69 protein-coding genes and 2 riboswitches (1 of these 71 running past the window's edge) are annotated in these 56,729 nt (G+C 35.2%); of the genes, 51 read left to right on the forward strand and 18 right to left on the reverse strand.

Features of this window, described 5'->3' with window-relative positions:
* A partial coding sequence (locus tag B5V89_RS07565; protein ID WP_142406517.1) for an IS3 family transposase occupies positions 1-165 on the forward strand: 165 nt, incomplete at its 5' end.
* 94 nt (positions 166-259) lie between these two features.
* Here B5V89_RS07565 and B5V89_RS07570 read toward each other — a convergent pair.
* The 7 genes from B5V89_RS07570 to B5V89_RS07595 all read right to left on the reverse strand — a co-directional run bounded on the left by B5V89_RS07570 (position 260) and on the right by B5V89_RS07595 (position 6,132).
* Entirely contained in the window at positions 260-457 is a 198-nt protein-coding gene (locus B5V89_RS07570; RefSeq protein ID WP_066234591.1) for a CDGSH iron-sulfur domain-containing protein, read from the reverse strand.
* Positions 458-549: 92 nt separating this feature from the next.
* Positions 550-1,965, reverse strand: a complete 1,416-nt coding sequence (locus tag B5V89_RS07575; RefSeq protein WP_066234593.1) for a glycoside hydrolase family 18 protein — start codon at positions 1,963-1,965, stop codon at positions 550-552.
* Positions 1,966-2,054: 89 nt separating this feature from the next.
* Entirely contained in the window at positions 2,055-2,993 is a 939-nt protein-coding gene (locus B5V89_RS07580; RefSeq protein ID WP_084347820.1) for an alpha/beta hydrolase, read from the reverse strand.
* A gap of 87 nt (positions 2,994-3,080) precedes the next feature.
* Positions 3,081-3,212: a hypothetical protein gene (locus tag B5V89_RS20590; protein ID WP_258223510.1), complete on the reverse strand. Its 132-nt coding sequence runs from the start codon at positions 3,210-3,212 to the stop codon at positions 3,081-3,083.
* 65 nt (positions 3,213-3,277) lie between these two features.
* The gene (locus B5V89_RS07585) at positions 3,278-4,171 is read right to left on the reverse strand and encodes a hydroxymethylglutaryl-CoA lyase (protein WP_108071306.1); all 894 of its coding nucleotides are present in this window, start codon (positions 4,169-4,171) and stop codon (positions 3,278-3,280) included.
* A gap of 126 nt (positions 4,172-4,297) precedes the next feature.
* Positions 4,298-5,476 carry a toxic anion resistance protein gene (locus B5V89_RS07590; RefSeq protein WP_108071307.1) on the reverse strand — a complete coding sequence of 393 codons (1,179 nt, stop codon included), beginning with the start codon at positions 5,474-5,476 and terminating at the stop codon, positions 4,298-4,300.
* A complete protein-coding gene (locus tag B5V89_RS07595; protein WP_108071308.1) occupies positions 5,473-6,132 on the reverse strand; it encodes a 5-bromo-4-chloroindolyl phosphate hydrolysis family protein in 660 nt (219 codons plus the stop codon). The genes B5V89_RS07590 and B5V89_RS07595 overlap by 4 nt, the downstream gene beginning before the upstream one ends.
* 274 nt (positions 6,133-6,406) lie before the next feature.
* Between B5V89_RS07595 and B5V89_RS07600 the strand changes: the two genes are divergently transcribed.
* From B5V89_RS07600 to B5V89_RS07615, 4 genes are all read left to right on the forward strand, one after another.
* On the forward strand, positions 6,407-7,594 hold the full coding sequence (locus tag B5V89_RS07600; protein ID WP_107920119.1) for an acetyl-CoA C-acetyltransferase: 1,188 nt from the start codon (positions 6,407-6,409) through the stop codon (positions 7,592-7,594).
* Between the two features lie 147 nt (positions 7,595-7,741).
* The gene (locus B5V89_RS07605) at positions 7,742-8,431 is read left to right on the forward strand and encodes a CoA transferase subunit A (protein ID WP_107920118.1); all 690 of its coding nucleotides are present in this window, start codon (positions 7,742-7,744) and stop codon (positions 8,429-8,431) included.
* Positions 8,432-8,461: 30 nt separating this feature from the next.
* A complete protein-coding gene (locus B5V89_RS07610) occupies positions 8,462-9,130 on the forward strand; it encodes a CoA transferase subunit B (protein ID WP_108071310.1) in 669 nt (222 codons plus the stop codon).
* Positions 9,131-9,207: 77 nt separating this feature from the next.
* Positions 9,208-9,459: a YqkE family protein gene (locus tag B5V89_RS07615; RefSeq protein WP_066234698.1), complete on the forward strand. Its 252-nt coding sequence runs from the start codon at positions 9,208-9,210 to the stop codon at positions 9,457-9,459.
* A 27-nt stretch (positions 9,460-9,486) separates the two neighbouring features.
* Here the strand turns inward: B5V89_RS07615 and B5V89_RS07620 are convergent, their stop codons facing one another.
* The 3 genes from B5V89_RS07620 to B5V89_RS07630 are packed head-to-tail and all read right to left on the reverse strand — an operon-like array spanning position 9,487 to position 10,627.
* A complete protein-coding gene (locus B5V89_RS07620; RefSeq protein WP_066234616.1) occupies positions 9,487-10,101 on the reverse strand; it encodes a class D sortase in 615 nt (204 codons plus the stop codon).
* Positions 10,098-10,271, reverse strand: coding sequence for an anti-repressor SinI family protein (locus B5V89_RS07625; RefSeq protein WP_084347822.1), 174 nt, complete (start codon positions 10,269-10,271; stop codon positions 10,098-10,100). Before B5V89_RS07625 ends, B5V89_RS07620 begins: the two co-directional genes overlap by 4 nt.
* Positions 10,256-10,627: a helix-turn-helix domain-containing protein gene (locus tag B5V89_RS07630; protein ID WP_066234619.1), complete on the reverse strand. Its 372-nt coding sequence runs from the start codon at positions 10,625-10,627 to the stop codon at positions 10,256-10,258. The genes B5V89_RS07625 and B5V89_RS07630 overlap by 16 nt, the downstream gene beginning before the upstream one ends.
* A 290-nt stretch (positions 10,628-10,917) precedes the next feature.
* Between B5V89_RS07630 and B5V89_RS07635 the strand changes: the two genes are divergently transcribed.
* The 8 genes from B5V89_RS07635 (at position 10,918) to B5V89_RS07670 (ending at position 17,649) form a co-directional block, all read left to right on the forward strand.
* Positions 10,918-11,478 (forward strand): TasA family protein, encoded by a 561-nt coding sequence (locus B5V89_RS07635; RefSeq protein WP_066234622.1) that lies wholly within the window; start codon positions 10,918-10,920, stop codon positions 11,476-11,478.
* Between the two features lie 317 nt (positions 11,479-11,795).
* The gene (locus tag B5V89_RS07640; RefSeq protein WP_066234628.1) at positions 11,796-12,389 is read left to right on the forward strand and encodes a CalY family protein; all 594 of its coding nucleotides are present in this window, start codon (positions 11,796-11,798) and stop codon (positions 12,387-12,389) included.
* A gap of 166 nt (positions 12,390-12,555) precedes the next feature.
* Positions 12,556-13,422, forward strand: a complete 867-nt coding sequence (tapA, locus tag B5V89_RS07645) for an amyloid fiber anchoring/assembly protein TapA (protein WP_268766475.1) — start codon at positions 12,556-12,558, stop codon at positions 13,420-13,422.
* Positions 13,419-13,997, forward strand: coding sequence for a signal peptidase I SipW (gene sipW / locus B5V89_RS07650; protein WP_066234633.1), 579 nt, complete (start codon positions 13,419-13,421; stop codon positions 13,995-13,997). The genes tapA and sipW overlap by 4 nt, the downstream gene beginning before the upstream one ends.
* A 241-nt stretch (positions 13,998-14,238) precedes the next feature.
* Positions 14,239-15,813, forward strand: a complete 1,575-nt coding sequence (locus B5V89_RS07655; RefSeq protein WP_108071312.1) for a transposase — start codon at positions 14,239-14,241, stop codon at positions 15,811-15,813.
* A gap of 236 nt (positions 15,814-16,049) precedes the next feature.
* The gene (locus B5V89_RS07660; RefSeq protein ID WP_107958666.1) at positions 16,050-16,658 is read left to right on the forward strand and encodes an LPXTG cell wall anchor domain-containing protein; all 609 of its coding nucleotides are present in this window, start codon (positions 16,050-16,052) and stop codon (positions 16,656-16,658) included.
* A gap of 66 nt (positions 16,659-16,724) precedes the next feature.
* The gene (locus tag B5V89_RS07665; protein WP_066234641.1) at positions 16,725-17,342 is read left to right on the forward strand and encodes a TVP38/TMEM64 family protein; all 618 of its coding nucleotides are present in this window, start codon (positions 16,725-16,727) and stop codon (positions 17,340-17,342) included.
* A gap of 13 nt (positions 17,343-17,355) precedes the next feature.
* Positions 17,356-17,649, forward strand: a complete 294-nt coding sequence (locus tag B5V89_RS07670; protein WP_066234643.1) for a DUF5658 family protein — start codon at positions 17,356-17,358, stop codon at positions 17,647-17,649.
* A gap of 20 nt (positions 17,650-17,669) precedes the next feature.
* Here the strand turns inward: B5V89_RS07670 and B5V89_RS07675 are convergent, their stop codons facing one another.
* The 4 genes from B5V89_RS07675 to mciZ all read right to left on the reverse strand — a co-directional run bounded on the left by B5V89_RS07675 (position 17,670) and on the right by mciZ (position 19,833).
* The gene (locus B5V89_RS07675) at positions 17,670-18,002 is read right to left on the reverse strand and encodes a helix-turn-helix domain-containing protein (RefSeq protein WP_066234645.1); all 333 of its coding nucleotides are present in this window, start codon (positions 18,000-18,002) and stop codon (positions 17,670-17,672) included.
* Positions 18,003-18,104: 102 nt separating this feature from the next.
* A complete protein-coding gene (locus tag B5V89_RS07680; protein WP_107921359.1) occupies positions 18,105-18,233 on the reverse strand; it encodes an anti-repressor SinI family protein in 129 nt (42 codons plus the stop codon).
* Positions 18,234-18,275: 42 nt separating this feature from the next.
* Positions 18,276-18,384: riboswitch (cyclic di-GMP riboswitch) on the reverse strand.
* Positions 18,385-18,720: 336 nt separating this feature from the next.
* Positions 18,721-19,635, reverse strand: coding sequence for an aldo/keto reductase (locus tag B5V89_RS07685; RefSeq protein WP_066234650.1), 915 nt, complete (start codon positions 19,633-19,635; stop codon positions 18,721-18,723).
* 69 nt (positions 19,636-19,704) lie between these two features.
* Positions 19,705-19,833, reverse strand: coding sequence for a Z-ring formation inhibitor MciZ (gene mciZ / locus B5V89_RS07690; protein WP_084347829.1), 129 nt, complete (start codon positions 19,831-19,833; stop codon positions 19,705-19,707).
* A 101-nt stretch (positions 19,834-19,934) separates the two neighbouring features.
* On the opposite strand from mciZ, the gene B5V89_RS07695 reads away from it, so the two are divergent.
* The 20 genes from B5V89_RS07695 to B5V89_RS07790 all read left to right on the forward strand — a co-directional run bounded on the left by B5V89_RS07695 (position 19,935) and on the right by B5V89_RS07790 (position 37,436).
* Positions 19,935-20,486: an NUDIX hydrolase gene (locus B5V89_RS07695; RefSeq protein WP_066234652.1), complete on the forward strand. Its 552-nt coding sequence runs from the start codon at positions 19,935-19,937 to the stop codon at positions 20,484-20,486.
* A complete protein-coding gene (locus B5V89_RS07700; RefSeq protein ID WP_066234655.1) occupies positions 20,483-21,646 on the forward strand; it encodes an endonuclease Q family protein in 1,164 nt (387 codons plus the stop codon). The genes B5V89_RS07695 and B5V89_RS07700 overlap by 4 nt, the downstream gene beginning before the upstream one ends.
* Positions 21,647-21,693: 47 nt before the next feature.
* Positions 21,694-22,884: a class I SAM-dependent methyltransferase gene (locus B5V89_RS20430; RefSeq protein ID WP_244913471.1), complete on the forward strand. Its 1,191-nt coding sequence runs from the start codon at positions 21,694-21,696 to the stop codon at positions 22,882-22,884.
* Between the two features lie 136 nt (positions 22,885-23,020).
* Positions 23,021-23,671 (forward strand): stage II sporulation protein M, encoded by a 651-nt coding sequence (gene spoIIM / locus B5V89_RS07710; RefSeq protein ID WP_066234657.1) that lies wholly within the window; start codon positions 23,021-23,023, stop codon positions 23,669-23,671.
* Positions 23,672-23,782: 111 nt separating this feature from the next.
* A complete protein-coding gene (fur, locus tag B5V89_RS07715) occupies positions 23,783-24,226 on the forward strand; it encodes a ferric iron uptake transcriptional regulator (protein ID WP_066234661.1) in 444 nt (147 codons plus the stop codon).
* Between the two features lie 124 nt (positions 24,227-24,350).
* Entirely contained in the window at positions 24,351-24,572 is a 222-nt protein-coding gene (locus B5V89_RS07720; protein WP_066234663.1) for a YqzK family protein, read from the forward strand.
* 4 nt (positions 24,573-24,576) lie between these two features.
* Positions 24,577-25,470, forward strand: a complete 894-nt coding sequence (gene xerD / locus B5V89_RS07725; protein WP_066234666.1) for a site-specific tyrosine recombinase XerD — start codon at positions 24,577-24,579, stop codon at positions 25,468-25,470.
* A gap of 209 nt (positions 25,471-25,679) precedes the next feature.
* Positions 25,680-26,867, forward strand: a complete 1,188-nt coding sequence (gene deoB / locus B5V89_RS07730; protein WP_108071314.1) for a phosphopentomutase — start codon at positions 25,680-25,682, stop codon at positions 26,865-26,867.
* A 13-nt stretch (positions 26,868-26,880) separates the two neighbouring features.
* A complete protein-coding gene (locus B5V89_RS07735) occupies positions 26,881-27,714 on the forward strand; it encodes a purine-nucleoside phosphorylase (RefSeq protein WP_108071316.1) in 834 nt (277 codons plus the stop codon).
* Entirely contained in the window at positions 27,711-29,018 is a 1,308-nt protein-coding gene (locus B5V89_RS07740; RefSeq protein WP_108071318.1) for a pyrimidine-nucleoside phosphorylase, read from the forward strand. Before B5V89_RS07735 ends, B5V89_RS07740 begins: the two co-directional genes overlap by 4 nt.
* Before the next feature lie 142 nt (positions 29,019-29,160).
* On the forward strand, positions 29,161-30,321 hold the full coding sequence (locus B5V89_RS07745) for a D-alanyl-D-alanine carboxypeptidase family protein (protein ID WP_108071320.1): 1,161 nt from the start codon (positions 29,161-29,163) through the stop codon (positions 30,319-30,321).
* Between the two features lie 168 nt (positions 30,322-30,489).
* The gene (gene spoIIAA / locus B5V89_RS07750; protein ID WP_066228818.1) at positions 30,490-30,840 is read left to right on the forward strand and encodes an anti-sigma F factor antagonist; all 351 of its coding nucleotides are present in this window, start codon (positions 30,490-30,492) and stop codon (positions 30,838-30,840) included.
* 3 nt (positions 30,841-30,843) lie between these two features.
* Positions 30,844-31,284, forward strand: coding sequence for an anti-sigma F factor (gene spoIIAB / locus B5V89_RS07755; RefSeq protein ID WP_066228815.1), 441 nt, complete (start codon positions 30,844-30,846; stop codon positions 31,282-31,284).
* 12 nt (positions 31,285-31,296) lie between these two features.
* Complete coding sequence (gene sigF / locus B5V89_RS07760) at positions 31,297-32,055, forward strand: RNA polymerase sporulation sigma factor SigF (RefSeq protein ID WP_066228813.1); 759 nt, start codon at positions 31,297-31,299, stop codon at positions 32,053-32,055.
* Positions 32,056-32,141: 86 nt separating this feature from the next.
* On the forward strand, positions 32,142-32,762 hold the full coding sequence (locus B5V89_RS07765; RefSeq protein ID WP_066228810.1) for a stage V sporulation protein AA: 621 nt from the start codon (positions 32,142-32,144) through the stop codon (positions 32,760-32,762).
* Entirely contained in the window at positions 32,749-33,174 is a 426-nt protein-coding gene (locus B5V89_RS07770; protein WP_373454642.1) for a stage V sporulation protein AB, read from the forward strand. The genes B5V89_RS07765 and B5V89_RS07770 overlap by 14 nt, the downstream gene beginning before the upstream one ends.
* Before the next feature lie 45 nt (positions 33,175-33,219).
* Entirely contained in the window at positions 33,220-33,792 is a 573-nt protein-coding gene (gene spoVAEA / locus B5V89_RS07775; RefSeq protein ID WP_066228803.1) for a stage V sporulation protein SpoVABEA, read from the forward strand.
* Entirely contained in the window at positions 33,782-35,263 is a 1,482-nt protein-coding gene (locus B5V89_RS07780; RefSeq protein WP_108071322.1) for a spore germination protein, read from the forward strand. Before spoVAEA ends, B5V89_RS07780 begins: the two co-directional genes overlap by 11 nt.
* Positions 35,264-35,403: 140 nt before the next feature.
* Positions 35,404-36,723, forward strand: coding sequence for a diaminopimelate decarboxylase (gene lysA / locus B5V89_RS07785; protein WP_108071325.1), 1,320 nt, complete (start codon positions 35,404-35,406; stop codon positions 36,721-36,723).
* A gap of 359 nt (positions 36,724-37,082) precedes the next feature.
* Positions 37,083-37,436: a GNAT family N-acetyltransferase gene (locus B5V89_RS07790; RefSeq protein WP_108071327.1), complete on the forward strand. Its 354-nt coding sequence runs from the start codon at positions 37,083-37,085 to the stop codon at positions 37,434-37,436.
* A gap of 71 nt (positions 37,437-37,507) precedes the next feature.
* Here B5V89_RS07790 and B5V89_RS07795 read toward each other — a convergent pair whose 3' ends face one another.
* On the reverse strand, positions 37,508-38,056 hold the full coding sequence (locus tag B5V89_RS07795) for a DUF309 domain-containing protein (protein ID WP_108071329.1): 549 nt from the start codon (positions 38,054-38,056) through the stop codon (positions 37,508-37,510).
* A gap of 238 nt (positions 38,057-38,294) precedes the next feature.
* Between B5V89_RS07795 and B5V89_RS07800 the strand changes: the two genes are divergently transcribed.
* From B5V89_RS07800 to B5V89_RS07860, 13 genes are all read left to right on the forward strand, one after another.
* On the forward strand, positions 38,295-39,050 hold the full coding sequence (locus B5V89_RS07800; RefSeq protein ID WP_108071331.1) for a segregation/condensation protein A: 756 nt from the start codon (positions 38,295-38,297) through the stop codon (positions 39,048-39,050).
* The gene (gene scpB, locus B5V89_RS07805; protein ID WP_108071333.1) at positions 39,037-39,639 is read left to right on the forward strand and encodes an SMC-Scp complex subunit ScpB; all 603 of its coding nucleotides are present in this window, start codon (positions 39,037-39,039) and stop codon (positions 39,637-39,639) included. Before B5V89_RS07800 ends, scpB begins: the two co-directional genes overlap by 14 nt.
* 116 nt (positions 39,640-39,755) lie before the next feature.
* Positions 39,756-40,868, forward strand: a complete 1,113-nt coding sequence (locus B5V89_RS07810; RefSeq protein WP_108071335.1) for a D-alanyl-D-alanine carboxypeptidase family protein — start codon at positions 39,756-39,758, stop codon at positions 40,866-40,868.
* Positions 40,861-41,454 (forward strand): nucleoside recognition domain-containing protein, encoded by a 594-nt coding sequence (locus B5V89_RS07815; RefSeq protein ID WP_107921204.1) that lies wholly within the window; start codon positions 40,861-40,863, stop codon positions 41,452-41,454. The genes B5V89_RS07810 and B5V89_RS07815 overlap by 8 nt, the downstream gene beginning before the upstream one ends.
* A 1-nt stretch (position 41,455) precedes the next feature.
* The gene (locus B5V89_RS07820; RefSeq protein WP_108071337.1) at positions 41,456-41,986 is read left to right on the forward strand and encodes a spore maturation protein; all 531 of its coding nucleotides are present in this window, start codon (positions 41,456-41,458) and stop codon (positions 41,984-41,986) included.
* 122 nt (positions 41,987-42,108) lie between these two features.
* Positions 42,109-42,843: a 23S rRNA pseudouridine(2605) synthase RluB gene (gene rluB, locus B5V89_RS07825; protein WP_108071339.1), complete on the forward strand. Its 735-nt coding sequence runs from the start codon at positions 42,109-42,111 to the stop codon at positions 42,841-42,843.
* Positions 42,844-42,941: 98 nt separating this feature from the next.
* Positions 42,942-43,475, forward strand: a complete 534-nt coding sequence (gene resA / locus B5V89_RS07830; RefSeq protein WP_108071341.1) for a thiol-disulfide oxidoreductase ResA — start codon at positions 42,942-42,944, stop codon at positions 43,473-43,475.
* Positions 43,476-43,487: 12 nt separating this feature from the next.
* Positions 43,488-45,113, forward strand: a complete 1,626-nt coding sequence (gene resB, locus B5V89_RS07835) for a cytochrome c biogenesis protein ResB (protein ID WP_108071343.1) — start codon at positions 43,488-43,490, stop codon at positions 45,111-45,113.
* 18 nt (positions 45,114-45,131) lie between these two features.
* Complete coding sequence (ccsB, locus tag B5V89_RS07840) at positions 45,132-46,340, forward strand: c-type cytochrome biogenesis protein CcsB (protein WP_066228759.1); 1,209 nt, start codon at positions 45,132-45,134, stop codon at positions 46,338-46,340.
* Positions 46,341-46,440: 100 nt separating this feature from the next.
* Positions 46,441-47,157: a response regulator gene (locus B5V89_RS07845; protein ID WP_108071345.1), complete on the forward strand. Its 717-nt coding sequence runs from the start codon at positions 46,441-46,443 to the stop codon at positions 47,155-47,157.
* Positions 47,154-48,926: an ATP-binding protein gene (locus tag B5V89_RS07850; RefSeq protein WP_108071347.1), complete on the forward strand. Its 1,773-nt coding sequence runs from the start codon at positions 47,154-47,156 to the stop codon at positions 48,924-48,926. Before B5V89_RS07845 ends, B5V89_RS07850 begins: the two co-directional genes overlap by 4 nt.
* A gap of 275 nt (positions 48,927-49,201) precedes the next feature.
* Positions 49,202-50,044, forward strand: coding sequence for a M23 family metallopeptidase (locus tag B5V89_RS07855; RefSeq protein WP_107957840.1), 843 nt, complete (start codon positions 49,202-49,204; stop codon positions 50,042-50,044).
* 90 nt (positions 50,045-50,134) lie between these two features.
* A riboswitch (FMN riboswitch) is annotated at positions 50,135-50,280 on the forward strand.
* A gap of 219 nt (positions 50,281-50,499) precedes the next feature.
* Positions 50,500-51,072 carry an ECF transporter S component gene (locus B5V89_RS07860; RefSeq protein ID WP_107957842.1) on the forward strand — a complete coding sequence of 191 codons (573 nt, stop codon included), beginning with the start codon at positions 50,500-50,502 and terminating at the stop codon, positions 51,070-51,072.
* A 36-nt stretch (positions 51,073-51,108) separates the two neighbouring features.
* Here the strand turns inward: B5V89_RS07860 and B5V89_RS07865 are convergent, their stop codons facing one another.
* Entirely contained in the window at positions 51,109-51,360 is a 252-nt protein-coding gene (locus B5V89_RS07865; protein ID WP_107921437.1) for a ferredoxin, read from the reverse strand.
* A gap of 217 nt (positions 51,361-51,577) precedes the next feature.
* On the opposite strand from B5V89_RS07865, the gene B5V89_RS07870 reads away from it, so the two are divergent.
* The 5 genes from B5V89_RS07870 (at position 51,578) to B5V89_RS07890 (ending at position 55,882) form a co-directional block, all read left to right on the forward strand.
* On the forward strand, positions 51,578-52,630 hold the full coding sequence (locus B5V89_RS07870; RefSeq protein WP_108071348.1) for a YpbB family protein: 1,053 nt from the start codon (positions 51,578-51,580) through the stop codon (positions 52,628-52,630).
* 2 nt (positions 52,631-52,632) lie between these two features.
* Positions 52,633-54,084, forward strand: coding sequence for a RecQ family ATP-dependent DNA helicase (locus B5V89_RS07875; protein WP_425319826.1), 1,452 nt, complete (start codon positions 52,633-52,635; stop codon positions 54,082-54,084).
* On the forward strand, positions 54,081-54,668 hold the full coding sequence (locus B5V89_RS07880; RefSeq protein WP_108071352.1) for a CPBP family intramembrane glutamic endopeptidase: 588 nt from the start codon (positions 54,081-54,083) through the stop codon (positions 54,666-54,668). Before B5V89_RS07875 ends, B5V89_RS07880 begins: the two co-directional genes overlap by 4 nt.
* 19 nt (positions 54,669-54,687) lie before the next feature.
* A complete protein-coding gene (locus B5V89_RS07885) occupies positions 54,688-55,314 on the forward strand; it encodes a LysM peptidoglycan-binding domain-containing protein (RefSeq protein WP_108071354.1) in 627 nt (208 codons plus the stop codon).
* 115 nt (positions 55,315-55,429) lie between these two features.
* Positions 55,430-55,882: a DUF2663 family protein gene (locus B5V89_RS07890; RefSeq protein ID WP_066228735.1), complete on the forward strand. Its 453-nt coding sequence runs from the start codon at positions 55,430-55,432 to the stop codon at positions 55,880-55,882.
* Positions 55,883-55,890: 8 nt separating this feature from the next.
* Here the strand turns inward: B5V89_RS07890 and B5V89_RS07895 are convergent, their stop codons facing one another.
* Positions 55,891-56,460 (reverse strand): manganese catalase family protein, encoded by a 570-nt coding sequence (locus B5V89_RS07895; protein WP_066228731.1) that lies wholly within the window; start codon positions 56,458-56,460, stop codon positions 55,891-55,893.
* 31 nt (positions 56,461-56,491) lie between these two features.
* Positions 56,492-56,729: the 3' portion of a spore coat protein CotJB gene (locus B5V89_RS07900; protein ID WP_108071356.1), read on the reverse strand. It continues 53 nt past the right edge of the window; the window shows 238 of its 291 coding nt (coding positions 54-291); its start codon lies beyond the right edge, outside the window — the gene reads right to left on this strand; its stop codon occupies positions 56,492-56,494.

Below are 56,729 nucleotides of genomic sequence, written 5' to 3' on the forward strand. Positions count from 1 at the left end.
TTAAAACAAGAGATGTATCATGGAGAGGCATTGTGTTCTTTTGAAGAATTAAAGAGCAAGATTGAAAGATATATAGATTATTATAATAACAAACGTATCAAACAAAAATTGGCCGGTATGTCTCCGGTTCAATACCGCATTCATACCAGCCAATTAGCTGCTTGATATAAACTCTAACTTTTCGGGGTCACAACACTTAAGGGGGTTTTTACATAACAAAAAGTTATGTACGGGATTATCTGTTGGTGAATCACCAAAACTACTCTGCACGAACAACGGACTCAAAATTCCCTTTATGGGAGCCATCGCAAAATGGCTTTTTATTTGATAAGCCACAGCGGCATAATGAAAAAGATGGTTTCGTTTCAAATACATTTCCTTCCGCATCAACTAGTTCCACATCGCCTGTTACACGGTAAGATCCATTATCATTGACTTTAATTTGTACTTTAGACATCATCATCATCCTTTCTAAAATTAGACAATCTACTATTTATGGTATAAGGAAAAATACAAAAAAGCAACAAAGTATATGGAAAGAAATTGCTACTATATTAATTTGCGGGCTTTAAAGTTATTTTCTTGGACGAACCAATTTTGAGGAAAGGGGGTTCCCAGTACCCAATAGCTGATTCCTCTGAGACGATAGTTATTAACGACATCAAATTTTGCTTGGGCACTTCTTGCATCTTCGAACCAAACTTCATGCTGTTGACCATTTTCATCAGTATAGCGGAAGAAGGGAGATTGGTAGGTTGTATTGTATTCAATGGTTGCTCCATATTTCTGGGCTAACTGAATCGCTCTTTGGGGACTAACGGTTTTTGCGAGAGTTCCTTCCTGCCACGGAATTTTCCAATCACGTCCATATAACGGTGCACCCATCATAATTTTATTTCGTGGGATCACTGTTACGGCATAATCAAGAACTTTTTTCACTTCATTAATTGGCGCGATAGCCCATGGCCGTCCCCCTGCCCAGCCCCATTCATATGTCATTAGTATAATGAAATCAACAATCTTTCCTTGAGCTTCATAATCATGTGCCTCATAAAGAATCCCTTTTTGTTCGGACGTAAGTTTCGGAGCTAATGCAGTTGAAACTAAAAAGCCTTGCGGATGGAGCTGTGACACGACACGACTGAGAAAAGAATTGTAGTTTTCACGATCCTCAGGATAGATGTATTCAAAGTCAAAATTAACGGCATTATATCCTTTCTCCTGCATTATAGATAGGAGATTCTGAATAAGAAGATCTTGAACCGATTGGTTTCTTAAAAGGCTCGCAGCCAAATCAGAATTAAAATTTTGATTAACAAAATTTGTTACAACTAATAAAGGGGAGACATGTTCAGAACGGGCAGCGCGAATAACAGCAGTGTCATTCAGTTCTGTCAAACTGCCATCCTCTTTAATTGAATAGGTGAATGGTGCCAGGTAAGTAAAATATCTCCCAAGTTGATGAATGTTTTCAGTAGCGCTTGCATCTAGCGTTGTTATATACGCATTTACCTCTTTAAATGGGCGAGTCCTTTCCGGAATTCGCAGTACTTGACCAATATAGAGAGTGTATGGGCTTGCTATGTGGTTCACTTCAGTAATATCTGAAGGATTTACATTATATGCTTGAGCAATCGACCAAAGTGATTCACCAGGGCGAACAGTATGATAGTGGATAGGGATAAATAATACTTGACCAATGGAAATATCAATTGGATTGGATAGTTGATTGGCTACAGCAATTGCTTGCACTGATGTTCCAAACCGCTGTGCAATCGCCCATAGATTGTCTCCAGGCTGAATAATATATTCATAACCGGGTGAAGGAATAACAAGTGCTTGACCGATCACTAACGTATCAGGATTTTTCAATTGGTTAGCCGTTGAAATTTGAGTTATGTTCACTCCATATCGCTTGGAAATAGCCTGAAGACTTTCTCCTTTTTTTACTACATGAATATTCATTTGGATCTCTCCCTAGTTATTTTCCCTATAGATACTGTATTCAGATACAAGTACAAATGTTTAAAAAAATCACTAGAAAGAGAAATTTTTTATGCATTTTGCTTAGAAAAATTTTGATCTTTCACATATTTCATAAGAAATTCATCCACTGTTCTTTCATAATCTTCACGATTCTCATTAAAGGATTGGGCGTGCATACCGTTGACAGCAAGATAGAGCATTTTTTCACCTTTCTTCTTTTTAAATAAAGCTTTCGTCATTTCTGGTAATATATAATCATCTTTTTCACTATGTACAAATAATATCGGTTTCTTTATATTTTCAATAACATTAATTGGAGAAACGTTTTTTAAAGAATACCCGTCACGAAATTTAATAAATAGGTTAGCAAGAGGAAGTAGCCATTTTCCAGGTAGTTTAATTTCACATGAGATTTGATACGCCAAAAGTTCACGAAAATCGGAAAAAGGGCAGTCGACGATATAAAAATTAGCCCGATCCTCAAGGCTTCCCGCATATAAAAGAGTTGTTGCAGCTCCCATTGATTCCCCATGAATACCAAAAAAGACATTTTCTCCTTCAACAGAAATAAGATAATCTACTACGGCTTTTAAATCATGCTTTTCATAATAGCCATAGCTAGTCGTTTTTCCACCGCTTTCACCATGTCTTCGATGATCATAAATAATCGCATTAAAGCCTCTTTCAATAAATATGTTCATATATTTGATAGAATTTGTTTTATTTTCGGTAACCCCATGACAAAAAATCATGTATTTCTTCACATTTGGGTATGGGCGGACGAACATAGCCTTTATGTTATAACCGAAAGGAGAAGGAATCCATACCTCTTGCTTTGGCAAAGCTTCAAACGAATGGGGATCAAGACGCTTTGCTTGGACTTCTCGATCGAAAACAAACTGTTTATCTTTTCGAGCAATATGCATAATTCTTTCTGAAAGATAAAATCCTAACCCAGCCGTTGCAAGGATCGTCGCACCGCCAAGAATGGAAAATTGTTTTTTCAATTTGCACGCCTCCATCGCTTTTTTTGATTATTTTACCATAAATATAAAAAAAGAAACTGACGAATGAAGTCAGCTTCCATGAAGCAATTACTGTTCTGAATTTTGTCGATTAGTAGGGTGGATCGCTTTATTTAATTCTTCTGCAGCGATCGTTTGTTTTGTCGTATCCGCAGTTGGTTTCCCTTTTTGACTATAGCCTTTTTCACGTTGTTTTGTCATTTGTAGTCATCCTCCTTAAACAATAGCCGATAACATTAAAATGAGCAAAACGGGAAAAATTATACTTATTTCTTAGAAAGCTGATAATAACCACTTTCAATTTTTCGGGATAGAGCAGGTGATACAGTATCAATCGCTTCGACAAGCTTAGTTAAATCGATACCTGTACTAATTCCCATTCTTTCGAGCATAAAAACGACATCCTCCGTCGCTACATTTCCAGTGGCACCAGGTGCAAACGGACAGCCACCAAGACCGCCGGCAGAAGTATCAAAACGGTCAATACCAGCCTGTAAAGCCGCAAAGATATTGGCAAGAGCCATTTTCCTCGTATCATGAAAATGTGCGGTTAAAAGAACATTCGGCAGTCGCTCTTTTAAGGAAGAAAACAATGAAAAAGATTCCGATGGAGCTGCCATTCCAATCGTATCTGCTACACTTAACTCATCAACTCCAGCAGCAACAAATTCTTCACACAAACGAAGTGTATCGCTTTCTGCGACTTTTCCTTCAAACGGACAATAAAAGGCTGTGGAAATACATGCCCTTACAAAAATGTTTTTTTTCTTTAATTCAGTGATAATTGGTTTTAATTCATCTAAACTTTCCTTTGTGCTTTTATTAATATTTTTTTTATTAAAACTGTTACTTACACCTACAAAAACAGCGACTGAATCGCATCCCAGCTCCAAAGCTCGATCAATTCCTTTACGGTTCGGGGCTAAGACGATATTTGTAGGGATATCAGGGGGTGAAGCAACAATTTCAGATGCATCCTGCATTTGCGGCACCCATTTAGGAGAGACGAAAGAAGTTAATTCCATCTCCTTAATCCCTGCACCAGCAAGTTTATTGATAAACTGTAGTTTTGTCTCTGTTGGAACAAAATTCTTTTCATTTTGTAATCCATCACGTGGACCGACTTCAATAATAGTAACTTCCTTTGGTAATGACAACATAAATTTCTCCCTCCCATTTTCTATTGTAGTGACAGTTAGTGAATAATTGCAAGAATTATGTGAAATGAAAGAAAGTAGGTAGGAGTCCTCATGAAAAAAAACGGTAAAGATTACCGCTTTTTCGAATTACGATTTTAAATTCAATAGCTTTTGCTTTAATTCGTTTTCCATCGTCATTAATTCTTGTTCTGCTTGATAACGTTTTGCTCGACCTTCTTGTTGAATTCGAAGTGTTTCTTCTAACGTAGAAACGAGATTTTCTTGTGTTTTCTTTAATGTTTCAATATCAACGAGTCCACGCTCATTTTCCCGAGCTGTTTCTAATGTGTTTTGTTTCAGCATTTCGGCATTTTTAAGCAGAAGATCATTTGTTGTTTTAGATACCTGCTTTTGTGCTTCAACGGCACTTCGCTGGCGGATTAGTGTTAAGGCAATAGCAATTTGGTTTTTCCACAATGGAATCGCCGTCATAATGGAAGATTGAATTTTTTCTGCAAGTGCTTGATTCGTGTTTTGAATTAAACGAATTTGTGGAGCACTTTGAATCGTTATTTGTCTGCTTAATTTCAAATCATGAAGTCTTTTTTCAAGACGGTCGGCGAACTGAATCATGTCATTGACATCTTGGACAGCCATTTGATCTCCTGTTGCAGCAGCTTTGTTTTTTAGTTCCGGAATGGTTTTAGATTGCAATTCCTCAAGCTTCAGTTCACCGGCTGCAATATAAATGTTTAACGCATGAAAATAATCTTTATTTTTTTCATATAACTGCTCCAGCATTTGCACGTCGGCTAATAATGTTTTTTTCGAATGGTCGAGCTTTACACTTATTCGATCAATTTGGGCACCTGTTTTCTGATATTTTGAAAGGACTTCTTGAATAGAATTGGAGATTTTTCCGAACATTCGAGAGAAAAGACCTTTCTTCTCAGGGGAAAGTTCATCAGGATTCACATCGTGCAATTTTTTCATTAAGTCACTCAAAATATCCCCGATTTCGCCAATGTCTTTCTTTTGAACATGATCGAGCATTGAATGAGAAAAATTCAACAGCTTGGATTGTGCTTGCGTCCCATATAAAATAATTGATTGATGGTTTTTCGGGTCAATTTGTTCAGCTAATTGGACCGCCTTTTGCCGGTTTTCTTCTGGTAATACATCAATCAATCGGGTCGGTCTATCCGTTTGATTTTGTGTAGGTGTGTCATTAATGATGAGCTCCTTATCTCCAAATGGATTTGCGAGGAGGTCATCCATGCCGGTACTTATATCTTCTTGCCATAAGGTGTCTTTTGTTTCACTCATTTGATCGTTCTCCTTTCATCGTCTTTTGTCAGTGGATTTTTTAATGTTTTTAATGAGTGTTTAGCTACGTCTAATTCCATTTCTAGATGATCAATATCACTTGATAGTACTTCATATAAATCTTTCTCGATGGATCTCTTTAAATCCTTTAAAGTATCCCGCGTTTCGTTTAAGGAAAAAGAGAGTTTATCATTTTTTGCTGGTTGTGAGGCCAAAAATGTATATTTTTCAGAAAGCTCAACAATCGAATCTAAATGATAGAAATAAAACTTCTCAGCTTTAAAAAAGCGCCCAGGTTCTTTTTTGATGATCGTTTGGATTCGTTTTGTGAGTCGAATAATTTCAAACATTTGTTTAAACGCACCGATATTACGCATACTGAAAAACACTTTTTGCAGCCGTTGTATTTTCTTTTGTGCTTCTTTTAAATTTTTGACAATATAAGCATACTCTTTTCTAGTTAAACGGTGTCTTTTCAAATAATGGTGGCTTGTATACCATTTGATCACCGAATAGACAATTGCGCCACCGCCTAGTGCAAAGAGGGACGCCAGCCAATAGGGTTGGGAATATACAAAGAAGCTAATTAACCAGATGGCCACAGTAGTAGGTAGTGTGATAATCAATCGTAACAAAAACGCTAAGAATGGATGCATTCCAATCGACTCCTGTCTAAAGAACTATTACATTATTTCATACGATTATCGTAAAATAAAGATTCATTGCATACTATTATAAAGGAGAATGCTTATGAAATAAATACATCTAGAGGTGTAGAGAATGCTACTTCGCAAGAATCAGGAACCTTTTTTTAAAAGGGAATTTAAAAAAAATAGAGGAATTCCGCACTTTTTATCGAAGAAGTAGTGAGTAACGTCATTTTTTGACGAATGAAGGTAGACATTAGTAACTACAGCTGGGAGGAGAACGATGGGAAATCAAGAGGTAGTCATTGTAAGTGCCGTAAGAACGGCGATTGGCAGTTTCAATGGAACATTAAAAAATACACCAGCAACCGAACTCGGTGCAATTGTTATTAAACAGGCATTAGCAAAAGCGGGAGTAAAAGGCGAACAAGTAGATGAAATTATCATGGGAAATGTTTTGCAAGCAGGATTAGGACAAAATCCAGCGCGTCAGGCAGCCATTAAAGCGGGCGTTCCTGAAAGCGTTTCCTCGATGACGATTAATAAAGTTTGCGGATCGGGATTAAAAGCAGTTCACTTGGCAACACAGGCAATTTTAGCGGGCGATGCCGATATTATTGTAGCCGGCGGAATGGAAAATATGAGCAGGGCTCCATATCTTTTAAACAATGCAAGAGATGGTTTCAAAATGGGAGATCAAAAGCTCGTCGATAGCATGATTCAAGATGGCCTATGGTGTGCGTTTAACGATTACCATATGGGCATTACAGCTGAAAATCTTTGTGACCAATATCAAATAAGTCGCGAGGAACAAGATCAATTTTCCGCTAATAGTCAGACAAAAGCAGTAAAAGCGATTGAAGAGGGAAAATTTAAAGAAGAAATCGTTCCAGTAGAAATTCCACAACGAAAAGGCGATCCGATCATTTTTGATACGGACGAATATCCGAAAAAAGGTACATCTGTAGAAAAATTAGCGAGCTTAAGACCAGCCTTTAAAAAGGACGGGTCAGTTACAGCGGGCAATGCATCAGGAATAAATGATGGGGCAGCAGCTGTTGTTGTCATGTCTAGAAAAAAAGCGGAAGAACTAGGGATAACTCCACTCGTTACGATTAAAGCGAATGCAAATGCAGGAGTCGATCCGAGTATCATGGGAATAGGACCTGTTACAGCAGTGAAAAAGGCGCTTGAAAAAGCGAATGTATCATTAGAGGAAATTGATTTGATTGAAGCAAATGAAGCGTTTGCAGCCCAGTCACTAGCTGTCGATCGTGAACTTCATTTCAACCAAGAGATTTTAAATGTAAATGGCGGGGCAATTGCTTTAGGACACCCAATTGGGGCAAGCGGAGCAAGAATTCTTGTTACGTTAATTCATGAAATGAAAAAAAGACAAGCAAAGAAAGGGTTAGCGACTCTATGTATTGGTGGGGGCCAAGGCGTTGCGACAATTGTCGAACTAGTTTAAAGAAAAGCGGAGGCGACTGTTAAGCCCCGACAAGCATAAGTCATCTTACGTAGTGGCTTGCTCTGTAGCCACGCAGTAAGATGACTTATGACCTCGAGGGGCTAGGAGCCGCAGCTGGACAAAATTGATTAGGAGGTAAGGCTAAAAATGAAACAAGTTCACACATCCTTTCAAGAAGCAGTTGCCGATATTCATGATGGAGCTACATTAATGGTTGGCGGCTTTGGACTTTGCGGGATTCCCGAAAATTTAATTCAAGCATTAGTTGAAAAAGGGGTCAAAGATTTAACGGTCATTTCAAATAACTGTGGGATCGATGACTGGGGATTAGGTCCATTATTGAAAAATAAGCAAATTAAAAAAATGATTGGATCCTATGTGGGAGAAAATAAAGAATTTGAACGCCAAGTATTGGCGGGAGAATTAGAAGTAGAATTAACGCCGCAAGGAACATTAGCGGAAAAAATTCGTGCCGGTGGTTCGGGCATTCCGGCATTTTATACACCTGCGGGAGTAGGGACACCCATTGCAGAGGGAAAAGAAACCCGAGAATTTTATGGAAAAGAATATTTATTAGAAGAGGCCCTAACAGCTGACTTTAGCCTAATTCGAGCGTGGAAAGGCGATAAAATGGGCAATTTGGTGTATAACAAAACGGCCCGCAACTTCAATCCGATGATCGCAGCAGCAGGTAAGGTAACGATAGCTGAAGTAGAGGAACTCTATGAAACAGGTGAACTGGACGCAAACTTTATCCATACGCCAAGTATTTACGTTCAAAGGATTATCCAAGGGGATCAAGAAAAACGGATTGAAAGAAGAACCATTTCGAAATAAATAGATACATAGGGAAAGGAGTGTTCCTAATTGGCGGAAGATAAATTTCTAGTACGGGAAAAAATAGCGAAGAGAGCGGAAAAGGAAATAGAAGATGGATTCTACGTGAATCTGGGGATTGGTATGCCTACTTTAGTAGCAAACTATATATCTGAAAATAAGCAAGTCGTTTTGCAATCGGAAAATGGATTGCTCGGAATCGGCCCATATCCAACAGAAGAAAATATTGATGCTGACTTAATAAATGCTGGCAAAGAAACGGTAACAGCCATTCCCGGATCATCCTATTTTGATAGTGCGGAATCATTCGCGATGATTCGTGGCGGACATATTAATATCGCCATTCTAGGTGGAATGGAAGTTTCAGAAAACGGCGATTTGGCCAACTGGATGATTCCAGGAAAAATGATTAAAGGCATGGGCGGAGCGATGGACCTTGTCCATGGAGCCCAAAAAATTATCGTCATTATGGATCACGTCAATAAAAATGGCGATGCGAAAATATTAAAAAAATGCAGCTTACCTTTAACAGGCAAAGGCGTTGTGAACCGAATTATTACGGAACGAGCAGTCATTGATGTAACCGATCAAGGTCTTGTCTTAAAAGAAGTGGCAAAAGGATATTCGGTGGAAGATGTTCTTACTTCTACAGAGCCCAAGCTGCACGTACCCGAAGATGTGAAACTAGAGGCTTATTGATATTTGTAGTAAAATAAGGAGGAATTAGCGAAAATATGCTAATCCTCTTTCTTATTATTTTTAAAGGAGTATTTCTGATGGCTAAGAAAAAGAATAAACAACCGAAAACGAAGAAAACAGATGATCATTTGACATTGCAAGATACATTAAATCAAGATATTCTTTTAAAATTAAAACAAACGCAACAACAATTAAAAGATGAAGAAGAAACTAAAAAGCTAAAAGAAGCAGAACGAAAACGTGAGGAACGAAGACAAAAGGAAAAAAATAAATCATTTGAAGAATTGTTAAATGAAAGCTCAATGGATTGGAAAAAATATAAACAATAGTAGGGTGTATGTGGCTACATCCTATTATTATTTTGATGAATGTTGGACAGGCAGTGCCGTAATAATGTAACGATTTGGAGCATCCCCTATGTAAGAAAAAGGATAACAGGTTGTTATGGTCAACACCTCTTCAGGTGCTGTTGATTGAATGACACTGCGATCATCTACGTCAACGATTTTTGTCTCTTTGATTTTATAGGAAAATGTTCCATAGGGGAGCTTAATAGTCAGAATATCCCCTATGCGCAATTCTCCCATTTTTCGAAACACTGTATCCCGATGGCCGGATAGAACAATTTGATCCTTGTCCATTGGATATGCGGTTCCTTTATAATGTCCGACCCCTTTTTCTAAATCATCTTCATCCGTTCCTTCTACAATTGGCAGCTCTGCATTGATTTGCGGGATGGACAATATCCCTACGACATCATTTTGCTTTGGTTTAAAATCAGCTTTTTTTTGTGATTTATGTTTTTTCATATCATCAGTATGTTTTTCTAAATCATCCGTTTGTTTTAATAATTGCTGAGCCTTTTTAATGCTTTCACTATGGGTATGTTGAGTTTTGAAAAATTGATATCCACCAATGCCGATAAAGAGAAGGCCAAACAAAATAATAATGAAAGATAATGATTTAATCATCCGCTTTTATGTAAATCTCGTAAAAAGGCTTGATTAGTCGTTTTCGTTATTTCAAGAAAGTGACGAATTTCATTCGGAGTAATCCCTAAATTCCTTGCTTCCTCTAATAATTTTCGCCATTCTTCTCGTTGATCAATCGATTCATTTTTTTCTTTTAATTCCATCCCCATTTGCCAATCCTCCTAGTTTTTTTCTTTTCTTTCCAATGTTTAAAGATGAAAAATTCTTGGAGTGTTTGAAAATCTTCTTTATTTAATCCGTTATTAATCGCATGATTCAACAGCTTCTGCCATTCTTCATCAATAAGCTTCATTTCGCTTTCATTCTCTATATTTTCATGAAGAAGAAATTCAATTGTTGTATCAAGTGGTTTAGCAATCTTACCAAGGAACTCAAGAGAAGGATTATTTCGCAAATCCCGTTCGATATAGCTTAAATAAGATTTAGAAATTCCGGCAAGTGCCGCTAATTGTGTAATGGAATATCCCTTTTCCATTCGCAATTTCTTTATTCGTTCACCAATCATCTCTCTCTCCTCAAATCATTATGAATTTAAACAGTATGATGGTTTATTTCGTTCATTATAAAAGACGTTTTGTTCTTTATAAAGTTGTGAAATAGTGAGAAAGAACGAGCATAACCTAGATAATGAACGAAAAATGTTCTTTATATAGAAAAATAGGTTAAATTTACGATTTTTCCAAATAGTTAAAACGAACTAAAATTACAATAAGTGTTCTTAATTGGAAACGAATCTTAAAGAACGGCATCAATGCGTATAATTAAGGACTCAATATTAAAGGGAGGGGCTTAATAATGAGTATTAAAAAGAAGCTTGGCATGGGGATGGCAACAGCTGCACTTGGGCTATCTTTAATTGGTGGAGGAACATATGCTTATTTTAGTGATACGGCTGAGGCAACAGGAAGTTTTACAAATGGTACATTGGATCTAGGGATAAATAAAACAACGATTGTGGATATTAGTAATTTAAAGCCGGGAGATTATATGTTTAGAGATTTCCAATTATCTAATGACGGATCTCTTGATATGAAACAGGTGTTATTAAATTCATCTTATGAGGTTATTGATGCAAATAAAGATAATGGTACGGAAGACTTTGGAGATCATATTATGGTTGAGTATCTTTATAAAGTAGAAGGAAAGGAAAATGTAGTTTTTAGAAAAACTCTATCAGAGTTAAAGAATAACCCTATAGAAGTTTTGAAGAATGTTCCTGCAGGGAAAAAACAAATCAAATTTACTGTTCAATTTAAGTTTCTAGATAATGGGGAGGATCAAAATAAATTCCAAGGTGATTCATTGAAACTGAAATGGAATTTTGAAGCGAAGCAAAAAGATGGTGAAGCAAGATAAAACAAACAGGTGCAAAAGCTAAGCTTTTGCGCCTTTTTGTTTGTACTTTATAAAAAATAATTTCATTAAAAAATTATAAAAAAGTAAGGAAATAAGAGATAAAACGCGATAAAGAACATTATCTGTTCTTTTTAAAGAAAATACGGACCTTTTTACGATTTTTCAAACTAATCTAAATGTCCTATACTCAAAATAAATATTCGTTAAAACGAACAATAAAGAACAACTATGAAGAACAAATACTGTTTGCAACTTCTTATGATCATCATAAGGGTTCAAAATAAAAAAATTTCTAGGGAGAAAGAGGAGGAAACAAAATGAGTCTTAAAAAGAAACTAGGTATGGGCGTAGCATCAGCGGCACTAGGATTAGCACTAATCGGGGGAGGTACATATGCGTATTTCAGTGATACAGCGGAAGCAAGTGCTAACTTTGCAGCTGGAACACTTGATTTAGTTGCAAATCCAACAACTATTATTGATGTAAAAAATATTAAGCCAGGAGATTGGATGGATCGGGAATTTACTCTTCAAAATAATGGATCATTAGATATTTCAAAGGTTTTATTAGAAACAGATTACGAAGTAATTGATGCAAAAGGAGATAATGCGGAGGATTTTGGTAAATATATTGAAGTCTCATTCTTAGTAAATAAGGATAAAAAGACTGAGGTAGTATATAAAACAACATTAGACAAATTGAAAAACGATAAAGATGACGTTGTAGAAAGAGATCTTCTTGGTTGGGTTTTAGGTGGAGAGCCAAGTGGGCTTAAAGCTGGTACATCAGACAAATTCTCGGTTAGATATAAGTTTGTAGATAACGGTAAAGATCAAAACGAATTTCAAGGTGATCAACTTAAACTTACATGGAAATTCAATGCTAAACAAACAGCAGGTCAATCCAAATAATAAATTTACATTGAAGGTGGGATCTTCCCACCTTCTTAATAGATATTAAAATTATTCCTTATAAAAAATCATTAAATAAACGAGAACTTTAAGATTTTTTATAAGGAATAAAATCCTCATAAGCATTGGTTTTTGGCAGGAAACAGGATGTAGGGAGGGATATAAAATTAGAAGATTAAGAGTCCATAGATTCGGAAAGAAAACAAAAAAGTTACAATTGCTTGTGAAATTAGTTGCGATTTGGTACATAGCACTATTCACCGGTTCATACCTAACCTCCAACACTGGAGCCTATTTCAACGATTCAGATGATATAAAAGGTACGATAATTGCAGGAACTTGGGAAGTAGATGATGGGAAATGGGATAAGAGTTTGCTGAAATTTCTTGGTGAAAAAGATCAAACAATTAAAAGCTGTGTGAAAACAACTATTTCTGCAGCGATCAAGAATACTGGAAATAATATGAAGGATACATCCAAGTTTGAAGTCTATTCCGCTAAAAAAGGAAATCCAAAAGATGGATCGAAAATTGGCGAAGGCACCATACCAAAGCTAGCAACCAACAAATCAATGAATCTTACATTTGCTGTAAAGGAACCTGGTAACTATAAGTTTAAAGCGCTCCAAAGACCGGGACATCCGGGTAAAGGTGAGTTATGGAGTGAAACAATTACAATTGACTGTAATAAAACGAAAACTACAACGACAGATAAAGATGAAAATGCAAAAGACGATAAGAAAAATGAAACGAATACCCCGGAAAAACAACAATCAAATAGCGAAGATAAAAAAGGCACAACTGATAAACAAGAAAACAGTGATGAGTCAAGTAAAAATACAAATGAAAAACAAGATCCAAAAAATTCAAACGGTAATACAAATGAAAAACAAAATCCTAAAAACTTAAACGATAATACCAACCAAAAACAAGAACCAAAAGATCCTTCGTCTGATGGAAAAGAAAAAACAACCGCTAGTGAACCAAAAGATGATGGGGATGCAAATATAAAATCGGATGGTGATCAGAAATGAAGGCAAAAAGAATAAAAAAATGGATTAGTTCTATTATCACAACAATTTTATTTCTCGTCCTAGTTTTTATGCTATTCGTTGTGATTTCATCGAAAGCGTCGGGCGGTGAACCACAATTTTTAGGATATCAATTAAAAACGGTTTTATCTGGATCGATGGAACCAGGCATTAAAACAGGATCAATTATCGCAGTAAAGCCAGCTGAAGATAAAACCCATTTTAAAAAAGGTGACGTGATTACCTTTAAAGCGGATGAAAAAACAATAGTGACACATCGAATTATTGAAGTAAATAAAAATGGCACTGACGTAATATATAGAACAAAAGGCGATAATAATAAAACAGCAGATATGGAACCGGTCCTTTCGCAAAATGTATTAGCTAAATATACCGGATTTACTTTACCATACGTAGGCTATTTCATTAATTTTTCACAATCAAAAAATGGAAGTGCATTATTGCTCATTCTACCGGGATTATTATTGCTTGGCTATTCAATCATCTCCATTTGGAGAGCGATTGCCCAAATTGATGATAAAAAGACTCCTCCGGAAAACATTGAAAAGTCAGCCTAATCAATTAGATGGGGAAAATCCCATCTAATATATTTTTTTACAGAATTTTCCGAACGAGAAAGCCCACTCCTTTAGGGGTGGGATGAGAGAGAGGTCAGATACGGAGTGCCACGAAAACAGAATGTTTGTAGTACTTCAAGTATCTGAAAAATATCGTAAAAACTTGGGCATGTCCCTTGTTCTTTTATATTCAAAATAATATAATTATAGAAACATATGTTCGAATTGTAGGTGTTCACGAATGGCAAAAATATCTTCACCGAGTTTCGTATTATCGTTAGAGTTAAAGAAAAACCCTCTTTTATTTTCCGTAGCTTTTGATGAATTAGAAATTTGTAGAGCAATGTACAATACGATATTGAGCCAGTATTTGAAATTAGAAAAACAAATGAAACGGGAAAAACGTTATAAAAAACTTATTCGTCAATTGAAAGCTGTTTCGAAAAAATTAGAGAAAGATGAACAAAATAAAGCGTTGATAAAAGATAAAAAACAAATTAAAGATGACTTAAAAACATTAAGAGAAAAATACCACCTAACGGAATATTCTTCTCATGTATGGGTGAAGCCGATTCGTGAACACTTCGGTAATAGAGTGAATGCAGCTGTTGCTCAAAAAATAGCGACAAGAGCCTGGAATACTTTTAGTAGAAAATTGTTCGGGAAAGCTAAAAAGGTTCGTTTCATTCGAAAAGATGAAATGGATAGTTTTGAAGGCAAAACCAACAAAACAGGGTGGAGATACATCGATGGAAATATTGTATATAAAGATTTACAATCTCCATTAATCTTGAAAAAGAAAGACCAATATGCTTTAGAAATCATTCGTCATTTAGAAAAGAAAACAGAGTTTTCTTTTAAAGTAACCTCTAAAGGGGAAACAAAAACCGTTCAGGATTTTTATCGTGTCAAATATGTTCGTATCGTCAAGAAAGAAATTCGGGGAAAAGTGCGTTTATTTGCTGATCTAGTCATTGCTGGTTATCCACCGTCAAAAAACAGAAAACTTGGTAAAGGAAAAGTAGGTTTAGATATTGGTATCTCCACCGTCGCTGTTTCAGCTTTAACAAAAGTTTCATTGGTAAATTTAGCCGAGCAAGTAAAAGAGATATCCCGTGAAATTACGCTAACCCAAAGAAAGATGGATCGTTCAAAGCGTACCACAAATCCACAAAACTTTCATGTTGATGGGACCATTAAAAAGGGTAAGAAATACTGGGTGTTTTCAACGCGTTATAAAAAGCTTCGCGCGAAACTAAAAGAGTTTCATCGGAAACAAGCGGTTATTCGAACATTATCTCATCGAACATTAGCGAACAGACTGTTAGAATTAGGCGACACTTTCTATATTGAAACAATGAATTTTAAAGCACTGCAAAAGCGAAAAAAGGAAACTGAAGTTTCTGTAAAGACTGGTAAATATAAACGTAAAAAGAGGTTTGGAAAATCACTAGGACATCGAGCACCGGCAATGTTTGTTTCTATATTAGAAGGAAAGGTAAATCGTCTTGGAGGTTCATTTATTAAAGTTAATACGCATAAATTTAAGGCCAGTCAGTATTGTCATGTACGAGATGACTATATTAAAAAGGCTTTGTCACAACGTTGGCATCAGATAGATGAAAACACGAAAATTCAAAGAGATTTATATTCGGCATTTTTGTTAATGAACTCAAACGCATCTGGAACGAAAGCCAATCGAAAACGTTGTCACGAAACGTTTCCTATTTTTCAAAATCTACACGATTTTGAAATAAAGGAGATTCTAAGTCAAAAAAGGATGATCTTTAATTCAGGCATCATCCTAAATAATTAAGTGAATTTAAATTTGCGGTTTGATACAACCGAACTCGTGAGAGCCGAAAGATGCTGTTGGTAATGGAAACGAATGTTTCTTTGACAGCGAGTGTTCTGGAGAAAATTGTCTCAGTATCTGCAACCCTAAATGCCGAGCATACATTTTGTACGATCTGTGGCTGCCGGTCAGATGAAAGCAATAGATTCAGAACCCCACTGCTTTAGCTGTGGGAGTATCGGGAGGGTGGAGAGTGAATGAAAAAAATTCGAAAGTGGTTCCCTCTAATATTATTGGTTCTTATCCTTTTGCCAATAAATCATGTCGATGCACAAACAAGCGAAAATGAAATTAATATTGAGACGTCCCCGCATAAAATCTTATTCGACGTCGATAATATGAAACCCGGTGATTGGGCGATAAGGGACTATACTATTTTTAACAAAGGAAAACAGGATTTTGAATATACAGCTTCTGCTCAGTTTAAGTCGGGTTCAAAAAAGTTGTTTAAACAATTGGAAATTGAAATATCTGACAAGAACGGCGTATTATATAGTGGGAAAATTAAAGATTTTGATGGATTGGATTATCGAAAATTAGCCAAATCGGATGAAGAAACGCTTACGTTCAGAGTGGATTTTCCGGCAGAACTTGGAAATGAATATCAAGGTTTAACGAGTAAATTTACAATTAAGCTGTATGTTAGAGGAACTTTAGGCGGACTTTTACCAGCGGATGGAGGGGTCTTGCCGAATACAGCAACTAATATGTTTAACTTTATTGTCGGAGGCTTGATTTTAGTCATAGGTGGTGCGACAATGTATTTGTACCAACGAAGAAAATCAATCGATCTAAAAAAGATATAATAAGATGCGTATTCATTGAATACGCTATTTTTATAAATGCAATTTAAGAAAAAGAGGGAACTTAAGATGAAGCAAATCATAACATTAGTGATAACAATTTCTATAATCATCTTGGCCTATACACAAAAAGAAGGGATGCTTCATCTTATCGAATCAGGAGAAAGCACGGCCATAATTATTAGCCTACTTTTTGTTGCTTTGCTCGTATTCTTTCCTGTTACGCCGTTTGCGATTGTAGCGGGGATAATTGGTTCTGTGTTTGGGGTTTGGACGGGCTCGATTATTTCATTGTGCGGAAGTGTTTTCGGTTCGTTGATTATGTTCTTCGTGGCAAGATACGGATTCCAGCAATGGGTGCAAAAAGTACTTAATAAATATCCGAAAGCGAAGGAATACGAAAGCATTTTTCAAAAAAATGCATTTCTTGGAATTTTATTATTTCGTATAGCCCCCGTCATACCTGCGCCATTGCTGAATGTTCTCTGTGGTGTCAGTATGATTAGGTGGCCTATTTTCTTTATTGCTACTTTAATAGGAAAGTTTCCTTCAATTGTTATTTTTACGTTTGCAGGCAGTTTATTCGCTAGCAATAAATTACTCTCAGTCATAATTTATGGGACTTATTTTGTCATTATCGCAATAATCACAACTATTCATATCCAAAAAAGAAAAATACAAATGTGAATGGGGAGGTTCTATGATTGTTGCCTTTCATTGTTTGGCAGCACTAAATATCATTGATGCAGTAATTACGTTTATTGGTCTAAAGTTAGGTATGATAAAAGAGGCAAACCCATTAATGGATTATATATACAATCAACATTCAATCTTGTTTTTAGCAGTGAAACTGTCGTTTTCCTTCATATTATATAGTTTTCTATATGTAAAAAAAGTACCTGCAAAAAACATAGTAAAATACACGGCGTATATGGCCGTTTTGATTTACTCGTTTGTATTTTCACTTCATTTATATTGGATTGTAAAAATATAAAAGCGTCCAACTGAACGCTTTTATTTATTATTATTTAATTTCCATTTATTAAATTCTATAAACTCACGGAACTCATCTTTCGATACACCAGAATTCATTGCTTCACGAACGAGAAGTTCCCAGTCTGAATCAAGTTCGTTTTCATCCGTTTTTTCAATCTCCTCATGTAATAAGGAGTTCACGGAAATTCCTAAAACGGCGGCAATTTTTTCAAGAAATTGAACAGAAGGATTGGATTGGATATTTCGCTCAATGGAGCTTAAATATGATTTCGCAACTCCAGCCTTTTCCGCAAGTTCTGATAAAGATAATTGTTTTTGAAGTCGAAAATTTTTAATACGCTGACCAATCATACACTTCTCACCTTCCTCCGAATTATTATAACATATAGCGAAGGAATTGTTTCATATTTAGAACAAAAAATACGCCTAACATATGAACTATGTACCCATTTTTTAAAATTTAACCTCCAGTTTATTTTTTGAAAAGTATTCTTTAATATCAGAAATACTTATTCCCATATCTATTGCATCCAAAATTAAGTTAACCCATTCTTGATCTAACGACTTTTCATCTACCTTCATTTGATTTTCCATTTTTATCCCCCTAAAATACGATGATAGTATTTAGGTAGTCCAGCCACCATAGTCGGGACACCGGGTTTCGCCTAGTATCCCAATCCTTAGATCTGTGACTTTGCGTCCCTATTTTTCAATAGGTTTGCCCTTTTCTGATGAAAATTACCTTCATTTTTGCTATTACTTATTGTCTATTCCCTACAAACCTGAGTATAAAGGATTAGATAGTTGGATACTCGTGGAATTTGTCGATGTCGAAAATACATTAATTTGCAGCAGATTGAATCAAATCTTGTAGATAATCAAAGAATTTTGTATTTTGATGTAAATTAAAGTCGATTTACTAACTTATTTATGTAACTTGACCGTCAAAGGCTTCTAAAAATAATACTTAAAAGTAATATATTTTGTCGAAAGTCATATATAGATGTAGAAATGTTTTTTTAGGATTATTCTGTTTATTTTTAAAAAAAGCTTTTTGTGAATGATCAAATCATCTGTGGTCTGTGTATTTATTTTGTTTAGTCAACTTAATTAATAAATCGCGTTCTTCTTTAGATAATGGACTCTTCTCAACTGCTTTGGCATTTTCCCTAATTTGTTCCGCGTTGCTGGCACCGGTAATTACGGAAGCAACTGATTCATTAGCTAAATTATACTGCAGAGCAAGTTCTGTCATTTTGCGGTTTCCCAGCAATAATTTATCCTTGATTTCTTGCATTAATTCAACTAATTCCTGATAGGAATAATCCAAATACCCTTTTTCCGAAATCTTTTCTATGCTTCTTTCGCTTAATATCCCTTTCGCAACAGGTCCTCTTGTCACCGCACTAACAGAATGTTCTTTTAAAAGAGGGAGTATGTCCTCTTCTGGACGACGATCTAGCAAACTATACTGGATCATTACGCTTACAATATTCGATTTTTGCACATATTCTCGGATGACATTTGGGCGAATGGAAGAGATTCCATAATATCTAATTAATCCTTCTTTTTTTAGTTCCTCAAAAGCTTCAATTGTTTCATCAATCGGATCTTGAATTGTCCCGCCGTGCAATTGATATAAATCGATATAATCTGTTTGTAGACGGTGAAGACTATTTTTTACCGCTTCTTTAATATAAGCTTTTGAGGGATCCCAATGCCAACTCGTTTTATCATCATTCCAGCGATTACCTACCTTAGTTGCGATAATGACCTGATCACGTACCGGTTTTAGTGATTTTCCAACTATCTCTTCATTTAAACCAAAGTCATAAAGATCAGCTGTATCGAAGTAATTAATTCCTACATCAACAGCGGCTTTCACAATCTCTTTTGCGGCAATTTCATTCGTCCCTAAAGACATACATCCAAGCCCTAACTTTGATACATATAATTCGGATGTTCCTAATTGATTTTTCTGCATGAAATTTAGTCCTTTCTTTCATTAGTAGAACTTATTTTATCGAAAAAAAGTGAGAAAAACCACTAATTGCTATTGTCCGGTTTTTTTAATCCAATCACTAACGTATTTATGCTTTTTCGCATAAAATTTAAGACTCTCTCTAATTTCCCAAGCCTTCCCACTTAAAATAATCCCTTTTGGTTGAATATAAATTTTCACTTGTATTCGCTCCTTGAAAAAACTCTAAGATTTTTTCGCATTTTTCTTTTTGTGTTAAAATGTATGAATGATGTCCAAGATTAGAACAGGGAGCAGATAAAATGCATAAATTCACTGAAAAAACATTGAAGACTGAAAAAATCTTTGAAGGAAAAGTGGTTCATTTACAAGTTGATGAGGTTGAACTTCCAAACGGAAAAACATCAAAGCGTGAAATCATTAAACATCCAGGTGCAGTTGCGATCTTAGCTGTTACCGATCAAAACAAAATTATTTTAGTTGAACAATTTAGAAAACCAATGGACAGGGCAATGATTGAGATTCCTGCTGGTAAATTAGAGCCAGGGGAAGAGCCGGAAATTACCGCTGTTCGGGAACTGGAAGAAGAAACGGGCTATGAATGCGATGCGTTAGAGCATATCACCTCCTTCTATACTGCACCGGGATTTGCTGATGAAATTTTACATTTATATTTAGCAAAAGGGTTAAAAAAGAAAGAACATCCTAAAGGTGCAGATGAAGATGAATTTGTTGAATTGATGGAGGTGACATTGGAAGAAGCAGTCAAATTGGTCGAGCAACAAAAAATTTGTGATGCGAAAACAGCCTATGCAATCCAATATTTACAATTAAAAGAGGCGAAAAAGAATTGAAGAAATACTTTGTTGATCTACATATTCATATCGGCCGTACAAAAACGGGTAAACCAGTTAAAATTACAGCTTCAAAAACATTGACACTTACAAATATTTTACATGCTGCAAAATTGCCAAAAGGACTCGATATGATAGGGATCATTGATTGTCATTCACCAGAAGTGATCGCCGAAATTGAAGATTTATTACAAAACGAAGAACTAGTTGAAATGGAAGATGGAGGTTTTAGCTTTCAAGATTCTGTCACACTTATTCCCGGTGTTGAAATAGAAGTGAATGATGAGAATTGTAAAGGTCCGCTCCATGTACTAGGTTATTTTCCTTCTCTTAAGAAAATAAAGGAATTTTCCAATTGGTATACTGGAAAAGTGAAAAATAATCAGTTAAGCACACAGCGAATTCGTGAAGATGCACGGAGTTTGCAGAAAAAAATCAAATCATTGGATGGCATTTTTATTCCAGCTCATGTATTTACCCCATTTAAAAGCCTTTATGGAAAAGGTGTAGAGTCATCACTAACAGAAGTATTAGATCCGAATTTAATTGATGCTATTGAGCTTGGCCTAAGTTCCAATACAGAAATGGCGGATCATATAAAGGAATTGCATGATTATACATTCGTTAGTAATTCCGATGCACATTCACTAGCGAAAATTGCCCGTGAATATCAAGTAATGAAATTAGAAGAACCGACCTTTCTTGCCCTAAAAAAAGCACTTCATCATAAGGATGGAAATGAAATTGTTGCGAATTATGGATTAAATCCTTACTTAGGAAAATATCATGAAACAACCTGTGCCAAATGCTTTACGAAAAAGATTGGTGATACATGCGAACAATGCGGTTCTACGAAGTTTACTAAAGGGGTGGCAGATCGAATTAAGGAATTAACAACTGCAAATTCAGTACCAGATCGACCACCATATATTCACCAAGTGCCACTAGATTTCTTGCCGGGTCTAGGACCAAAAACGATGGCAAAATTACTTGATCATTTTGGGACAGAAATGAATATTCTTCATAATGTCCCGAAAGAGGAAATCGAAAAACTAGTAAAAATGGACTTAGCTGAATTGATTATCAAAGCGAGAAATGGTGACCTACAGTTATCTGCTGGCGGCGGTGGACAGTACGGGAAAGTGTCTGATAAACAATAAATATTTAGACGCGTTTTAGTCCACCTTGTGAAATTACGGAGGGTTTTATGAAAGATAAAAATTATTTAGAATTAATTAAAGAAATCACAGTACGTCTTGTTGAGGAAAAAATTCCATATCATTTTATCGATTCCACATCGTTATGGCTGCAAGGTGTAGAAGTAGACCATTCGGAATCGGTTTTTGTTCAAGTTCAGTGGGATCTTTTTGACAATTGCTATCAGATTTTTCAAGATTTTGAACAAATAGGTAGGGAGAGAAATGAAAGATCTGCACTTTTTAAAGTGAAAAGTGCAGATTACACGATTCTTGTTCATTGTGATTTTAATACGACGATAAAAACAGATCCTTATCGAATCGAAATAATGAAGGAAAATCAATTATTTTACTGTATTTCTTTATATAAATATCTTTATTTTAACTCGAAAAAGATAAATACGCTCGAAATAGAAGCATATTTATCAAAAGAACAAGCTTTGGTAACCGAGCAAAATGAAGCAGCTTGGAATCAAAATAATTACGCTGCCCTTTTAAATCGCTATGGTGCGCCCGAAGAGATAGCAAATAAAATAATTGAAAATCCAAAATGGAGACTCCATCCTTTTTATAAATATCTCGACCCTTTAGCTAATAAGAAAGTGCTTCATTTATTAGGGTCAAATGGGATCAAGGGAGTGGCGATGTCATTACTTGGAGCAGATGTAACGGTAGTTGATTTTTCAAAAGAAAATGAAATGTTTGCGTTGGAACTAAGCGAAGCAGCAGGGACTAATCTTTCATATGTAGTTTCAGACGTACTATCACTACCTAACGAGCAATTTCATGACCAATTCGATATTGTCCTAATGGAGCTTGGAGTGTTGCATTATTTTATTAATTTGAATGAATTAATGCAAAAAATCTATCAACTATTACGAAAGAATGGTCGTTTTGTTTTGCATGAGTTCCATCCGATTTCAACAAAACTAATCACTTCAACAGGGAAGAAACATAAAGTGACAGGTAACTACTTTGATCCATCTATTGAAAAAAATCATGTCGCCTTTACAAAACATATGCCGGAGGATGAAAAAGCAAATTTACAACATGTTCTCCAACGAAAATGGACATTAGGTGAAATCATAACCTCTGCAGGGAGTTCTCAACTAGTTATTGAAACGTTAGAAGAAGAACCGAACCATAAAATTTCAGATATTGGCTTGCCAAAAACATTTACATTAGTTGCTAAAAAGCTGTAGCCCTATTAATAGGTACCTACAGTTTTTTAGTTAATATTTTCTTCAAAAAAAATTGATAGATTAGCATAAGATTGCATATCCTGCATAAGGTGATAATAAGAGATTTTGTTATCTAATTTAGTAGGAGGAAGTAAAAATGCGGAAAAAACAGTCGTTCTCTAATCCTATCATTCGTCATGTACAAGAATATTCCTCAATTTACTCATTTATCATTGTTCTGTTTTTAATGGGAGTCGTATTCGGGGCGGTTATTGTTAATAGCTTATCCTTTGATCAGAAAGAAGACTTATACTATTATTTAAACCAATTTTTTGGACAAGTATCGGATGGGAAAGTGGCTGCTCCCTCTGATTTATTTCGCTTAAGCTTTCTCCATAATGTGAAATTTCTAGGGTTAATGTGGATATTGGGAATTTCGATTATTGGTTTACCGCTTATCCTTATATTATTGTTTATTAAAGGGATTGTCGTCGGATTTTCCGTTGGTTTTCTTGTTAGTCAAATGCATTGGGGAGGTTTTTTGCTTTCATTTGTTACGGTTTTGCCACAAAATCTTTTTATTATCCCGATGTTTATTTTTATCGCAGTGGTTTCCGTAGGGGTATCACTAAAATTAATACGCAAAATCTTTATTAAACAAAATATAGGTTTTCACATTTTTCCAATGCTTGCCCAGTATGTCATTGCTTTTGTTTTCGCTGTAGGGATCATTTCGTTAGCAGCAGGTGTCGAGGCCTATCTTTCACCAACTTTGATGAAAAGTGTCATGTCATATGTTAATAAATAATGATTATTAAATAATAAAAGCTACTCTTTAAATGTAATAATAATTTTATTTTGCATCTTTTCTCTTGCTTCTGTTATAATTAAAACGATAGTGGCGAGGGAGGATACTTCAATGGAAAGTCGTGTTGATAGAATAAAAAAACAATTGCATTCTGCAAGTTATAAACTAACTCCGCAACGTGAAGCGACGGTAAGAGTGTTGTTGGAAAATGAAGAAGATCATTTGAGTGCAGAAGATGTTTACCTCCTTGTTAAAGAAAAGTCGCCAGAGATTGGGCTAGCAACCGTTTATCGTACATTAGAACTACTAACAGAACTAAAGGTTGTAGATAAGATTAATTTTGGTGATGGTGTATCACGATATGATTTAAGACAAGAGGGAGCTGCACACTTTCATCATCATTTAGTTTGTATTGAATGTGGTGCGGTGGATGAAATCCAAGAAGATTTACTTGAAGATGTTGAAGCAATTGTTGAAAAACGCTGGAATTTTAAAATTAAAGACCATCGCTTAACCTTTCATGGGATTTGCTGGCGCTGTCAAGATAAAAAATAAAGAAGACGAATCTTAAAAAAACCTTTTCATTAATGAAAAGGTTTTTTAGGTATAATTTTTTGTTCCTTTGGCATAGCTTGTATTAGAATAGACAAATTATTTAGCGAAGGGAACGGACAATTTCATGTCTTGGATTAAAGTGATTGTACGTACATTAAAGGTTTTTATTTTATTTACTGGATGCACATTGCTATTTTATTATGGTATTATGTGGGTAAATCAAGAATATGAGGATTATCATCGTTATGATGAACCAAAAGGTACGGCGGTAAAAGTAAATTCGGTAAATCAGGAAGGTCCCAATTGGTTTAACCGCTTATTATTGTTTTATTTAGATGGGGAGTAATAGAATGCTTGATCGTTTAAGAGATTTTATTCATTTTATGATAGTAGAAAAAGGATTATCGAAAAACACGATTGTATCGTATGAAAGAGATTTAAAAAGCTATATAAACTATATGCAAAAAGTGGAACAGCTGGAAACATTAAATGAAATTACTCGTGTGCATATCGTCCATTTTTTAAATCATTTAAAACAACAAGGAAAGTCGGCGAAAACACTTGCACGACATGTTGCATCTGTCAGATCATTTCACCAATTTCTTTTAAGAGAAAAAGCAACCGACAATGATCCATCTGTTCATATAGAAACTCCGCAGACGGAGAGAAATTTACCAAAAGTACTAAGTTTATCAGAAGTAGAGGCCCTATTAGATGCGCCATCAGAAACAGGGATATTACCGTTAAGGGATAAGGCGATGTTAGAATTATTATATGCGACCGGAATTCGTGTAAGTGAACTGATAAATCTTAATTTAGATGATCTTCATTTAACAATGGGCTTTGTAAGATGTATAGGAAAAGGGAATAAAGAAAGAATTATTCCGATTGGTAAAACTGCTTCAACGATACTAGAATCCTACTTAAAAGATAGTAGACCAAAGCTTCGATCGAAACAATATCAAACAGAGGCCCTCTTTTTAAATCATCATGGCAATCGCTTAACAAGACAAGGTTTTTGGAAAATACTTAAAAGCCTTGCTAAAAAAGCAAATATCGAAAAAGAACTTACACCACATACATTGCGCCATTCGTTTGCGACCCACTTGTTGGAAAATGGTGCTGATTTAAGAGCAGTTCAAGAAATGCTCGGGCATGCAGATATATCGACGACACAAATATATACGCATGTATCGAAAACAAGATTAAAAGATGTATATTCGAAACATCATCCTCGTGCTTAATAGATTGCGAGAACCACTATTTTTTAGTGGTTTTTTCAATTGAAGGATTTAGTTGTAGAGTTGCTCTCTCCTTTGGTAAAATAGAGTTGTCAGACCTCTTACCTTGAAATACGATCAGCTTAATCGCTGGTTAACTTTTCGCACGAAGGGTAAGATATCTTTGTTAGAATGTAACCGTTTTAAATATTATTTGAAAGGAATGAAATAACTTGAGTAATTATACATACAAGCGAGTTCATCTTATTGTAATGGATTCTGTTGGAATTGGTGAAGCACCAGATGCAGAAAAATTTAATGATTTAGGTGCGGATACCTTCGGACATATTGCTGAAAAAATGAATGGTCTTAACATGCCAAATATGGGGAAATTAGGACTTTCCAATATACGTGAGATTCAAGGGATTAAAAAAGCGGATAAACCCCTTGCTTATTATACAAAAATGCAAGAAGCATCGAATGGGAAAGATACAATGACTGGTCACTGGGAGATCATGGGGTTAAATATTTCTACTCCATTTCAAGTCTTTCCTAATGGTTTTCCAGATGAATTAATTTCTGAATTAGAACAAAAATCCGGTCGTAAAATAATCGGAAATAAACCGGCGAGTGGGACGGAAATTTTAGATGAACTAGGTAAAGAACATATGGAAACAGGTGCCTTAATTGTTTATACATCGGCGGATTCTGTATTACAAATAGCTGCCCATGAAGAAATCGTTCCATTGGACGAACTTTATAGAATATGTGAGATTGCCAGAAAATTAACATTAGACCCCAAATATATGGTAGGACGTATTATTGCTCGTCCGTTTATTGGTGAGCCGGGCAATTTCACGAGAACACCGAATCGTCATGATTACGCACTAAAGCCGTTTGCTCGTACCGTAATGAATGAGTTAAAGGATAATGACTTTGATGTTATTGCTCTAGGGAAAATTTCAGATATTTATGATGGCGAAGGTGTAACAGAAGCGATTCGTACAAAATCCAATATGGATGGAATGGATAAATTTATTCAAACATTTGATAAGGAATTTACTGGATTGAGCTTCATTAATTTAGTTGATTTCGATGCTTTATACGGTCACCGTCGTGATCCAATCGGATACGGAAAAGCATTAGAAGAATATGATGCTCGTTTACCTGAGGTTTTTGAAAAAATGACTGATGATGATCTTCTTATTATTACTGCTGACCATGGGAATGATCCTATCCATCATGGAACTGATCATACTCGGGAATATGTTCCGTTACTAATTTATTCAAAACGTTTTAATGGCGGGGCAGAACTTCCACTCAGAAAGACATTTGCAGATATAGGGGCAACCATTGCAGATAATTTCAATGTGAAGCTACCTGAATTTGGAACGAGTTTCCTAAAGGATATTCAAGGATAGAGGGGGAAAACCGGTGGAATACAATTTAATTGAACAAGCATCATTATTTTTAAAAGAAAAGTTTAGTAATCAACCAAAGATTGGACTTATTTTAGGTTCCGGCCTTGGAGTTCTGGCAGATGAAATTGAAAACCCGTTAAAAATTCAATATAAAGACATTCCTAATTTTCCTATTTCAACCGTTGAAGGGCATGCTGGTCAATTAGTATTTGGAAAGTTAAGTGGAAAAGATGTTGTTGCGATGCAAGGAAGATTCCATTATTACGAAGGGTATTCATTTGATCAAGTAACATTTCCGGTTCGAGTGATGAAAGAACTTGGTGTTGAAGTGTTAGTTGTAACAAATGCTGCAGGTGGAGTAAACAAGGATTACGAACCTGGGGATCTCATGATTATTTCTGATCATATTAATAATATGGGCAGTAACCCTCTTATCGGTCCGAATGATGCAAGGTTCGGTGCGCGCTTTCCTGATATGTCTGAGGCATATAATAAAGAATTACGCTCTCAAGCTAAGGAGATAGCAAGTCAACTTAATATTAAAATTCAAGAAGGAGTATATGTAGGAAATACCGGTCCAACCTATGAAACTCCAGCAGAAGTTCGGATGATTCGAACACTGGGCGGAGATGCTGTAGGGATGTCGACGGTTCCGGAAGTCATTGTCGCTAGACATGCCGGCTTAAAAGTTCTAGGAATATCCTGTATTTCCAATATGGCCTCCGGGATATTAGATCAGCCATTAACACATGATGAAGTCATTGAAACGACGGAGAAAGTCCGAGCTGATTTTTTAACTTTTGTGAAAGAGATTGTCAAAAACATACAAGTTGGTGAAGAAAAATGAGAATGGTTGATTTAATAGAAAAAAAACGGGATGGCAAGGAACTCACGACTGAGGAAATTCAATTTATTATAGAAGGTTACACAAATAATACGATTCCGGATTATCAAATGAGTGCATTGACGATGGCGATTTATTTCCAAGGAATGAATGAACGTGAGCGAGCAGATTTAACGATGGCGATGGTCCATTCAGGAGATACCATTGATTTATCCGCGATTGAAGGGATTAAAGTAGATAAACACTCAACCGGGGGTGTTGGTGATACAACAACATTGGTTCTAGGACCTTTAGTAGCAGCCTTAGGCGTACCAGTAGCAAAAATGAGCGGTAGAGGCCTAGGACATACTGGTGGTACGATTGACAAACTAGAAGCAGTTAAAGGATTTCACGTTGAAATCGAAAATGATGAATTTATCCGACTTGTCAATGAAAATAAAATTGCCGTTATTGGTCAAAGTGGCAATTTAACTCCAGCAGATAAAAAGTTATACGCACTAAGAGATGTGACCGGAACTGTCAATAGCATTCCATTAATCGCGAGTTCAATTATGAGTAAAAAAATCGCAGCAGGTGCCGATGCCATTTGTTTAGATGTTAAAACCGGCGCCGGTGCATTTATGAAAACAATTGAAGATTCACGTGAGTTAGCCAAGGCGATGGTGAATATTGGGAACAATGTAGGCAGAAAAACGATGGCAGTCATCTCAGATATGAGCCAACCACTCGGGTTTGCAATTGGAAACGCACTCGAAGTGAAAGAAGCGATTGATACATTGCGTGGGGAAGGTCCAGAAGACTTAACAGAATTGTGTTTGACACTAGGAAGTCATATGGTTTACCTTGCTGGAAAGGCAGCAACTCTTGAAGAAGCGCGCCAAAAACTATTAGAAGTCATTTCAAATGGAAAGGCGTTGGAATCATTTAAAATATTTTTACAATCTCAAGGTGGGGACCCCGAGGTAGTTGACAATCCTTCCAAATTACCACAGGCAAAATATACATTCGATTTACCTTCACTTGAAGATGGATATGTTTCGGAAATTATTGCGGATGAAATTGGAACGGCAGCAATGATGCTAGGAGCAGGACGTGCAACAAAAGAATCAGTCATTGATTTAGCAGTTGGAATTGTTCTTCATAAAAAAATTGGAGACGAAGTGAAAAAAGGAGAAGCATTACTAACAATATATGCTAACCAAGAACAATTTGAAGATGTAAAAGAAAAGCTCTATGCCAATATTAAAATTTCAAAACAAAAAGTTACCGCTCCAATCTTGATTCATGAAGAGGTTGGAAAGGATTAATTTCTTTTTTACTGGATAAAAATGGGTCAGTTCATAAATGAACTGACCCATTTTTTATTTTTTTAGCTGTATAAAAAAACTAGAGATGGAAAAAATGGTGCTATGTATCTTGTTTAAAAAGAAAATCTTCGGAGGGGTCCAAATGAAAAAAGGTTTAAGTATTCTCGTTATTTATTTTTTAATGGCATCCATTCTCACTTCACAAGTGAAAGCTGCCGAAAAAACGACCGAATTAGCTTCGGATGCGAAATCTGCTATTTTAATCGAACGGGACACAGGAACAGTTTTATATGATAAAAATAGTCATGAAAAGCTTCCACCCGCATCGATGACAAAAGTGATGACAATGATTTTAATAATGGAAGCGCTTGAGCAAAAAAAGATCTCTTTAAATGAAAAAGTGCGTACTAGTGAATTTGCCGCTTCGATGGGAGGCTCTCAAATATTTCTTGAACCGGGGGAAGAAATGACGGTTGAAGAAATGTTGAGAGGCATTTCGATTGGTTCAGCAAACGATGCATCTGTCGCAATGGCTGAGAAGATTGCCGGCAGTGAAGAAGAGTTTGTAGAAATGATGAATAAAAAAGCTGCTGAACTTGGACTTAAAGATACAAAATTTCAAAATTCTACAGGGCTTCCTGAAAAGGACCATTATAGTTCGGCTCATGATATGGCCATAATGGCGAAAGACCTATTAAGACATGAAAACATTACAAATTTCACCGGAAAATATGAATCCTATTTACGCGAAAATACGGATAAAAAGTTTTGGCTCGTAAATACGAATAAACTTGTAAAATTTTATCCGGGTGTAGATGGTCTTAAAACTGGATTCACAAATGAAGCGAAATTTTGCTTAACAGCCACTGCGAAGAAAAACGGAATGCGTGTCATTGCTGTTGTATTTGGAGCACCTTCGACAAAAGTTAGAAATGCACAAGTAACGAAAATGCTAGATTACGCTTTTGCTATGTACACGACACACCCGTTATATAAAAAAGGACAATCATTAGGGAATGTAAAGGTTAGCAAAGGTGATACGAAACAAATACAAGCCATTACAAGTGAACCGATTTCGGTTTTAACTAAAAAAGGTGAAAAAGTCGATCACCTTAAAAAATCGATTAAATTGAATGGAAAATTAAAAGCACCAATCAAAAAAGGTGACCAAATAGGTACAATAACTGTGAAAAAAGATGGGAAAACACTTGTTCAATCAAAACTTGTTGCTAATAAAGATGTAAAACAAGCCGGTTGGTGGAAATTATTTAAACGTTCCTTTGGTATGTTTACTAATAGCTAATTAAAATAAATGGTTTGCCTTGCTCGAGGCCTAGTCAAGGCACTTACGCTTTTCTAACGTCGAACGAAGACTAATTATGACGATATACTTCTAGTTTTGTCAGGAAGAAGGATTATTGCAGTAAAAAATCGAATTGACTCAATATAAAGCTAAAAGGAGGCTTCGAAATTGAGTCTATCGATTGATTTAGAAGTGAAAAAAGATGTTCTTTGCATCCGGTTAAAAGGAGAATTAGATCATCATACAGCAGAAACATTAAGGGAAAATGTATCAAGTGCAATTGAAAAATTTCATATCCAACACCTTGTCTTGAATCTTGAGCAATTATCATTTATGGACAGCTCTGGTCTAGGCGTCATTTTAGGAAGATATAAACAAATCAAACAAAAAAATGGCGAAATGGTCGTTTGCGCAATCTCACCAGCGGTAAAACGTCTTTTTGAAATGTCTGGACTATTTAAAATTATACGTTTAGATGAATCAGAACAGTTTGCGCTGGAAAGATTGGGGGTTGCGTAATCGATGAGAAATGAAATGCAAATTCAATTCACCGCCTTAAGTCAAAATGAGTCCTTTGCCAGGGTCACTGTAGCAGCATTTATTGCTCAATTGGATCCTACCATTGATGAACTTACTGAAATAAAAACAGTTGTTTCCGAAGCAGTAACAAATGCTATTATTCATGGATATGAAGGGAATCCTGCAGGTATGGTCTATATTTCAGCAGCCATTGAAGATGGTGTTGTTGAATTAGTGATTCGTGATGAGGGGATTGGAATTCCTGATATTGAGGAAGCAAGACAACCACTATTTACAACGAAGCCGGAATTAGAACGTTCCGGAATGGGATTTACCATTATGGAAAACTTTATGGACGACATAGAAATAGAATCACAACCTAGAGTAGGCACCATTATTCGTTTAAAAAAGCATTTGGCCTTCAAAAAAGCCTTATGTAATTAAGGAGTCGTGCCTATGGATGTGGAACTTAAGAAAGAGAAAACTCAAGGCTTTCTGAAGGATCATGAAGTAAAAGAGTTAATTCACAAAAGCCAGGAAGGCGATCAAGATGCGCGCGACCAACTAGTCGAAAAGAATATTCGCCTTGTTTGGTCGGTCGTGCAACGTTTTTTAAATCGCGGCTATGATCCGGATGATTTATTTCAAATAGGCTGTATTGGATTATTGAAATCTGTAGATAAATTTGATTTATCATATGATGTTAAGTTTTCGACATATGCAGTTCCGATGATTATCGGAGAAATACAACGCTTTTTACGTGATGATGGTACAGTTAAGGTAAGTAGATCTTTAAAGGAAATTGGTAACCGTATCAGAAAAGCGAAAGACGAATTAACGAAAAGTTTTGGAAGGGTACCAACTGTAAATGAAATTGCCGACTTCCTTGAAATTTCTGCTGAAGATGTCATTATGGCTCAAGAGGCAGGCAGGACGCCATCTTCGATTCATGAAACAGTTTATGAAAACGATGGAGATCCCATTACACTTTTGGATCAAATTGCCGATCAAAATGATCAGAAATGGTTCGATAAAATTGCCTTAAAGGAAGCCATTAGAGGACTGGATGAACGGGAACGATTAATCGTTTATTTGCGATATTATAAGGATCAAACACAATCCGAGGTCGCAGAAAGATTAGGGATTTCACAAGTACAGGTATCTAGATTAGAGAAAAAAATATTAGAGCAGATGAAAGATCGCATGGGTTCATAGCCTGTGCGATTTTTTTCATGAATGAAAATGAGGCATTTCCACATACTACTATGTATCAAACACAAAATTTTTAGGGGTTGAAAGAAATGGAAAGTTTGATTTATTTGCGTCTTCGCTATCGTGTAGAGGTGAGGCCTGATAGCATAATTAAACTTTCAGATATCGCACAGATTATTGCGCCGGAAAATGATCTGGCAGCTTTAAAAAACCTGCCTGTTTATCAAGTGACAAAAAAAGATAAGAGTTCCGCAGTAATCGATATTATGGAGGTAATCAATGTTATTACTAAAAAATATGGAGAGGTTGATATCCAAACCATTGGTCCCACGCAGACAATCATTGAAATTATTTATAAAAAAAAGAAAGTTTCGATTCCGTTTTTCTTAGTAATCTGGATTCTCCTTTTTATAGGGTCTGCTTTAGCAATTATGAATTTTCATGAAGATGTAAGCATGAGAATCGTCCATCAGAAAATTTACCGAATGATCACGGGTCATGAGGTCTCAAAACCATTAATCCTTCAAATCCCTTATTCAATCGGCTTAGGATTGGGGATGATTATTTTCTTTAATCATATTTTTAAAAAACGCTTTAATGAAGAACCTAGCCCTCTGGAAGTCGAAATTTTTAATTATCAGCAAGATGTTGATCATTATGTCGCATTAAATGAAAACAAGGAAAGTATTAAGCGCCTTGACGATGATTAATACCATTCTTTTTTTCATTATTGGCCTTTCAGGCGGGTTAATAGTAGGTTGCGGGTTAGTTGCGTTTTTATCAGTACTTGGGATTATTCCGAGATTGGTTCAACTATCGAAAACAGCAAAAATGGTGTATCTGTACGAATGGGCTATTGTATTAGGCGCGATCTTAGGTGGCTGGGCTCAGCTAAGGGATGTTACGTTTCATTTAACCTTGTTATTGCTTATACCAATCGGACTAGGATGCGGTATATTTGTAGGAATGCTCGCTGCAGCTCTAACTGAAGTAATTAATGTCATCCCAATATTAGCTAAGCGAATAGGAATCGATGGGCATTTAATTATCGCTTTAATGGCAATTGTTTTTGGGAAGGTGTGCGGTTCTTTATTTCATTGGATCTATTTCGTCGATCATTAAATAATCATATCTAAATTAAAAACTTTAAATGGAAAGGATTTTCGTATGAATAGTAAACGAAAGGTGATATTAATTACAGATGGTGATGATTATGCGAGAAAAGCAATTGAAACAATTGCTAAAGATATCGGCGGCAGATGTATTTCACAGTCATACGGAAACCCTTCTCATTTATCTGGACATGAAATCGTTAACCAAATTAAAAAAGCTCCAGTCGATCCGGTGTTAGTTATGTTTGATGATAGCGGGTTTATAGGTGAAGGAAATGGAGAAGAGGCATTAATGATTGTCGCTACACATCCTGATATTGAAGTGCTTGGTGTGATAGCAGTTGCTTCAAAAACCCATCAAGCAGAATGGTCAAAAGTTGATGTATGTATTGATAGGGAAGGAAACTTGACCCCATACGGTGTCGATAAATATGGTATCCCCGAAATGGAATTAAAGAAAATTAATGGGGACACCGTCTATTGTCTTGATAAATTAAACGTACCGATAATTGTGGGTATTGGGGACATCGGAAAGATGGGGAAAATTGATCATTATACGAATGGCTCCCCAATAACGAGAAAAGCGGTTGATTTAGTATTAGAAAGGAGCGGGTATTATGACAAATGACCTAAATAGAAAAGAACCAATACCCAAAAATATCGAAGAACTGGAGAAGATATTTGAAAAAAGAATAGGATTGGGTGTAAGTTTTGATCTAGGTGTCCGACATATAAAGGTGTTAAAAAAGAATATTCAAATTTATTATATTAATGGATTAACCGATACAATATTTATCATCCATATTTTACGGGAATTAGTAGACTTAAATGGCTCGGATCGGCTTTCTAGTAAGATTTACGATATAATCCAAAATCGAATCGTAAATCAGTCGGTAGAAGTAGTGAAAACGATTGATGAAATGGCTGATCAAGTACTATCAGGATTGATTGCTATCGTTGTAGAAGGTGAAGGCGAAGCAATTATTGTTGATGTAAGAAGTTATCCAGGAAGACAGCCGATGGAACCTGATACAGAAAAAGTTGTTCGTGGATCACGTGATGGATATGTCGAAAATATTATCGTTAATACAGCTCTTACAAGAAGAAGAATTCGTGACGAACGATTGCGATTTGAAATTATGAAGGTGGGAGAACGTTCGAAAACGGACGTTGCCATTGGCTATATTGAAGGTGTAGCAAATCCCGATTTAGTAAAAACAGTTAAAAAGGAATTAAAAACAATTGATGTTGATGGAATTACAATGGCAGATAAAACGATTGAAGAATTCCTTCTAAAACAAGGATATAATCCTTATCCGCTTGTCCGCTATACAGAGAGAGCTGATGTCGGTTCCATTCATTTATTAGAGGGTCATGTATTAATTTTTATTGATACTTCACCAAGTGTTATGGTTACACCCGCAACCTTTTTTCACCATCTTCAGCACGCCGAGGAGTACCGACAATCAGCAGCTGTTGGAACCTTTATTCGTTGGGTTCGTTACCTAGGGGTGCTTGCGTCCATTTTTTTACTGCCATTATGGTATTTATTTGCTATTGAACCTAGTTTACTGCCTGAGCATTTAGAGTTCATTGGACCGAATAAACAAAAAAATATTCCGTTAATTTTGCAAATATTTATCGCAGATATGGGGATTGAATTTTTAAGAATTGCCGCCATACATACACCAACCCCTTTGGCTACGGCGATGGGATTAATTGCCGCTGTTTTAATTGGTCAAATTGCTGTTGATGTTGGTTTATTTGTATCGGAAGTAATTCTATATGTGTCGGTTGCGGCTATAGGCACATACGCGACACCAAGTTATGAATTAAGTGTAGCAAATAAAATTGCTAGGGTAGTATTGATGCTACTTGTTGCCTTCTTTAAATTACCTGGCTTATTAATAGGTGGAACCCTTTTTGTCATTTATTTAGCACATATTCGCGCATTAAATGCACCATATTTATGGCCATTTATTCCATTTAATCCACAAGCGATTACTCATATTTTAATTCGGAGAACGGTACCGGGATCGAAAATTAGACCGAGTATTGTGCATCCACGAGATCGTTTTCGTCAACCGGCTGATAAGTAAAACCAACCATTGCGAAAATGTACGTTTTATGATAAAGTTTAGCTAATTTATTATAAATATTGAATAAATAGACAGTTTGTCCTATTTGACAACTGTCTATTTATTCTTAAAAGGATTTTACATAGAAATGAGGAAAACTAATGTATTTTCATGGTACTTCAAAAATAAATGAAAACAACCATCTTGAAATTGGTGGCGTCGATACAGTTGAATTAGTTAAAAAATATGGAACGCCTATATATGTGTATGATGTTGCTTTAATACGTGACCGTGCCAGAGGGTTTAAACAAACCTTTGATAAGCTAGGGATAAAATCACAGGTAGCATATGCTAGTAAAGCATTTTCTTCAATCGCCATGCTAAATTTAGCACAAGAAGAAGGATTATCGTTAGATGTTGTATCAGGCGGGGAATTATATACAGCAATTGCGGCTAAGTTTCCGGCGGATCGTATCCATTTTCATGGTAATAACAAAAGTAAAGAAGAATTAGAATTAGCCCTAGATTACAATATAGGCTGTATTGTTGTAGATAATTTTTATGAACTAGAATTGCTTGAGCAGCTCACACTGGAAAGAAATACCCAAATCGCAATCTTACTTCGTGTAACACCAGGAATTGAGGCACATACCCATGATTACATTTTGACTGGTCAGGAAGACTCGAAATTCGGGTTTGATTTACAAAATGGCCAAGCGGAAGAAGCCCTTAGAAAATCACTAGAATCAAAGCACTTTAAGGTGTTAGGGCTTCATTGTCATATTGGTTCACAAATTTTTGAGACAACTGGATTTATTCTTGCCGCGAATAAAATTATCGAAAAGTTAGTTGAGTGGAATGAAAAGTATTCATATTTTCCATCTGTTTTAAATTTAGGCGGGGGATTTGGAATCCGCTATACGAGTGAGGACGCGCCATTAACCCCAGATAATTATGTAAAGGAAATTATTATAGAAGTGCAGAAGCAAACTAACTCCCATCAACTCCCTATGCCCGAAATTTGGATTGAACCAGGCAGATCACTAGTGGGTGAAGCAGGTACAACATTATATACTGTTGGGTCTAACAAAGACGTACCAAATGTACGAAAATATATAGCGGTTGACGGTGGAATGAGTGATAATATTAGACCAGCACTCTATGAAGCAAAATATGAAGCTGTATTAGCCAATCGAGCTTTAGATAGTGTGGAAGAAACGTATTCCATTGCTGGAAAGTGCTGTGAATCAGGTGATATGTTAATTTGGGATCTCCCATTGCCTAATGCGCAAAGTAAGGATATTTTAGCGGTATTTTGCACGGGCGCCTATGGATATTCAATGGCAAATAATTATAATCGAATACCGAGACCACCAGTAGTGTTCGTTGAAAATGGCGAAGACCAACTTGTTGTAAAACGAGAAACCTATGAAGATATTATCAAATTAGATCTGCCTCTCCATAGTAAGATTAATTTATAATTTTTTCCGGCTCATTTGCATATTTTTCATATCTACAATTGAGCTGAAAAATATACCCACTACCCAATTAGCAGAAATTTGAATATGTTACATCATTTTTTTGTGATTGCGTAAAGCATTTAAAATCGATACAATAGAGGGCGAATGACTTATTACATTAGATGATTTTATGGAAATAGGAGTGTGCTCTTTGAAAAAAAATAATATTTTGCTATTTATTCTAATCCTTGTTTTAGCTTTTGGATGGGGACTCTACTATTGGTTGTACATCGTTTAATTATAGTGTTTAATATTGCCTGTCGATGTTTATAATGATAGGAAAGTATTCATAATATGTAGAAGGATAACGAGGGATATGCATGCTAATTCGATATAAAAAAGCTTTTGAAAAAATTGCTATGGGACTTCTGTCTTTCATGCCAAATGAAAAAGATATAAAAAAGCTGCAACAAACAATAAAACAATATGAAAATGAGGAAAATTGGCAGCTTTTTTTATGGAAAATAGAAGATGATGTAATTGGATTAATTGGGGTTCAATTAAAAGATCAGTTGGTTGAAATTCAACATATATCAGTAAATCCTTCTCACCGCAATCAGGGTGTAGGAAAGAATATGCTAAAATCTATAAAGCAGATTTACGAAGGAAAAACAATTTTGCCAAATGAATACACGGCAGCATTTTGTGAAAACTGTAACGATGAAGAAGTGTAAGGCTGATCAATAGTGTTTGATTCATGATAATGAAACGGGGATTTATCGTTTTATTATGTGTCAGCCTTATTTTATTTTTTAAGTTGTAATTTTCGTTCTCTCTCCAAACGTTTAGTTATGGCTGAGAGATACCTTTCCATTTCGATACTTGTCCGATCTCGTACTGCGTGTCGATGAATAATTGTGTAGTCATCTCCCGCGTTTTGTTCTCCCCATCTAAACCCTAGCTCCTTACATTTACTTTTACATATAGTAAGTAACCCTTCATCATTAATTTTCATATTGATACTTTCGTATTCCTCATTATTTTTCATTCTTGTAAGCTGTGTATTCATTTTATTAAATAGATCATTCACATCTATCTTTAATGTGATAAGAATATTTTTATTTTCAATTAAATTATTTAATGCTTTTTTCAGTAAACGGATGCCGCCAACAATATTCGAGCGTCGATAATGGTATTGCGAAACGGCTAATTGAATTAAGCCAACCCATACTGAATGGCGATTTTTGATATCGGTTAGTTTCCAATGTTCTTCTAAAAGTTCATGGCACTCAAAATAATCTCTATCTCCGTGAAAATGCACTAAATATTCAATATATGCTTCCGGAATTTTCATTACATAACTCACTCACTTTCAACTTATGTAAGTGTAACATAAATTACTGTTTATTTTATACATATAGCTAGGAAAATCATTTCCAAAAAGCTTATTTATTGGGATTGTTTTAATATGGAGTTGCATAATTTTGGTACAAAAACCGTATGGAAAAATTTTTATTGGACTGCAGAAGATATTCCACTATACTAATAATATTGGGGTTATTTTTTACTAGAGGCATGAAATTGGTGATAAGATGGAATATAATGTGAAAATTGATGCATTTGAAGGACCTTTAGATTTACTTCTGCATTTAATTAATCGGTTAGAAATCGATATTTATGATATACCTATGGCTGAAATCTCTGAACAATACTTATTATTTATTCATACGATGAAGGAATTGGAATTGGATGTTGCTAGTGAATATTTAGTTATGGCAGCAACATTACTCGCAATTAAAAGTAAAATGTTACTTCCTAAATATGAAGATGAATTGGAAGATGAGTTTGAATATGAAGAAGATCCTAGGGATGATTTAGTTGAAAAACTAGTAGAATATCGAAAATATAAAGAAGCAGCTATCGAGCTAAAGCAAATGGAGCAGGAACGTGGACAAATGTTTACAAAACCTCCAAGTGATTTAACGGAATATATGAAAGATATCCCTTCGGATCAATTTCAAGGGGATGTTTCTATATATGATATGATAGGGGCGTTGAATAAATTATTGCGCAGAAAAAAGTTGCAAAAGCCACTATCGACAAAAATCACAAGACAGGAAATATCAATTGAAAGCCGTATGGAAGAAATATTAAAAGATCTTACGATTGAAAAGGGCAAGCAAAATTTTAATACACTCTTTCCTGTACCTGAAAAAAATCATGTGGTCATTACATTTCTTGCTATTTTGGAATTAATGAAACGAAATGAAATTTATGTTGAGCAAGATGGCAATTTTGAAGATATTTTCGTAGCAAGGATGGGAGCGAGTATGATTGGAACAAATTAATTGGAAAGGCATATTGGAAAGCTTACTTTTTGCTGCTGGGGATGAAGGTTTGTCATTAAAACAAATAATGACAGTTATGGAGCTTGAAGAATTTCAAGCGATCGAACTAGTTGAACAATTGAAACAGGATTATGAAATGCAAAATGACCGCGGAATTGTTATTGTCGAGCTGGCGGGTACCTATCAATTAGTAACGAAGAAAGAAAACTCACTTTATTTGAAAAGACTAGTTGAATCTCCGGGAATGAGTACACTTTCACAAGCAGCATTGGAAACACTTGCCATTATTTCTTACAAACAACCTATAACAAGAATTGAGATCGAAGATATACGCGGAGTGAAAACGGAACGTCCATTGCAAACTCTTACTTCTAAAGGTTTGATAAAGGAAGTTGGTCGTGCAAATGGTGCAGGAAGAGCTAGATTATATGGAACTACGAAAGAATTTCTCGATTATTTTGGACTAAAAGATATTAAAGAATTACCTCCTCTCCCTGAACCAACAGACAATGACTTTGAACGGGACGACGCGGATCTATTTTTTGAAAAATTCCAAGAAACATTGGAAACAAATTTAGATACAGAATAGTACAGGTTCCAAGGCTATTTGCAAACGCAAATAGCCTTTTTTTATTCATAACTATCCTTGTCCATTCATAAACTTGTACAAAATACATGTTCATAATAGAGAAGAGGAGCAACTGTATGAAACGTTTTTTTCTATTCGCTATTTTTATTATGTTTATATTGGCCAGCCCCGGAAAGTCTTTTGCTGCTGCACCTTCAGTTACAGCCGCAAGCGCTATTTTGATGGACCAAGATAGTGGAAGAGTTTTATACGAAAAAAATGCAAATGATGTACGAAGGATAGCCTCTATTACGAAAATAATGACGGCTATCCTAGCAATTGAATCGGGAAAGTTAGATGAAAATACCAAAATTAGTGACACAGCTGTTCGAACGGAAGGTTCATCGATTTATTTAAAACCGGGAGATACGATGAAACTAAAGGATTTAGTGTATGGTTTAATGTTGCGATCGGGAAATGATGCTGCCAATGCGATTGCTGAATGTGTAGGGGGAAGTATTGAGGGATTTGTTTTTTTAATGAACCAAAAGGCAAAAGAAATTGGAATGGTTAACACACATTTTGCGAATCCCAATGGTCTAGATAACAAAGAAGATCATTTTTCAACTGCATATGATATGGCACTTTTGACGCGATATGCAATGCAAAATAAAACATACAGAGAGATTTCTGGAACTAAGTTTTATAAAGGATGGGGAAATAAAAATCGATTATTAACAGAAAAGTATAAATACACGACAGGTGGGAAAACCGGTTTTACAAAACGTGCGAAAAGAACTTTAGTTACAACAGCAACAAAAGACCATCAAAATCTAATTGCGGTTACATTAAATGGTCCTGATGATTGGAATGATCATATAAATATGTTTGAGTACGGTTTTAAATATTTTGATACAACCATCGTATTGGACAAAGGTTTGATTGAAGGTATTAACAACAAGTATTTGAAAAATCATGTTTATATTAAAAATCCCGTCTTATATTCACTAACAAACAAAGAAAAAAAAGAGATTTCAATAGAAATGAAACTATTAAATTCTCAAAAAAATTGGAAGGACGCAAGGAATATTCCAAAAATCGTTGGAAAAGCAGTCGTTTATAAGGGGAACGAAGAAATTAAATCGGTACCCATTTATTATAAGCATGAGAATGTAGAAAAAAAGAAAGGATGGTTCGGTTACTTTATTCAATTATTTTCGATCCATTTAGGTGTAAAGGAGAATGGTTAATTATATTTGGATTGGTATGACATTAATCGGTTTGGTTTTCGCGGCTATTAATGGAAAAATGAAAGATGTCAATGAAGCTATTTTTCAATCAGCTAATGAAGCAGTTACCCTTTGTATTGGGCTGATTAGCATTCTTGTATTTTGGCTAGGCATCATGAGAATTGCCCAAGATTCAGGACTTTTGGATAAATTCTCGCGTTTATTTCGTCCGATTATTAAACGACTATTCCCTGAAGTCCCTGAAAATCATCCAGCGATGGGATATATTTTATCCAACATCATTGCTAATATGTTTGGTCTTGGCAATGCCGCCACACCGTTAGGAATAAAAGCTATGGAGCAATTAAAGGAGTTAAATGGCGGTAGACCCGTTGCCAGTCGATCGATGATTACTTTTTTGGCATTAAATACATCCGGACTTACATTAATACCGACAACGGTTATTGCAATAAGAATGAATTATCACTCTGCATCACCAACTGAAATTGTTGGCCCAACATTATTGGCTACAACAATAGCGACCATTGCTGCTATTTTGATAGACCGCTACTATTATTATAAAAGAACCCGCAATGGGGTGAAATAATATGTATATACTGTCAATTGTATCAATTTGGATCATTCCTATTCTAATTGGTTTTATATTAATATATAGCGTCAAGAAAAAAACGCCTGCATATGAGAGTTTTGTAGATGGTGGGAAAGAAGGAATAAAGATAGCTGTATCAATTATTCCATTTCTTGTTGGAATGCTAGTAGCAATTACTGTATTTCGATCCTCCGGTGCTTTAGATTTTTTGGTCCAGCTACTTAGACCTGTTCTAGACTTTTTAGGTGTTCCATCAGAAATTGTTCCTTTAGCCTTAATCCGTCCAATATCGGGAAATGCTGCATTAGGAATTATGAGTGATATTCTTAAAGTACATGGTCCAGATACTTTTATTGGTAAATTGGCTTCAACTATACAAGGAAGCACAGATACTACCTTATATGTGTTAACCGTTTACTTCGGTGCGGTTGGTATAAAAAAAATGGGGGATGCGTTAAAAGTCGGCCTACTAGCTGATTTAGTAGGAATAAGTGCAGCGATAATCATCATAACTTGGATGTTTGGTTAAAATAGCCGAATATCCGAGTTTTTTTATTTCACTGAGATTACTCATTTCTTTGCTTTTTTAACTTGATATGTAATAATTCATAAAGAATATGCTTTGAAAAAATAGATGAGGTGGAAAATAGAATGGAACGTCTTCAAAAAGTTATTGCACAAGCAGGGGTTGCCTCTCGTCGCAAGGCGGAAGAATTAATCGTGGAAGGAAAAGTGAAAGTAAACGGAAAAGTTATACGTGAGCTCGGTACGAAAGTTTCTCCCAATGATAAAGTAGAAGTTAATGAAATTCCTCTTGAAAGAGAAGAAAAAGTATATATATTAATGTACAAGCCTAGAGGTGTCATATCTGCTGTTAAGGACGATAAAAATCGAAAAGTTGTAATCGATTTTCTCCCGGAAATAAAGGAAAGAGTGTATCCTATCGGACGTTTAGATTACGATACTTCTGGATTATTACTATTAACAAATGATGGTGAGTTTGCAAATTTGCTAATGCATCCACGATACGAAATTAACAAAACATATGTGGCAAAAATTAAAGGAATCCCAACTAGACAATCATTAAAACAATTAGAAAAAGGTGTTAAATTAGAGGATGGTATAACAGCTCCTGCAAAGGCTAAATTACTATCCGCCGATAAAAAAACACAAAAATCGATTGTAGAATTAACGATCCATGAAGGGAAAAATCGCCAAGTCCGCAGAATGTTCGAAGCAATCGGGCATCCAGTTCAAAAGCTAAAGCGCGAACGTTACGCATTTTTAAATTTACACAGCCTAAATGCAGGGGAAAGCCGAGAACTAACTCCACATGAGGTTAAACAACTTAGAGCACTGGCGGAAACAGGAACAGGACTGCAATAAAGGTTCACATAACCTTCAAATTATGCTAATTAGCATGTTTTGGGGGAATGATATAATAGTAATTATAATGTGACGAATTTTCGATTGGAGGTTGCGAAATGTCACAAAAGAAAAAACAAAGATTAATCATTAGAACAGTCATTTTACTTGTATTAATCTCTGCTGTTGCTTACACTTTATATGCAAATCTAACGAAAGATAGTCGTGGAGAAATAAAAGTGGGAGATAAGGCACCGGATTTTGTTTTACAAGATATGTCTGGAACGAAACATAGATTATCAGACTACCGCGGAAAAGGAGTATTTTTAAATTTTTGGGGCACATGGTGTGTTCCGTGTCAGAAAGAAATGCCTTATATGGTCGACTTATATAAAGATTTTAAAAAACAAGGGGTCGAGATTTTAGCCGTAAATGTTGGAGAATCTAACTTCTTGGTAAATAAGTTTATTAAAGATTATGAGCTGAATTTTCCTGTATTAATAGATAAAAGCAGGGACGTTCAAAATGCATACGGAATTGATCCCATTCCAACTTCCTTTTTTATTGATTCCAGCGGTAAAGTAACACAAATTGTTGTTGATACAATGACAAAAAAAGAAATTCAACACTTAATGGAGAGTATTAAACCTTAAGGAGTTTTATGTATGAAGGAAATAAAATGTGAGTGTGGTCATGTAAACCCAATTGGTACCATACTTTGTGAATCTTGCGGGAGAGCCTTAACTGAAGAAGCAAAACGAGATAAACTCCATGATATGCGTTATGAAGGAAGTGCTCGTCGTTCACAAACATATAATAAAACAATTATTGATAAAATCTGGAACTTTTTTTCATCTGTAAAAGTTGGGGTTTGGCTAATTGTCATTACATTAATAGCTAGTGCTATAGGGACCATTCTTCCGCAAAAAGAATACATACAGCAAAATATCCCGCCCGAACAATATTATAAAGAAGAGTACGGATGGGTTGGACAATTATGGTACAACTTAGGTTTCCAAGATCTTTATAGTTCTTGGTGGTACTTGCTTTTAATTGCTAGTATCGGTATATCATTAGTAATCTGTAGTCTCGATCGTTTTATCCCGCTCCATCGTGCTTTGAAAAATCAAAAAGTATCTCGACATGAAGGATTTTTAAAACGTCAACGACTGTTTTCACGATCTAATATTGAAGTATCAGATGAAGTGTTTGATTCAATCAAACAAAAATTGAAATCAAAAAGATACAAAATCCGCGAAGAAAATGGGAATATTTTAGCGGAAAAAGGGCGATTCTCGAGATGGGGACCGTACGTTAATCATATCGGTCTAATCATATTTCTTATCGGGGGAATGCTTCGATTTGTTCCCGGTATGTATGTCGACGAAACTTTATCGATTCGTGAAGGAGAAAAAAAGGTTATTCCAGGTACCCATTCACAATATGTACTTGAGAATAAAAAATTCATTTTAGAAAAATACGACAATAAGAAAGATAAAGAAACATTTAATCAAGCAATTAGTCGGGTTGGAAACGTAGCGAAAAACTTCCAATCAAATGTCACATTATATGAACGGGTAGATGGCGGGATAGCTGGAGAATCCGATAAACTAAAAAAGGTAAAAGACTTTTCAATCAAAGTAAATAAACCGTTAAAAATGGATCATTATGCACTTTATCAAATGTCTTACCAATTAGATGAATTAAAAGCAATGTCATTTGAATTACAAAATAAAGCCAATGGAAAATCGATGGGAAATCTTAAAGTGGATTTATTTGATCCAAAAGATGTTTATGATTTGAAAAATGGGTATAAAGTAGAGTTAATAGGATATTATCCTGATTTTTCAGGTTTTGCTAAAAATGGTGAACCACAAACAAAAACATCTGTACCTAATAATCCGGCATTTTTGTTTAGAATGTATTCACCTGAACATCCGAAAGGTGAAGTGAGCTTTGTCGCAATTAAACAAAATGTTGAGCCATTGGGAGAAAATGACTATAAAATGGCGTTCAAATCAATTGATACGAGAAATATTTCAGTGTTAACGGTCCGTAAAGATTTGACGTTATGGATACTTGCTTTAGGTGGTTTCATCTTTATGATCGGTGTCATCCAAGGGATGTATTGGAATCATCGAAGAATTTGGTTACAACGTGTCAATGGAGAAGTATTGATTGCGGCACATACAAATAAAAACTGGTTTGGAATAAAGAATGAAATTAAATATGCACTGAAAGATACAAATATTCCAGAACCGATTGATCAACAAGAAAAGAAAAAAGAGTAACATTAAGGAGGGGCGATTTTGTCTGACTTAGTTAACGTGAGCAGTAACTTTCTATATGCTGCATTTATACTTTATTTAATTGGTACTTTCTTTTTCGGAGGTGCCATTCGCCAAAAAAAAATACATGGAAATGAAGATAAACCTAATCGATGGGGAAACATTGCCATTTTCGTCGCCATTATCGGTTTTATTTCTCAATTAGTCTATTTCATTTTACGGTGGATTGCATCGGGTCATGCACCTGTAAGTAATATGTTCGAATTTGTTACATTCTTTGGGATGATGCTCGTCGCTGCATTTATCATTATTTATTTTATTTATAAAACACCTGTACTAGGTTTGTTCGCTTTACCAATTGCATTGCTTATCATTGCATTCGCTAGTATGTTCCCAGGTGAATTAAATCCGCTTGTTCCTTCTCTGAAAAGCCATTGGCTTTATATACATGTGACGACAGTCGCTGCCGGGGAAGCGATTTTGGCAATTAGCTTTGCAGCCGGCTTAATTTACTTAGTAAAAGCAATTGATCAAACTAAACGGAGCGCTCGTACAGTTTGGTTAGAAATTGTTATGTTTGCCTTAATTGCTGTACTAGGCTTCGTTGTATGTTCAACAATCTTTTCGGCAATGGATTACAAAGCTTCCTTTAATTGGGTTGATAAAAAGGGAGTTGCAAAGGTTAATGAGGACGGAATGGTCTATCATATGCCAGCATTAGTAGGTCCTCATAAAGGTGAATTGCAAACAGCAGATCGATTTGAACCGTTGTTCCATGTTCCAGCGATTATTAATGCTTTAAAGTTAAATACAGTAATCTGGTCACTAATTACTGGTATTATCATCTACTTGTTAATTAGGCTTATTTTTAGAAAACGAATCGGTGCGATATTACAGCCAATTACGAAAAACTTAAAATTGGACTTTGTAGATGAAATTAGTTATCGTTCGGTCATTATTGGGTTTCCGGTTTTTACACTCGGCGGTCTAATATTTGCAATGATTTGGGCACAAATTGCTTGGAGCCGTCCTTGGGGATGGGATCCGAAAGAAGTTTGGGCACTTGTTACATGGCTTTTCTATGCAGCGTTTCTGCATTTACGTTTATCAAAAGGCTGGCACGGTGAAAAGTCCGCGTGGTTAGCAGTTGTTGGTTTTGCGATTATTATGTTTAACCTTGTTGCAGTAAACTTAGTTATCGCAGGATTACACTCCTATGCTTCTAATTGATTTTGGCTAGTTTGAGTAATAAAATAAAGTAAGGATGACAACTTAAAGCCTTCACATGCGTGAAGGCTTTTTCACAAAAAATATAAAGGGGAAAATATATATGGATTACGAAGCAAAAATATTAGTTGTTGATGACGAAGATCGTATTCGTAGATTATTGAAAATGTATCTTGAACGGGAAAATTATTATATTGAAGAAGCAGGTGACGGTGAGTCAGCTTTACAAATGGCACTGGAACATGATTATGACTGCATTCTTTTAGATTTAATGATGCCCGGGAAAAGTGGTATAGAGGTTTGTAAAGAACTAAGAGAGAAAAAGGCAACACCTGTAATTATGCTTACAGCTAAAGGTGAAGAAGCTAATCGTGTGGAAGGCTTTGAAGTTGGAACAGATGACTACATCGTTAAGCCTTTTAGCCCAAGGGAGGTCGTCCTCCGCGTAAAAGCATTATTAAGAAGATCTTCGACTACTAGCTTTTTGAATACGGATACAAAAACGAAAGATATGATTGTCTATAATCATTTGACGATTGATAATGACGCCCACCGTGTGAGTGCAGATGGCAACGAAGTTAATTTAACACCTAAAGAATATGAACTATTATATTTCTTAGCCAAATCACCGGATAAAGTATTTGATCGGGAACATTTATTAAAAGAAGTGTGGCATTATGAATTTTTTGGTGACTTAAGGACTGTGGATACTCATGTAAAACGACTACGGGAAAAATTAAACCGTGTATCCGAACAAGCAGCTAAAATGATAGTTACCGTATGGGGAGTTGGTTATAAATTTGAGGTCACCTCAGAATGAGGTTATGGAAAAGCGTTGTCGGAAAACTCTGGTTAACTATATTAGTATTAGTATCTTTTGTTTTATTTATTTTGACCATACTATTACTGGAGTTTTTCGAGAATTATCATGTGCAGCAAATTAAAGATAATCTAACATATACTGCACAAAAAGTAGCAAATATCGTTGAGACTCATGCGGGAGATGACATTGGCAAAGAACTTGCATTAGAATTTGTTGATAAATCAACAAAAGTAATGATTGCCTATGATAAGGATAACGTTTATTATTCCCCCAATATTCATAAAAACGATAAAATATCACCAATAACCATTTTAGAGGATCCAACATTTACTAGTGTTTATAATCAAGGGCAGACGAAGATTAAAGAATTTTCAGCCCCGAAAAATAAATCTAATAATAGGTATGAAAATGTAATTGTGGCATCCGCTCCTTTACATATTCGACAAGGTGAAACTGGAGCAATATTTATTTATCGCTCTTTAGATGTGTTGCAAGAAACCACTAATCAAACAACGAAATTAATTTTATTAGCGGCAGGTATTGCAATTATTTTAACTACTGGATTTGCTTTCTTTTTATCCACTCGAATTGCTGCTCCATTAAGAAAAATGCGTGAAGCAGTTTTTGAAATAACAAAAGGAAAATTTGATAAAAAAGTTCCAATTCTTACCCATGACGAAATTGGAGAGCTTGCAACTGCCTTTAATCAGATGGGAAAACAATTAAAATTTAATATGAATGCATTAAATCAGGAAAAGGAACAATTATCAAGTATTTTAAGTAGTATGGCCGATGGGGTACTTACTTTTAATCGTGATGGTACGATATTAATAACGAATCCACCGGCAGAACGATTTCTTCAACAGTGGTATAAGGAACAAGGTGAAAATGGCAACTTCTTACCGCCAGAAGATTTGCTTCTCCAAAAAGTGCTTGAAACAGAAATGGAGAAAACAGATGAACTGACAATACAAGGAAGGACGTACGTTGTCATTGTCGGTCCTTTATATAACCAAGATAGTGTTCGTGGAGCGGTTGCGGTTATACGAGATATGACAGAGGAACGTAAGCTCGATAAACTGAGGGATGATTTCATTGCTAATGTGTCACATGAATTGCGGACTCCAATTGCGATGCTTCAAGGATATAGTGAGGCAATCATTGATGATATAGCAGCATCTGAAGATGAGAAGAAAGAGTTTGCCAAAATTATTTATGATGAAACGTTACGAATTGGAAGATTAGTTAACGAATTATTAGATTTAGCAAGAATGGAAGCCGGCCATATTTCTCTATATAGAGATGAAGTCGAGATTAAACCATTTATTGAAAGGGTAACGAATAAATTTTACGGTTTAGCAAGAGAGAAGCATGTTAATTTATCTTGTGAAGTGAACTCGACTACTGAATCAGTTTTTATAGATCCGGATAGAATTGAACAGGTTTTAACAAATCTTATTGATAATGCCATTCGTCATACATCATTAAATGGTTATGTAAAAGTCAAATTAATTGATCGTACTAACGGAATCGAAATAATGGTAGAGGATAATGGGTCCGGAATTCCCGAAGAAGATCTGCCATTCGTGTTTGAACGATTTTATAAAGCGGATAAAGCAAGGACAAGAGGTAAATCCGGAACCGGATTAGGGCTAGCAATTGCGAAAAACATTGTGGAAGCGCATGACGGGAAAATCTCCGTTAAAAGCATAGTGGGACAAGGAACGACATTTTCCTTCTTTATACCTAAAAATGTGAAACAATGATGATGAATGCTGACGAGAAATCTTGTTTCATGAGAAACATTTACTACATAATTGATAGCAAAAGCGCAAAATATTGCGCTTTTTTTTGTTCTTTTGTATAAAATTTCCCAATTAGCATAAAATAAGTTTTGCTCTAGCAAACTTAATATTGGCATTTTATTCTAGCCTCATTTCAATTGCATTACGTTTTGATTTCAAAAAGTGGGCTAGGTTCTAAAAAAAAACAAGCAGTCATATTAGTTTTTAGCAAGAGTTTTTATTTGAGGAGGAAAAATATGCTTGACTTTTTAAAAAGAATACTTATTGTAGCTTTAATGGCAATTTGTGTAGGTCTAATTCTAATTGGCGGAAGAGCCGAAGCGGCTGAAAATAGTATAAATAAAGAAACAAATGAATGGACTTTCCCGGCAAAAGGTGAAATATCCGACGTATTCGATTCGCGTGGTGGTATACATAAAGGTTTGGATATTGCGGGAAAATATAAATCCGGTGTTTATGCAGTTGCAGATGGTAAAGTGGTTCGTTCTTACTATTCCGGGTCATATGGAAATGTTATTTTTATTCACCACGATAACGGATATGAGACAGTTTATGCCCATTTGAATAAACGAATTGTAAATGAAGGCCAAAAGGTAAAAAAAGGAGACAAAATCGGTTTGATGGGTAATACCGGGCAATCGACAGGCATACATCTCCACTTTGAAGTACATAAAGGTAAATGGAAAATTCATAAGGAAAATGCGATTGATCCTTTTTTAGTATTTGGTAAAGGGGAAATAGGGCAATATGTTTTTGCTTTAAATCATGATCCGTATGGCGTAGTTAATGTATCTGGAAAATTAACGGTAAGTGAAACAAAGACAAATAATGCGGCTAGAGCATTTATTGGAAAAAATATAGAAAAACCTAAACAAGTATCGAAATCAAGACAAGAAAAATATGAAGTAGGCAATAAGTTGAAAAACGAGAAAGTATATGTCGTCAAGTCAGGGGATACATTGAGTAAAATTTCCCGATTCTATCATGTTTCAATCCAACAACTAAAATCATGGAATGAGTTAGAAAATATTGATCTCATCCATCCAAAACAAAAAATCATAATAAAAGCAAATAAATAACAATGGAAAGAATATAAAACATTGAAATCAAAACAAATCGCTTCACAAAATAATGTATTTAAGATATAATTTACATGTAAAAATAATATGATTCGTCTTCGGGGCAGGGTGAAATTCCCGACCGGCGGTAATGAAGCTTTTTTAACATGCTTATTAGCCCGCGAGCCTAGAAATTTTGGGCAGGATTTGGTGAGATTCCAAAGCCGACAGTACAGTCTGGATGGGAGAAGATGGAGGTGCCGGTATTCATAAATGCAGGCTTGGATAGTTATGTTCAAAATACTTTTGAAGCTGTTCAAAAGTAAAATTTGAATTTATTCAAAAATTGCATTTTTGAATATTATTTGAGCATGCCATTAATTCTCCCTCAAGGTAATTTCCTTGGGGGTTTATTTATTGTATGCTTAAGGCCACTTTCTTCTGACATGAGATGAATCTCAAAAGGAGAGAGAGAGTTGAGAAAATTACGTTTAAAGGAATTTGTTGGTGTTGCCATGTTGAGTAGTGTGGCATATGTTCTAATGTTCATTAAGTTTCCTGTACTGCCAGTCTATTCATATCTAACCGTTGATTTTAGCGATATACCCGCATTAATTGCAGCACTCATTTTTGGACCTATCGGAGCAATAATAGTTGAAGTGATAAAAAATTTATTAGATTACTTAACCCATATTAGTGATGTAGGAATTCCAATCGGGAATGTAGCTAATCTTATCGCTGGACTCTTATTCGTACTTCCAACTTATTTTGTTTACAATCGTATGAAAACAAAAATAGGAATGACATTTGCTCTAATTATCGGAACCATTATCATGGCTGTTTTAATGAGTGTGCTCAATTACATCATTATTCTTCCTGCTTACTTAGCATTGTTGCATATTGATGTTGGAAATGTAAAGGATTATATCGTGGCTGGTATATTGCCATTTAATCTTATAAAAGGGGCATTAGTTACGATCATATTTATGCTTATATTTGCAAAAATGCAAAAGTGGATCAATAAACAAGCCCAGATTAATAATATATAAAAAAGAGCAAGTGCATTATTACATGCACTTGCTTTTTTAGTCTTCAAATTTTAAAGGATTTCCATCAAAAGGCTCGTCCGCTACTTTTATAGAGTCAGTAGGACAGCCTTCGAAAGCATCAATCATATCATCCTCTAAAATATCGGGGATTTCTACTACACCTTTATTTTCGTCTAAAATGACATAAGCGATACCTTCATCGTCGTAGTCATAAATATCCGGTGCCGCAGCTCCACAAGCACCACAAGCAATACATGTATCTTGATCAACAATTGTATATTTTGGCATATATGTGACCTCCTAATAATCTATATCATTCATTAACCTTTAAAATGACCATTACATCCTTCATTATAATAAAACTCATTACAGTACTTTTCAATAGATAAGGATTAAAATAAAGTTTTTAATTTTTTATGCGTCTCATTTGTAAGCAATAATATTAACAATAATCAACACTTTCATGATAAAATTAGACATAAAAAGACAAAAGGGGTAAAAACAAATGACGTTTTTACAAGCCTTAATATTACTGATGTTAAAAAAATTAAATGGATCACGAACAGTATTTTCGATTTATCATTTGTTAAAAGGGAAAAAATCATCTCAAACTATTCAGGATGCTCACTTATTTAGAATCGGACAGTTTTTTCAATTCTTTCCCCCTTTAAAAAGAAGAACATTTGATGCTGCCGTTCAAGATCTTAAAATAAAGGGTCTAATTAGAGAAACGGAACTGAATAAATATACTGTAACACCCGATGGAGAAAAAGAACTGAACACTTATTTTAACCATCGACCAATTCCACAATATTTTAATGGGCTAAAATACCAAGATATCGCTATCGTTTTCTGGAAGCGGCTAAATTTATTAATACAAGTTTTATCAAATGCTATTTATAATAAAAAAAAGTATTACCCAATTCAAAGTGATGTAGAGGTTCAAAGGTGGGTTAAGTCATTCCTGAAAAGTCAAAAAAGCGACAAAGAACACCAAGCAAAACAGCTTTATCAGGAATTAACTTCCATCTTTTCTAATAACCCGCCCGAAGATCCTTTGCTTTTTATCATTCGTTTAACTGGCCAAAATCAAATTGGAATGACGATGGATCAAGCAGCAGAGCATTTCTCCCTAGATAAATATGATTATTGGTTTCGTTATTTGTTATTAATTCACTATATAATAGATACTTGTATAAATGATAAAAAGCAATATCCGATATTGTATACGTTATTGTCAGATAAATATCGCAATATACCACTTACAAATTCCACATACGAAACATTTTTATTAATAAACAAAGGTTATAATGTCTCTGAAGTTGCAAAGAAAAGAAAGTTAAAGGAAAGTACGATTCAAGACCATATCGTAGAAATTGTTTTAAACAATTCTGATTTTGATATTTCACCGTACTTGAATAAAGAATTAGAGCAAAAAATTATAAACGTTTCCGAGAGAATTTCACCCAAAAAACTGAAACCAATTAAGGAAACAGTCGGAGAAGTTACATATTTCCAAATTCGATTAGCTCTCGCAAAACAAGGGGAATGGGAATGAAAATAAATTTATATGACCATTTAAATAAACGGTTTGGCTATGATATGTTTCGGATTGGACAAGAAGAGGTCATTACTTCGGTTTTGGAAGGAAAGCATACATTAGCTGTTCTGCCTACCGGAACAGGAAAATCATTATGTTATCAACTTCCTGGTTATTTGCTTAAAGGTATTGTTATTATTGTCTCCCCCTTACTTTCACTAATGCAAGATCAAGTTGAACAGTTAAAAATAAACGGAGAAAAAAGAGTTACCGCATTAAATTCTTTTTTAGAACCGAAGGAACGAAGACAAATTATTCATTCACTACAAAATTATCGATTTATATACACTTCTCCTGAAATGTTAACGAATAACGAAGTATTACAAAAACTAAAGCAAATGGATATTTCGCTTTTTGTCGTAGATGAGGCCCACTGTATCTCGCAATGGGGCCCTGATTTCAGACCAGATTATTTAAGTTTGAGTACGATACGATCCGAGCTGAAAAATCCAACTACCCTTGCATTGACTGCTACAGCTACGGAAGATGTTAGAGCCGATATAATAAAACATTTAAATTTAGACGATGTAAATCAATTAATATATTCTGTTGACCGTCCGAATATTGCACTAGTTGTAGAAGAAACGACCAATTATAATGATAAAGTTAAAAAGTTACTACAATTTGTAAAACAACTGCAAAAGCCGGGAATCATTTATTTTTCTAGCAAACGGTTAACAGAAGAAATGGCCGCTTTACTAAGAAATAATGGAATTGCTCAAACGGCTGCCTACCATGGGGGAATGGATAGAGAACAAAGAATATTAATTCAACAACAATTTTTACATAATCAATTACAAGTCATTTGTGCAACAAGTGCATTCGGGATGGGCGTTAATAAAGAAAATATTCGTTTTGTTATCCATTTTCATATGCCTTATCAACTGGACTCATATTTGCAAGAGATTGGACGAGCAGGAAGGGACGGTAAAAAAAGTATTGCCATACTTTTGTATTCACCGGGAGATGAATTTTTACCATTACAAATCTTTGAAAATGAATTACCGTCGGATGATCAGATTGAACAATTTTTTTTATTAAATAAGAATAGTAATGAGGCATCGCTACTTAACTTAACAGAAATACAATTGCGGTTTTTAACCTATTATCAAAAGAAGTATGATAAGAGTGTAGTGGAAAAACGTGTTAAACGGATTCGTGATTTTCGTGTGCAATATAAACAAAAAAAATTAAATGAAATGGTAAAATGGGTAAAATCTACGACATGTCGACGCGAAGGTATTTTACGATACTTTCAGGAACGGAAAGTTACGAATGTAAAAGATTGTTGCGATGTTTGCGGTGTACATATCGAAAATTATCAAACTGACATTCCGGAAACTATTGAAGGTCAAAATGAAAATTGGCAATTATTGTTGAAGAATTTATTATTAAGAGGCGATAAAGAATGAAAAGAAATAAGCAAGCCGAAATCATTAAACAGTTAACAAAAGAGGAATTATCTTTTCATTTATATATCACTCAATTAATCCTAGTAGTCATTGCAATGATTTCGTCCTTCTTTTTATTTAAAGACTTTTCGTCTTTTTTAACTTTATTTCAATTAAATTCATCTATTTTTACACTTGGGATAACAAATGGAATTGCTATTGTTGTTTTAGATGTTGTTTGTATGAAAATACTTCCCGATCATTTTTACGATGATGGCGGAATTAATGAAAAAATTTTTAAGAATCGTTCTATTTTAGAAATTGCCTTTTTGGCTGCTGTCATTGCAGTTTGTGAAGAGCTTCTATTTAGGGGTGTTATCCAAACACACTTTGGTTTAATTATTGCAAGTGTAATTTTTGCAATTGTTCACATTCGGTATTGGGGACATTGGTTTTTAATTGTGAATATTTTACTATTAAGTTATTGGCTCGGACTTGTATATGAATGGTCTCAACACAATTTGATGACAACGATTATGATGCATTTTACAATCGATTTTATATTAGGACTCATCATTAAATCTAAAAATAAAAACATGGAATAAGGGCTTGGTGGTGAAATATATGACGACAGATCCTTATCGTGATCAAGTTGAACGATTAAGAAAAAGAATTGATAAAGTTTCCGTAGAAAATTATTCGGAATCGAAACAGTTGAATGAAAAGTCAACTGAAACGTTACCTTCTAGAAGCGAAGTACAACGACAACGAAATCAATCAAAAAAGAAGAAAAAAAAGAAATTAAAGTTCCCTTTATTAAGGATATTATTAGTATTTTTTATATTACTGCCGATTGCAAGTTTGTTATTCTATACTGATTTGTTAAAAAAGTCGCCTTTCCCGAGTTCAACAGAAACTTCTACTGGTAATGAGTTTTCTTATGAAATAGAAGACTCTGGTACTAATACAGATAAACCCCAGGAAAGCAAGGATCAGGAACAAGAAGTCGCGGATTTACCTGATGAACAAACAATTGATAAAGGGCAAAAAATAGAAAATGGAGAGACACAAAGCAATTCAGAGCAAGATTCGAAAATCGTCTATCATACTGTGCAAGCGAATGAATCGCTCTACAGCATTGCGATGAAGTATTATCATTCCGAAGAAGGAATCGAAAAAATAAAACAATGGAACCACATAACGAATGATGGAATAATGGTAGGACAAGTGTTACAAATTCATTTACCATAGCGTATACCTAGACAGAAAAAAGATAGCATTTTTTTGCTATCTTTTTTCTGTCTAAGGATTGATTTTATGACATACATTATGGACTTGCTCATAGAATTTTAATGGGGGGATGGTTATGGATTCATCAATTGTATCTTTGAAACTTACAGATCAAGCGACAAAGCAAATGTTGCAAAACTTAGTCGATCGAAAGTTAAAATTCGATAGACTTAAACAACGTCATATTATTTTGCTATGGATAAGTGTACTATATAGTTTTACTTGCCTTTATTTTTTATACTACTTCATTTTAGAACCTTACTCTTATTCCTTTGCGGATATATTTTCTATTATCGTCGGTGAAAATAATCATCTATTTTTTCTTTTTATTGCTATAGGGACATTTGGGGCAACAAAAGTGTTATATGAAAAAAAGGAAAAAGCAGAAAAAGAGTATCACGAGTTAAGATGTGAGATTATCGATCGAAGCAAAGATTTATGGAAAAATGAAGCTTGGAAATCTAGAAATGTTGTATTTGAAATGATGAAAGAAAAATATAATATTAATTTATATCATGAAAGTAAGTAACAATGATACTAAAAAAATCTCTTTTTCCCTTTTTCTTCTTTAAGAATTTCAACTGCCTCTCTAAATCGTAGGGAATGTACAATTTCACGTTCTCGCAGAAATCTTAAACTATCGTTAATATCTGGATCATCGCTCATATTAATAATCCATTGATAAGTTGCTCTTGCTTTTTCTTCAGCTGCGATGTCTTCATAAAGATCTGCAATCGGATCTCCTTTTGCTTGAATGTATGTTGCGGTCCAAGGGACGCCGCCAGCATTTTCGTAAAAAAGGGCTTTATCATGATTCGCATAATGAGCACCAAGACCTGCTTCCTTCAATTGATCTGGGGTAGCATCCTTCGTAAGTTTATACACCATTGTTGCAATCATTTCTAAATGTGCAAACTCCTCGGTTCCGATATCTGTTAATAATCCGATGACCTTATCAGGAATTGTATACCTTTGATTTAAATAGCGGAGTGCAGCGGCTAATTCTCCATCAGCCCCTCCGTATTGTTCAATTAAAAATTTAGCAAGCATAGGGTTACATTGGCTCACCTTTACCGGATATTGGAGTTTTTTCTCGTATACCCACATTAGCAAAATTCACTCCTTCAAAATAAATTTTTTATACTTGCCATGGCCATGGAGCATTTTTCCAATCCCAAGGAGCTTGTGAATAACTGTAGCCAAAACTTGTTAAGGCCCCAAACTGTTTTTCAAACTCTTTTTTTGCTTTCTTACGTTGTTGAGTAAATAAATTGTACTGCTGAATAGCATCTTGGTCACCAGGATGTGTATCTAAATATAAAGTTAGTTCGACAATGACAAAATCTAAAACCTGTAATTCTTCCAGCATTTTGTAA

Origin of the sequence: Heyndrickxia sporothermodurans, from assembly GCF_003055045.1 — a bacterium.
GTDB classification, from domain to species: domain Bacteria; phylum Bacillota; class Bacilli; order Bacillales; family Bacillaceae_C; genus Heyndrickxia; species Heyndrickxia sporothermodurans.

Coding starts and splice junctions, on each gene's coding strand:
- B5V89_RS07570 (WP_066234591.1), bottom strand. CDS start 457: ATGTCTAAAGTACAAATTAAAGTCAATGATAATGGATCTTACCGTGTA.
- B5V89_RS07575 (WP_066234593.1), bottom strand. CDS start 1,965: ATGAATATTCATGTAGTAAAAAAAGGAGAAAGTCTTCAGGCTATTTCC.
- B5V89_RS20590 (WP_258223510.1), bottom strand. CDS start 3,212: ATGACAAAACAACGTGAAAAAGGCTATAGTCAAAAAGGGAAACCAACT.
- B5V89_RS07585 (WP_108071306.1), bottom strand. CDS start 4,171: ATGTTGTCATTACCAAAGGAAGTTACTATTATTGAAGTCGGTCCACGT.
- B5V89_RS07590 (WP_108071307.1), bottom strand. CDS start 5,476: ATGAGTGAAACAAAAGACACCTTATGGCAAGAAGATATAAGTACCGGC.
- B5V89_RS07595 (WP_108071308.1), bottom strand. CDS start 6,132: ATGCATCCATTCTTAGCGTTTTTGTTACGATTGATTATCACACTACCT.
- B5V89_RS07600 (WP_107920119.1), top strand. CDS start 6,407: ATGGGAAATCAAGAGGTAGTCATTGTAAGTGCCGTAAGAACGGCGATT.
- B5V89_RS07605 (WP_107920118.1), top strand. CDS start 7,742: ATGAAACAAGTTCACACATCCTTTCAAGAAGCAGTTGCCGATATTCAT.
- B5V89_RS07615 (WP_066234698.1), top strand. CDS start 9,208: ATGGCTAAGAAAAAGAATAAACAACCGAAAACGAAGAAAACAGATGAT.
- B5V89_RS07620 (WP_066234616.1), bottom strand. CDS start 10,101: ATGATTAAATCATTATCTTTCATTATTATTTTGTTTGGCCTTCTCTTT.
- B5V89_RS07625 (WP_084347822.1), bottom strand. CDS start 10,271: ATGGGGATGGAATTAAAAGAAAAAAATGAATCGATTGATCAACGAGAA.
- B5V89_RS07630 (WP_066234619.1), bottom strand. CDS start 10,627: ATGATTGGTGAACGAATAAAGAAATTGCGAATGGAAAAGGGATATTCC.
- B5V89_RS07635 (WP_066234622.1), top strand. CDS start 10,918: ATGAGTATTAAAAAGAAGCTTGGCATGGGGATGGCAACAGCTGCACTT.
- B5V89_RS07640 (WP_066234628.1), top strand. CDS start 11,796: ATGAGTCTTAAAAAGAAACTAGGTATGGGCGTAGCATCAGCGGCACTA.
- sipW (WP_066234633.1), top strand. CDS start 13,419: ATGAAGGCAAAAAGAATAAAAAAATGGATTAGTTCTATTATCACAACA.
- B5V89_RS07655 (WP_108071312.1), top strand. CDS start 14,239: ATGGCAAAAATATCTTCACCGAGTTTCGTATTATCGTTAGAGTTAAAG.
- B5V89_RS07660 (WP_107958666.1), top strand. CDS start 16,050: ATGAAAAAAATTCGAAAGTGGTTCCCTCTAATATTATTGGTTCTTATC.
- B5V89_RS07665 (WP_066234641.1), top strand. CDS start 16,725: ATGAAGCAAATCATAACATTAGTGATAACAATTTCTATAATCATCTTG.
- B5V89_RS07670 (WP_066234643.1), top strand. CDS start 17,356: ATGATTGTTGCCTTTCATTGTTTGGCAGCACTAAATATCATTGATGCA.
- B5V89_RS07675 (WP_066234645.1), bottom strand. CDS start 18,002: ATGATTGGTCAGCGTATTAAAAATTTTCGACTTCAAAAACAATTATCT.
- B5V89_RS07680 (WP_107921359.1), bottom strand. CDS start 18,233: ATGAAGGTAGATGAAAAGTCGTTAGATCAAGAATGGGTTAACTTAATT.
- B5V89_RS07685 (WP_066234650.1), bottom strand. CDS start 19,635: ATGCAGAAAAATCAATTAGGAACATCCGAATTATATGTATCAAAGTTA.
- B5V89_RS07695 (WP_066234652.1), top strand. CDS start 19,935: ATGCATAAATTCACTGAAAAAACATTGAAGACTGAAAAAATCTTTGAA.
- B5V89_RS20430 (WP_244913471.1), top strand. CDS start 21,694: ATGAAAGATAAAAATTATTTAGAATTAATTAAAGAAATCACAGTACGT.
- spoIIM (WP_066234657.1), top strand. CDS start 23,021: ATGCGGAAAAAACAGTCGTTCTCTAATCCTATCATTCGTCATGTACAA.
- fur (WP_066234661.1), top strand. CDS start 23,783: ATGGAAAGTCGTGTTGATAGAATAAAAAAACAATTGCATTCTGCAAGT.
- B5V89_RS07720 (WP_066234663.1), top strand. CDS start 24,351: ATGTCTTGGATTAAAGTGATTGTACGTACATTAAAGGTTTTTATTTTA.
- xerD (WP_066234666.1), top strand. CDS start 24,577: ATGCTTGATCGTTTAAGAGATTTTATTCATTTTATGATAGTAGAAAAA.
- B5V89_RS07740 (WP_108071318.1), top strand. CDS start 27,711: ATGAGAATGGTTGATTTAATAGAAAAAAAACGGGATGGCAAGGAACTC.
- B5V89_RS07745 (WP_108071320.1), top strand. CDS start 29,161: ATGAAAAAAGGTTTAAGTATTCTCGTTATTTATTTTTTAATGGCATCC.
- spoIIAB (WP_066228815.1), top strand. CDS start 30,844: ATGAGAAATGAAATGCAAATTCAATTCACCGCCTTAAGTCAAAATGAG.
- sigF (WP_066228813.1), top strand. CDS start 31,297: ATGGATGTGGAACTTAAGAAAGAGAAAACTCAAGGCTTTCTGAAGGAT.
- B5V89_RS07765 (WP_066228810.1), top strand. CDS start 32,142: ATGGAAAGTTTGATTTATTTGCGTCTTCGCTATCGTGTAGAGGTGAGG.
- spoVAEA (WP_066228803.1), top strand. CDS start 33,220: ATGAATAGTAAACGAAAGGTGATATTAATTACAGATGGTGATGATTAT.
- B5V89_RS07780 (WP_108071322.1), top strand. CDS start 33,782: ATGACAAATGACCTAAATAGAAAAGAACCAATACCCAAAAATATCGAA.
- lysA (WP_108071325.1), top strand. CDS start 35,404: ATGTATTTTCATGGTACTTCAAAAATAAATGAAAACAACCATCTTGAA.
- B5V89_RS07790 (WP_108071327.1), top strand. CDS start 37,083: ATGCTAATTCGATATAAAAAAGCTTTTGAAAAAATTGCTATGGGACTT.
- B5V89_RS07795 (WP_108071329.1), bottom strand. CDS start 38,056: ATGAAAATTCCGGAAGCATATATTGAATATTTAGTGCATTTTCACGGA.
- B5V89_RS07800 (WP_108071331.1), top strand. CDS start 38,295: ATGGAATATAATGTGAAAATTGATGCATTTGAAGGACCTTTAGATTTA.
- B5V89_RS07810 (WP_108071335.1), top strand. CDS start 39,756: ATGAAACGTTTTTTTCTATTCGCTATTTTTATTATGTTTATATTGGCC.
- B5V89_RS07815 (WP_107921204.1), top strand. CDS start 40,861: ATGGTTAATTATATTTGGATTGGTATGACATTAATCGGTTTGGTTTTC.
- B5V89_RS07820 (WP_108071337.1), top strand. CDS start 41,456: ATGTATATACTGTCAATTGTATCAATTTGGATCATTCCTATTCTAATT.
- rluB (WP_108071339.1), top strand. CDS start 42,109: ATGGAACGTCTTCAAAAAGTTATTGCACAAGCAGGGGTTGCCTCTCGT.
- resA (WP_108071341.1), top strand. CDS start 42,942: ATGTCACAAAAGAAAAAACAAAGATTAATCATTAGAACAGTCATTTTA.
- resB (WP_108071343.1), top strand. CDS start 43,488: ATGAAGGAAATAAAATGTGAGTGTGGTCATGTAAACCCAATTGGTACC.
- B5V89_RS07845 (WP_108071345.1), top strand. CDS start 46,441: ATGGATTACGAAGCAAAAATATTAGTTGTTGATGACGAAGATCGTATT.
- B5V89_RS07850 (WP_108071347.1), top strand. CDS start 47,154: ATGAGGTTATGGAAAAGCGTTGTCGGAAAACTCTGGTTAACTATATTA.
- B5V89_RS07855 (WP_107957840.1), top strand. CDS start 49,202: ATGCTTGACTTTTTAAAAAGAATACTTATTGTAGCTTTAATGGCAATT.
- B5V89_RS07865 (WP_107921437.1), bottom strand. CDS start 51,360: ATGCCAAAATATACAATTGTTGATCAAGATACATGTATTGCTTGTGGT.
- B5V89_RS07870 (WP_108071348.1), top strand. CDS start 51,578: ATGACGTTTTTACAAGCCTTAATATTACTGATGTTAAAAAAATTAAAT.
- B5V89_RS07880 (WP_108071352.1), top strand. CDS start 54,081: ATGAAAAGAAATAAGCAAGCCGAAATCATTAAACAGTTAACAAAAGAG.
- B5V89_RS07885 (WP_108071354.1), top strand. CDS start 54,688: ATGACGACAGATCCTTATCGTGATCAAGTTGAACGATTAAGAAAAAGA.
- B5V89_RS07890 (WP_066228735.1), top strand. CDS start 55,430: ATGGATTCATCAATTGTATCTTTGAAACTTACAGATCAAGCGACAAAG.
- B5V89_RS07895 (WP_066228731.1), bottom strand. CDS start 56,460: ATGTGGGTATACGAGAAAAAACTCCAATATCCGGTAAAGGTGAGCCAA.